The 56637-nt window shown below is 71.8% G+C and carries 54 protein-coding genes and 1 riboswitch (1 of these 55 only partly in view); of the genes, 28 read left to right on the top strand and 26 right to left on the bottom strand.

Going from position 1 to position 56637, the window contains the following annotated elements; translation table 11 throughout:
• From AB0D59_RS23140 to AB0D59_RS23180, 9 genes are all read right to left on the bottom strand, one after another.
• Positions 1–975 (bottom strand): cobyrinate a,c-diamide synthase (locus AB0D59_RS23140; protein WP_362568547.1); only part of this gene is annotated, 975 nt, incomplete at its 3' end.
• Positions 975–1574 carry a cob(I)yrinic acid a,c-diamide adenosyltransferase gene (gene cobO / locus AB0D59_RS23145; RefSeq protein WP_362568322.1) on the bottom strand — a complete coding sequence of 200 codons (600 nt, stop codon included), beginning with the start codon at positions 1572–1574 and terminating at the stop codon, positions 975–977. The genes AB0D59_RS23140 and cobO, both read right to left, overlap by 1 nt.
• A complete protein-coding gene (locus tag AB0D59_RS23150; RefSeq protein WP_362568325.1) occupies positions 1574–3571 on the bottom strand; it encodes a putative cobaltochelatase in 1998 nt (665 codons plus the stop codon). Before AB0D59_RS23150 ends, cobO begins: the two co-directional genes overlap by 1 nt.
• On the bottom strand, positions 3568–7227 hold the full coding sequence (gene cobN / locus AB0D59_RS23155; protein WP_362568328.1) for a cobaltochelatase subunit CobN: 3660 nt from the start codon (positions 7225–7227) through the stop codon (positions 3568–3570). Before cobN ends, AB0D59_RS23150 begins: the two co-directional genes overlap by 4 nt.
• Entirely contained in the window at positions 7224–8735 is a 1512-nt protein-coding gene (locus tag AB0D59_RS23160) for a cobyric acid synthase (RefSeq protein ID WP_362568331.1), read from the bottom strand. The genes cobN and AB0D59_RS23160 overlap by 4 nt, the downstream gene beginning before the upstream one ends.
• A complete protein-coding gene (locus tag AB0D59_RS23165) occupies positions 8732–9703 on the bottom strand; it encodes a cobalamin biosynthesis protein (protein ID WP_362568334.1) in 972 nt (323 codons plus the stop codon). Before AB0D59_RS23165 ends, AB0D59_RS23160 begins: the two co-directional genes overlap by 4 nt.
• Positions 9704–9803: 100 nt before the next feature.
• Positions 9804–9944: riboswitch (cobalamin riboswitch) on the bottom strand.
• Positions 9945–10102: 158 nt separating this feature from the next.
• Positions 10103–10330 (bottom strand): hypothetical protein, encoded by a 228-nt coding sequence (locus AB0D59_RS23170; protein WP_360481546.1) that lies wholly within the window; start codon positions 10328–10330, stop codon positions 10103–10105.
• Between the two features lie 19 nt (positions 10331–10349).
• The gene (locus AB0D59_RS23175; RefSeq protein WP_362568337.1) at positions 10350–11600 is read right to left on the bottom strand and encodes an inorganic phosphate transporter; all 1251 of its coding nucleotides are present in this window, start codon (positions 11598–11600) and stop codon (positions 10350–10352) included.
• 174 nt (positions 11601–11774) lie between these two features.
• Positions 11775–12551 (bottom strand): lysozyme, encoded by a 777-nt coding sequence (locus AB0D59_RS23180; RefSeq protein WP_362568340.1) that lies wholly within the window; start codon positions 12549–12551, stop codon positions 11775–11777.
• Positions 12552–12747: 196 nt separating this feature from the next.
• On the opposite strand from AB0D59_RS23180, the gene AB0D59_RS23185 reads away from it, so the two are divergent.
• From AB0D59_RS23185 to AB0D59_RS23195, 3 genes are all read left to right on the top strand, one after another.
• On the top strand, positions 12748–13482 hold the full coding sequence (locus AB0D59_RS23185) for a class II aldolase/adducin family protein (RefSeq protein WP_362568343.1): 735 nt from the start codon (positions 12748–12750) through the stop codon (positions 13480–13482).
• 107 nt (positions 13483–13589) lie between these two features.
• Positions 13590–14717, top strand: coding sequence for an alpha/beta fold hydrolase (locus AB0D59_RS23190; protein ID WP_362568346.1), 1128 nt, complete (start codon positions 13590–13592; stop codon positions 14715–14717).
• Positions 14718–15039: 322 nt separating this feature from the next.
• Positions 15040–16440: a hypothetical protein gene (locus tag AB0D59_RS23195; RefSeq protein ID WP_362568348.1), complete on the top strand. Its 1401-nt coding sequence runs from the start codon at positions 15040–15042 to the stop codon at positions 16438–16440.
• Positions 16441–16462: 22 nt separating this feature from the next.
• On the opposite strand, the gene AB0D59_RS23200 is transcribed toward AB0D59_RS23195, so the two are convergent.
• Both AB0D59_RS23200 and AB0D59_RS23205 read right to left on the bottom strand, forming a co-directional pair.
• Complete coding sequence (locus AB0D59_RS23200; RefSeq protein ID WP_362568351.1) at positions 16463–16876, bottom strand: VOC family protein; 414 nt, start codon at positions 16874–16876, stop codon at positions 16463–16465.
• 166 nt (positions 16877–17042) lie between these two features.
• Positions 17043–17933 carry a neutral zinc metallopeptidase gene (locus tag AB0D59_RS23205; protein ID WP_362568354.1) on the bottom strand — a complete coding sequence of 297 codons (891 nt, stop codon included), beginning with the start codon at positions 17931–17933 and terminating at the stop codon, positions 17043–17045.
• An 886-nt stretch (positions 17934–18819) separates the two neighbouring features.
• Here AB0D59_RS23205 and AB0D59_RS23210 point away from each other — a divergent pair.
• The 4 genes from AB0D59_RS23210 (at position 18820) to AB0D59_RS23225 (ending at position 22626) form a co-directional block, all read left to right on the top strand.
• Positions 18820–19425, top strand: coding sequence for a hypothetical protein (locus AB0D59_RS23210; RefSeq protein ID WP_362568357.1), 606 nt, complete (start codon positions 18820–18822; stop codon positions 19423–19425).
• Between the two features lie 90 nt (positions 19426–19515).
• Positions 19516–21114: an ABC-F family ATP-binding cassette domain-containing protein gene (locus AB0D59_RS23215; RefSeq protein WP_362568360.1), complete on the top strand. Its 1599-nt coding sequence runs from the start codon at positions 19516–19518 to the stop codon at positions 21112–21114.
• A gap of 361 nt (positions 21115–21475) precedes the next feature.
• Entirely contained in the window at positions 21476–21694 is a 219-nt protein-coding gene (locus AB0D59_RS23220; protein WP_046727957.1) for a helix-turn-helix domain-containing protein, read from the top strand.
• Between the two features lie 128 nt (positions 21695–21822).
• On the top strand, positions 21823–22626 hold the full coding sequence (locus AB0D59_RS23225) for an enoyl-CoA hydratase/isomerase family protein (protein WP_362568364.1): 804 nt from the start codon (positions 21823–21825) through the stop codon (positions 22624–22626).
• Between the two features lie 84 nt (positions 22627–22710).
• On the opposite strand, the gene AB0D59_RS23230 is transcribed toward AB0D59_RS23225, so the two are convergent.
• Positions 22711–23409: a nucleopolyhedrovirus P10 family protein gene (locus AB0D59_RS23230; RefSeq protein ID WP_362568367.1), complete on the bottom strand. Its 699-nt coding sequence runs from the start codon at positions 23407–23409 to the stop codon at positions 22711–22713.
• Positions 23410–23496: 87 nt separating this feature from the next.
• Here AB0D59_RS23230 and AB0D59_RS23235 point away from each other — a divergent pair, with 87 nt between their 5' ends.
• The 6 genes from AB0D59_RS23235 to AB0D59_RS23260 all read left to right on the top strand — a co-directional run bounded on the left by AB0D59_RS23235 (position 23497) and on the right by AB0D59_RS23260 (position 26825).
• A complete protein-coding gene (locus AB0D59_RS23235; RefSeq protein ID WP_362568370.1) occupies positions 23497–23970 on the top strand; it encodes an Asp23/Gls24 family envelope stress response protein in 474 nt (157 codons plus the stop codon).
• Between the two features lie 19 nt (positions 23971–23989).
• Positions 23990–24184 carry a hypothetical protein gene (locus AB0D59_RS23240; protein ID WP_362568373.1) on the top strand — a complete coding sequence of 65 codons (195 nt, stop codon included), beginning with the start codon at positions 23990–23992 and terminating at the stop codon, positions 24182–24184.
• Positions 24181–24540 carry an Asp23/Gls24 family envelope stress response protein gene (locus AB0D59_RS23245; protein ID WP_362568376.1) on the top strand — a complete coding sequence of 120 codons (360 nt, stop codon included), beginning with the start codon at positions 24181–24183 and terminating at the stop codon, positions 24538–24540. The genes AB0D59_RS23240 and AB0D59_RS23245 overlap by 4 nt, the downstream gene beginning before the upstream one ends.
• Positions 24540–25145 carry a DUF6286 domain-containing protein gene (locus tag AB0D59_RS23250; RefSeq protein WP_362568379.1) on the top strand — a complete coding sequence of 202 codons (606 nt, stop codon included), beginning with the start codon at positions 24540–24542 and terminating at the stop codon, positions 25143–25145. Before AB0D59_RS23245 ends, AB0D59_RS23250 begins: the two co-directional genes overlap by 1 nt.
• 3 nt (positions 25146–25148) lie before the next feature.
• A complete protein-coding gene (amaP, locus tag AB0D59_RS23255) occupies positions 25149–25727 on the top strand; it encodes an alkaline shock response membrane anchor protein AmaP (protein ID WP_362568382.1) in 579 nt (192 codons plus the stop codon).
• Between the two features lie 165 nt (positions 25728–25892).
• A complete protein-coding gene (locus AB0D59_RS23260; RefSeq protein ID WP_362568385.1) occupies positions 25893–26825 on the top strand; it encodes a LysR family transcriptional regulator in 933 nt (310 codons plus the stop codon).
• A 93-nt stretch (positions 26826–26918) separates the two neighbouring features.
• Here AB0D59_RS23260 and AB0D59_RS23265 read toward each other — a convergent pair whose 3' ends face one another.
• From AB0D59_RS23265 to AB0D59_RS23290, 6 genes are all read right to left on the bottom strand, one after another.
• Positions 26919–27695 (bottom strand): SDR family oxidoreductase, encoded by a 777-nt coding sequence (locus AB0D59_RS23265; RefSeq protein ID WP_362568388.1) that lies wholly within the window; start codon positions 27693–27695, stop codon positions 26919–26921.
• Positions 27696–27813: 118 nt separating this feature from the next.
• Positions 27814–28569 (bottom strand): SDR family oxidoreductase, encoded by a 756-nt coding sequence (locus tag AB0D59_RS23270; protein WP_362568391.1) that lies wholly within the window; start codon positions 28567–28569, stop codon positions 27814–27816.
• A gap of 5 nt (positions 28570–28574) precedes the next feature.
• Positions 28575–30359 carry a glycoside hydrolase family 15 protein gene (locus AB0D59_RS23275; RefSeq protein ID WP_362568394.1) on the bottom strand — a complete coding sequence of 595 codons (1785 nt, stop codon included), beginning with the start codon at positions 30357–30359 and terminating at the stop codon, positions 28575–28577.
• A gap of 65 nt (positions 30360–30424) precedes the next feature.
• Positions 30425–31222, bottom strand: a complete 798-nt coding sequence (locus AB0D59_RS23280) for an SURF1 family protein (RefSeq protein WP_362568397.1) — start codon at positions 31220–31222, stop codon at positions 30425–30427.
• An 80-nt stretch (positions 31223–31302) separates the two neighbouring features.
• On the bottom strand, positions 31303–31536 hold the full coding sequence (locus tag AB0D59_RS23285; RefSeq protein WP_362568400.1) for a hypothetical protein: 234 nt from the start codon (positions 31534–31536) through the stop codon (positions 31303–31305).
• Between the two features lie 92 nt (positions 31537–31628).
• Complete coding sequence (locus tag AB0D59_RS23290) at positions 31629–32633, bottom strand: DEDDh family exonuclease (protein ID WP_362568402.1); 1005 nt, start codon at positions 32631–32633, stop codon at positions 31629–31631.
• A gap of 206 nt (positions 32634–32839) precedes the next feature.
• Between AB0D59_RS23290 and AB0D59_RS23295 the strand changes: the two genes are divergently transcribed.
• The 8 genes from AB0D59_RS23295 (at position 32840) to AB0D59_RS23330 (ending at position 40538) form a co-directional block, all read left to right on the top strand.
• Positions 32840–33634 carry an acetoacetate decarboxylase family protein gene (locus AB0D59_RS23295; protein ID WP_362568405.1) on the top strand — a complete coding sequence of 265 codons (795 nt, stop codon included), beginning with the start codon at positions 32840–32842 and terminating at the stop codon, positions 33632–33634.
• Positions 33634–34518, top strand: a complete 885-nt coding sequence (locus tag AB0D59_RS23300) for an SDR family NAD(P)-dependent oxidoreductase (protein ID WP_362568408.1) — start codon at positions 33634–33636, stop codon at positions 34516–34518. Before AB0D59_RS23295 ends, AB0D59_RS23300 begins: the two co-directional genes overlap by 1 nt.
• Before the next feature lie 25 nt (positions 34519–34543).
• Positions 34544–35830, top strand: coding sequence for an amidohydrolase family protein (locus tag AB0D59_RS23305; RefSeq protein WP_362568411.1), 1287 nt, complete (start codon positions 34544–34546; stop codon positions 35828–35830).
• On the top strand, positions 35827–37056 hold the full coding sequence (locus AB0D59_RS23310) for an amidohydrolase family protein (protein WP_362568414.1): 1230 nt from the start codon (positions 35827–35829) through the stop codon (positions 37054–37056). The genes AB0D59_RS23305 and AB0D59_RS23310 overlap by 4 nt, the downstream gene beginning before the upstream one ends.
• Positions 37057–37101: 45 nt before the next feature.
• Positions 37102–37815, top strand: a complete 714-nt coding sequence (locus tag AB0D59_RS23315; protein WP_362568417.1) for a VIT family protein — start codon at positions 37102–37104, stop codon at positions 37813–37815.
• Between the two features lie 111 nt (positions 37816–37926).
• Complete coding sequence (locus AB0D59_RS23320; protein ID WP_362568419.1) at positions 37927–38793, top strand: sterol desaturase family protein; 867 nt, start codon at positions 37927–37929, stop codon at positions 38791–38793.
• A complete protein-coding gene (locus AB0D59_RS23325; RefSeq protein ID WP_362568422.1) occupies positions 38790–39455 on the top strand; it encodes a lysoplasmalogenase in 666 nt (221 codons plus the stop codon). The genes AB0D59_RS23320 and AB0D59_RS23325 overlap by 4 nt, the downstream gene beginning before the upstream one ends.
• 36 nt (positions 39456–39491) lie before the next feature.
• On the top strand, positions 39492–40538 hold the full coding sequence (locus AB0D59_RS23330; RefSeq protein WP_362568425.1) for a zinc-dependent alcohol dehydrogenase family protein: 1047 nt from the start codon (positions 39492–39494) through the stop codon (positions 40536–40538).
• A 116-nt stretch (positions 40539–40654) separates the two neighbouring features.
• Here the strand turns inward: AB0D59_RS23330 and AB0D59_RS23335 are convergent, their stop codons facing one another.
• Positions 40655–41668: a CopD family protein gene (locus tag AB0D59_RS23335; RefSeq protein WP_362568428.1), complete on the bottom strand. Its 1014-nt coding sequence runs from the start codon at positions 41666–41668 to the stop codon at positions 40655–40657.
• A gap of 105 nt (positions 41669–41773) precedes the next feature.
• A complete protein-coding gene (locus tag AB0D59_RS23340) occupies positions 41774–43150 on the bottom strand; it encodes a CoA transferase (protein WP_362568431.1) in 1377 nt (458 codons plus the stop codon).
• Between the two features lie 488 nt (positions 43151–43638).
• Between AB0D59_RS23340 and AB0D59_RS23345 the strand changes: the two genes are divergently transcribed.
• Together AB0D59_RS23345 and AB0D59_RS23350 are read left to right on the top strand one after the other, a co-directional pair.
• Positions 43639–44691 (top strand): peptidase M10, encoded by a 1053-nt coding sequence (locus tag AB0D59_RS23345; protein WP_362568434.1) that lies wholly within the window; start codon positions 43639–43641, stop codon positions 44689–44691.
• 22 nt (positions 44692–44713) lie between these two features.
• Positions 44714–45109, top strand: coding sequence for a DUF6281 family protein (locus AB0D59_RS23350; protein WP_362568437.1), 396 nt, complete (start codon positions 44714–44716; stop codon positions 45107–45109).
• Between the two features lie 61 nt (positions 45110–45170).
• Here the strand turns inward: AB0D59_RS23350 and AB0D59_RS23355 are convergent, their stop codons facing one another.
• The gene (locus AB0D59_RS23355; RefSeq protein ID WP_362568439.1) at positions 45171–46697 is read right to left on the bottom strand and encodes a S8 family serine peptidase; all 1527 of its coding nucleotides are present in this window, start codon (positions 46695–46697) and stop codon (positions 45171–45173) included.
• A gap of 334 nt (positions 46698–47031) precedes the next feature.
• Between AB0D59_RS23355 and AB0D59_RS23360 the strand changes: the two genes are divergently transcribed.
• The 3 genes from AB0D59_RS23360 to moaA all read left to right on the top strand — a co-directional run bounded on the left by AB0D59_RS23360 (position 47032) and on the right by moaA (position 50148).
• Positions 47032–47388 carry a DUF485 domain-containing protein gene (locus tag AB0D59_RS23360; protein ID WP_362568441.1) on the top strand — a complete coding sequence of 119 codons (357 nt, stop codon included), beginning with the start codon at positions 47032–47034 and terminating at the stop codon, positions 47386–47388.
• The gene (locus tag AB0D59_RS23365) at positions 47385–49004 is read left to right on the top strand and encodes a cation acetate symporter (protein ID WP_362568444.1); all 1620 of its coding nucleotides are present in this window, start codon (positions 47385–47387) and stop codon (positions 49002–49004) included. The genes AB0D59_RS23360 and AB0D59_RS23365 overlap by 4 nt, the downstream gene beginning before the upstream one ends.
• 154 nt (positions 49005–49158) lie before the next feature.
• Positions 49159–50148 carry a GTP 3',8-cyclase MoaA gene (moaA, locus tag AB0D59_RS23370; protein WP_362568447.1) on the top strand — a complete coding sequence of 330 codons (990 nt, stop codon included), beginning with the start codon at positions 49159–49161 and terminating at the stop codon, positions 50146–50148.
• Positions 50149–50157: 9 nt separating this feature from the next.
• On the opposite strand, the gene AB0D59_RS23375 is transcribed toward moaA, so the two are convergent.
• Positions 50158–50394, bottom strand: a complete 237-nt coding sequence (locus AB0D59_RS23375) for a hypothetical protein (RefSeq protein ID WP_362568450.1) — start codon at positions 50392–50394, stop codon at positions 50158–50160.
• A 339-nt stretch (positions 50395–50733) separates the two neighbouring features.
• Positions 50734–51132, bottom strand: a complete 399-nt coding sequence (locus AB0D59_RS23380) for a DUF3099 domain-containing protein (RefSeq protein ID WP_362568453.1) — start codon at positions 51130–51132, stop codon at positions 50734–50736.
• A 245-nt stretch (positions 51133–51377) separates the two neighbouring features.
• Here AB0D59_RS23380 and AB0D59_RS23385 point away from each other — a divergent pair, with 245 nt between their 5' ends.
• A complete protein-coding gene (locus tag AB0D59_RS23385; RefSeq protein WP_351733247.1) occupies positions 51378–51656 on the top strand; it encodes a GlsB/YeaQ/YmgE family stress response membrane protein in 279 nt (92 codons plus the stop codon).
• Between the two features lie 54 nt (positions 51657–51710).
• Here AB0D59_RS23385 and tyrS read toward each other — a convergent pair whose 3' ends face one another.
• From tyrS to AB0D59_RS23400, 3 genes are all read right to left on the bottom strand, one after another.
• A complete protein-coding gene (gene tyrS / locus AB0D59_RS23390) occupies positions 51711–52979 on the bottom strand; it encodes a tyrosine--tRNA ligase (RefSeq protein ID WP_362568456.1) in 1269 nt (422 codons plus the stop codon).
• 78 nt (positions 52980–53057) lie between these two features.
• Positions 53058–54452, bottom strand: coding sequence for a metallopeptidase TldD-related protein (locus AB0D59_RS23395; RefSeq protein ID WP_362568459.1), 1395 nt, complete (start codon positions 54450–54452; stop codon positions 53058–53060).
• Positions 54449–56005, bottom strand: a complete 1557-nt coding sequence (locus AB0D59_RS23400) for a TldD/PmbA family protein (protein WP_362568462.1) — start codon at positions 56003–56005, stop codon at positions 54449–54451. The genes AB0D59_RS23395 and AB0D59_RS23400 overlap by 4 nt, the downstream gene beginning before the upstream one ends.
• 236 nt (positions 56006–56241) lie before the next feature.
• Here AB0D59_RS23400 and fabG point away from each other — a divergent pair, with 236 nt between their 5' ends.
• Positions 56242–56637, top strand: the 5' portion of a protein-coding gene (fabG, locus tag AB0D59_RS23405; protein WP_362568465.1) for a 3-oxoacyl-[acyl-carrier-protein] reductase. 324 nt of this gene lie beyond the right edge of the window; the window shows 396 of its 720 coding nt (coding positions 1–396); the start codon lies at positions 56242–56244; its stop codon lies beyond the right edge, outside the window.

Raw genomic sequence — 56637 nt, forward strand, 5'->3', positions numbered from 1 at the left:
GTCCGGCACAGATCGCACGCCCCTGCCATGCACCCCGTCCGGCACAGATCGCGCACCCGCGCCATGCAGTCCGTCCGGTACAGGTCGCGCACCCCCATCATTCAGCCCGTCCGGCGTTTGAGGACGAGGCCGTTCAGGCCGAAGCGGGGGGCCGGGGGCGGCAGCCCCCGAAGCCGGGGTCGAAGGGGCGCCCGCCCCTGGTGAAGATGGGGAGGGTAGGGGCGGCGGGGGCGAGGAAGCCACGGCCGCAGCCGCATCCCACGCCGCACCCGGCACCACACCGGCCCCCCGGGCCAGCCCCAGCAGCGCTTCCAGGTCACACCCGTCGGAGACCCGCGCGGCCATCGCCGCCACCGCGTCCACCGCCTCCCCCCGCCGCTCGGCGACCGGCACCAGCCCCAGATGCCGCGACGGCGTGGCCACCTGAGCCACCCGCCGCAGCACCCCGAACACCGGCACCCCGGAAGACTCCAGCGCCTCCCGCAGCAACTCCTCGTGCCGGTCCGACGCCACCTTGTTCAGGATCACGCCCCCGACCCGCACCTCCGGATCCCAGGACGCGAACCCGTGCACCAGCGCCGCCACCGACCGCGACTGCGACGACGCGTCCACGACCAGCACCACCGGCGCCCGCAGCAGCTTCGCGACATGAGCGGTGGACGCCAGTTCACCTTCCCCGGCGGCCCCGTCGTACAGTCCCATCACCCCCTCGACCACGGCGATGTCGCAGCCGCGCGCACCGTGCGCGAACAGCGGCCCGATCAGCTCCGGCCCGCACAGGTACGCGTCGAGGTTCCGCCCCACCCGCCCGGTCGCGAGCGCGTGGTACCCGGGGTCGATGTAGTCCGGTCCGACCTTGTGCGGGGACACGGCGAGCCCCCGCGCGGCGAACGCGGCCATCAACCCCGTGGCAACGGTGGTCTTGCCGCTGCCGGACGACGGCGCGGCGATGACCAGCCGTGGGACGGAAGACATCACCACTCGATGCCCCTCTGCCCCTTCTGCCCCACGTCCATCGGGTGCTTGACCTTGGACATGTCGGTGACGAGGTCGGCGAAGTCCACCAGCTTCTCCGGCGCGTTCCGCCCGGTGATCACGACATGCTGGTTCCCGGGACGGTTCCGCAGCACCTCGACGACCTCGTCCGTGTCCACCCACCCCCAGTGCATGGGGTACGCGAACTCGTCGAGCACGTACAGCTGGTACGTCTCGGCCGCCAGGTCCCGCTTGACCTGCTCCCAGCCCTCCCGGGCCTTCTCCTCGTTGTCCATCTGCGCGTCCCGCTGCACCCAGGACCAGCCCTCGCCCATCTTGTGCCAGGCGACGGTCCCGCCCTCTCCGGAGTCGCCGAGCACCCGCAGTGCCCGCTCCTCGCCGACCTTCCACTTCGCCGACTTGACGAACTGGAACACCCCGATCGGCCACCCCTGGTTCCAGGCGCGCAGCGCGAGCCCGAACGCGGCGGTGGACTTCCCCTTGCCGACGCCCGTGTGCACGACGACCAGTGGCCGATTACGACGCTGACGAGTCGTCAGTCCGTCGTCCGGCACCACACTCGGCTGTCCCTGCGGCATTACGCGGCCCTCCTCTGCACGTCCTTCACCAGCCCGGCGATCGAGTCCGCCCGCAACTCGTCGAGTGTCACCGCCGCACCGCCCAGTTCACCGGCCAACTGCCCGGCGAGTCCCAGCCGTACCGGTCCCGACTCGCAGTCCACGACCACCGAGGCGACCCCGTCGGCCGCGAACAACCGGGCCGCCCGCCCGGCGAGCGCGACCGGCTCGGGTCCACCGGTGGCCCGGCCGTCGGTCACCACGACGACGAGCGCCCGTCGCGCCGGATCCCGCAACCGCTCCACCCGCAGCACGTCATGCGCCTTGAGCAGCCCGGCGGCGAGAGGCGTACGCCCCCCGGTCGGCAGCGCCTCCAGCCGGGCCGCCGCCGCGTCCACGGACGAGGTCGGCGGCAGCGCGACATCGGCGGCCGAGCCCCGGAAGGTCACCAGCCCCACCTTGTCCCGCCGCTGATAGGCGTCGAGCAGCAGCGACAGCACGGCCCCCTTCACGGCGCTCATCCGCTGCCGGGCCGCCATCGACCCGGACGCGTCGACCAGGAACAGCACGAGGTTGCCCTCACGCCCCTCCCGGGTCGCCTGCCGCAGGTCGTCCCGCCGGACCACCAGGCCCGGCCCGGACCGCCCGCGCGCCCGCTGATGCGGGGCGGCGGCCTGCACGGTCGCCGCCAGGTGCAGCTTGGTCAGGGCACCCCGGGGCCGCCGCGCACCCGTCGTACGACCGTGCTCGGTGCGGGCCCGGGACCGCCGGCCGGCGGCGCCCGTACCGATCCCCGGCACGGTCAGCACCTTGGTGCGGAAGGGCTCGGCGGCCCGTGTCGGCGCCTGCTCGCCCGAGCCGCCGTCGGCGGCCTGCGGCTCGCCGTCCTCCCCGGCATCGGGCCGCGCGCCCGTGTCGCCGCCCTGCGGGTCGCCGTCGTCGGGTGCCGGCCCGCCGCCGCCCCCGCCGGGACCGTCCGGATCGGGATCGTCCTCCTCGGACTCGCCGGAGAACTCCTCCAGCGTCTGGTCCAGCTTGTCCTCGTCGAGCCCGGGCGCGTCAAAGGGGTTACGACGCCTGCGGTGCGGCAGCGCGAGCAGCGCGGCCTGCCGGACGTCCTCCGCCAGCACATCGGTCCGCCCGGCCCAGGCGGCCAGCGCGGTCGCCGTCCGTGCCATCACGATGTCGGCGCGCATACCGTCGACCTCGAACGCCGCACAGGTCGCCGCTATCTGCCGCAGCGCCCCGTCGCCCAGCCGCACCGACGGCAGCAACGCCCGTGCCGCCACGATCCGTTGCCGTACCGCGGCCTCCTCGCCGGCCCAGCGCGCCGCGAAACCGGCCGGATCGTCGTCGTACGCGAGCCGTCGCCGTACGACCTCCACCCGCTGGTCGGGCTCGCGCGAGGCGGCCACCTCGACGGTCAGTCCGAACCGGTCCAGCAACTGCGGCCGCAGCTCGCCCTCTTCGGGATTCATGGTGCCGACCAGCAGGAACTTCGCCGCGTGCCGTACCGAGACACCCTCGCGCTCCACGTACGAGGCGCCCATCGCGGCCGCGTCCAGCAGCAGGTCGACCAGGTGGTCGTGGAGGAGGTTGACCTCGTCGACGTAGAGGATGCCCCGGTGGGCGTCGGCCAGCAGGCCCGGCTCGAAGGCCTTCACGCCCTCCGCCAGGGCCCGTTCGATGTCCAGGGCGCCGACCAGCCGGTCCTCGGAGGCGCCGACCGGCAGTTCGACCATGCGCGCCGGGCGGGACTCGAAGGCGCCGGGCGGGTTGTGCGGCCCGTCCGGGCAGGCCGGGTCCGGGGCGGCCGGGTCACAGGAGAAGCGGCAGCCCGCGACGACGTCCACGGTCGGCAGCAGCACCGAGAGGGCGCGTACCGCCGTGGACTTGGCGGTGCCCTTCTCGCCGCGCACCAGCACGCCGCCGACCGCCGGCGACACGGCGTTCAGCAGCAGCGCCAGCCGCAGGTCGTCCTGACCCACGACGGCCGTAAAGGGGAAGGGGGTGGTCACTGGTCGCCCTCCAGGTCGCCTTCGAGCTCCAGGTAGGTGGCGCGCAGCCGCTCCAGGGTGTCCGCGTCCGGCTCGGCCCACAGGCCCCGGTCGGCGGCTTCCAGGAGCCGTTCGGTGATGCCGCGCAGCGCCCACGGGTTGGACTTCTTCATGAAGTCCCGGTTCTCCGCGTCGAAGACGTACTCCGCGCTGAGTTTCTCGTACATCCAGTCGTCGACCACGCCCGCCGTGGCGTCGTAGCCGAAGAGGTAGTCGACGGTCGCGGCCATCTCGAAGGCGCCCTTGTAGCCGTGCCGGCGCATGGCCGCCATCCAGCGCGGGTTGACCACCCGGGCCCGGAAGACACGGTGCGTCTCCTCGCCGAGGGTGCGGGTCCTCACCTGGTCGGGAGTGGCCGAATCACCCACGTACGCCTCGGGGTTGGCGCCGGTCAGATGGCGCACCATCGCGACCATGCCGCCGTGGTACTGGAAGTAGTCGTCGGCGTCGACCAGGTCGTGCTCGCGGGTGTCCACGTTCTTCGCGGCGACCGCGATCCGCTTGAACGCGGTCTCCATGTCCCCGCGCGCCGCCCGCCCGTCGAGCCCGTGCCCGTAGGCGTAGCCGCCCCAGACGGCGTACACCTCGGCGAGGTCGGCGTCGGAGCGCCAGTTGCGGGCGTCGATCAGCGGCAGCAGGCCCGCGCCGTACGCGCCCGGCTTGGAGCCGAAGATACGGGCGGTGGCGCGCCGCCGGTCGCCGTGCTCGGCGGTGTCCTCGTCGGCGTGGGCGCGCACGTAGTTCCGGTCGGCGGGTTCGTCCAGCTCGGCGACCTTGCGTACGGCGTCGTCGATCAGCCCGACCACGTGCGGGAACGCGTCCCGGAAGAAGCCGGAGATACGGACCGTGACGTCGATGCGCGGCCGGCCCAGTTCGTCCGGCGGGACCACCTCGAAGCCGGTGACGCGCCGCGACGCCTCGTCCCAGACCGGACGGCAGCCCAGCAGCGCCAGGATCTCGGCGATGTCGTCGCCCTGGGTGCGCATCGCGGAGGTGCCCCACACCGTCAGCCCGACGGACTTCGGGTACTCACCGGTGTCCTGGAGGTACCGCTGCACCAGCGAGTCGGCGAGGGACTGGCCGACCTCCCAGCTCAGCCGGGAGGGAATGGCCTTGGGGTCGACGGAGTAGAAGTTGCGGCCGGTCGGCAGGACGTTGACCAGCCCACGGGTGGGGGAGCCGGACGGTCCCGCCGGGACGTAACCGCCGTCGAGTGCCTTGAGGATGTGGTCGATCTCGTCCGTGGTGCGGGCCAGCCGGGGTACCACCTCGGCGCAGGCGAACTCCAGCACGGCCACGGCTTCCGGGAGTTCGGTGCCGAGAACGTCACGGATGAGGGAACGGCTTTCCGTGACCGCCCAGTCGCGCTCCTCCATCCCTTCCGCGATCCGTCGGCACAGCTGCTCCAGCAGGTCGATGGCGTCGGCGGCCGTGCGGGACGGACCCTCGACGAGATCGGACAGCTCGACCGGCACCTTCAGGGGCGCACCGGGCTCGGCGAGCAGTTCCTTCTCGACCAGACCGAAGTGAGCGGCCAGCGAGGCCCGGAGCCCGGGCAGCGCGTTGGCCTGCCCGCCCCACACCTGCGAGGCCCGCAGCACGGCCAGCACCAGGTTCACGCGCGCCTCGTCGACCGGACCGCCGCCGAGGATGTGCAGACCGTCGCGGATCTGCACGTCCTTGATCTCGCACAGGTAGCCGTCGATGTGCATGACGAACTCGTCGAAGTCGGCGTCGTCCGGCTGGTCGTCCACATGCAGGTCGTGGTGGAGCTCGGCCGCCTTGACCAGCGTCCAGATCTGCGCCCGCACGGCCGGTGCCTTCGTCGGGTCCAGGTCGGAGACCAGCGCGTACTCGTCGAGCAGCTGCTCCAGCTTGGCCAGGTCGCCGTAGGTGTCGGCGCGGGCCATCGGCGGGACCAGATGGTCGACGACGGTGGCGTGCCCGCGCCGCTTGGCCTGGGTGCCCTCGCCGGGGTCGTTGACGATGAACGGGTAGATCAGGGGCAGCTCGCCGAGGACCGCGTCCGGCGCGCAGCCGGCGCTCAGCCCGAGCCCCTTGCCGGGCAGCCACTCCATCGTGCCGTGCTTGCCCATGTGCACGACCGCGTCCGCGCCGAAAGAGTTCTCGAGCCACCGGTAGGCCGCCAGGTAGTGGTGCGACGGCGGCATGTCCGGGTCGTGGTAGATCGCGATCGGGTTCTCGCCGAAGCCGCGCGGCGGCTGGATCATCACGACGACGTTCCCGAACTGGAGGGAGGCGAGGACGATGTCGTCGCCGTCCACGTACAGGCTGCCCGGCGGCTCGCCCCACGCCTCCAGCATGCCTCCCCTGAGGTCCGGGTCCAGCTGGTCGAACCACGCCCGGTAGTCGGCGAGCGGCACCCGCGCGGGCGCGGCGGCCAGCTGCTCCTCGGTGAGCCATTCGACGTCGTGGCCACCGGCGTTGATGAGCCGGTGGATCAACTCGTCCCCGTTGTCGGGGTGTCCCTCGACCCCGTACCCGGCATCCCGCAGCGCGTCCAGCACGCGTACCGCCGAGGCAGGGGTGTCGAGCCCGACCGCGTTGCCGACGCGCGAGTGCTTGGTCGGATAGGCGGTGAAGACCAGCGCGAGCTTCTTGTCGGCGTTCGGCTTGTGCTTCAACCGTGCGTGCCGCACGGCGATCCCGGCCACCCGTCCGGCCCGCTCGGGGTCGGCGACGTACACCGGGACGTCGGCTCCGTCGTCGCCCTGCTCCTTGAAGGAGAACGGCACCGTGATCAGACGGCCGTCGAACTCCGGGATGGCGACCTGCATGGCCGCGTCCATGGGGGAGAGGGCGGCGTCGGACCCGTCCCAGGCCTGCCGGGAGGAGGTCAGGCAGAGGCCCTGCAGCACCGGGACGTCCAGATCGGCGAGCGCCCCGATGTCCCAGGCCTCCTCGTCACCGCCGGCCGAGGCCTGCGAGGCGTGGGTGCCGCCGGCCGCCAGCACGGTGGCGACCAGCGCGTCGGCCCCGGCGAGGATCTCGTACAGCCCGGCGTCCGCCCCACGCAGCGAACCGCAGTACACCGGAAGGGCGTTGGCGCCCCGCGCCTCGATCGCCTCGCACAGGGTGTCCACGAAGGCGGTGTTGCCGCTCAGTTCGTGGGCCCGGTAGAAGAGCACCCCGACCGTGGGGCGGCCGGCCCGGACCTCGTAGGAGCCGTGCACCCCGAACTCGGGCATCTTCTGCGGCTCGGCGAACCCCTCGCCGGTCAGCAGCACGGTGTCGGACAGGAACCGGGACAGCTCCAGCAGGTTCGCGGGGCCGCCCTCGACGAGGTAGCGCAGCGCCTCCGCGACCACACCGGCCGGCACCGACGACTCGGCCATCAACTCGGCGTCCGGCACGGTCTCGCCGCCCAGGAGCACGGTCGGCACACCGGACGCCCGGAGCGCGGCGAGCCCGTCCTCCCAGGCCCGCTTGCCGCCGAGCAGCCGGACGACGGCGATGTCCGCGCCCTCGATCAGCGCGGGCAGCTCCTCCGTGACATCGACGCGCGTCGGATTGCCGATCCGGTAGTCGGCACCGGAGGCGGCCCGGGCCGCCAGCAGATCGGTGTCGGCGGTCGACAACAACAACACAGTGCTCATGCGGGCGCTCCCGGTGGAATGAAGGGCAGTCCTTGCGGCGCGCCCGACTCGATGAGCCGCCAGAGCGCGTCGGTGTCCGCGTGCTGTTCGATCAGGTCGCCGAGCCGGTCGAGCTGCTCCTCGCGCAGCGCGGCGAACGAGGTGTCGGGGGCCGGCACGAACCGGCGGCCCGCGGCGGCCGCCACCTCGCGCAGGAAGGCCCGCCGGAAACCGTCCGACTCCAGGGAGCCGTGCCAGTGGGTACCCCAGGTCTGCCCGACCCGGCAGCCGTCCAAGAAGGATTCCCCTCCGGTGACTTCGGCGACCCCGTGATGGATCTCGTACCCCTCGGCCCGCTCGCCGAGGGCCTCGCCGACGGGCCGGGTGAGGGTCTTCTCCCGGGCGAACCGCACCCGTACGGGCAGTACCCCGAGACCGGCCACCCGCCCGCGCCGGCTCTCGACCTCGTCCTCGATGTGCTCCCCGAGGACCTGGAAGCCGCCGCAGATGCCGAGTACCGGCCGCCCCTCGGCGGCCCTGCGCCGCAGCGCGTCCGCGAGCCCCCGCTCCCGCAGCCACTCCAGGGCCCGGACCGTCCCCCGGGTCCCCGGGATCACGACGAGATCGGCGTCGGCGAGTTCCTCGGGCCGGTCCACGAACCGCACCACGACGCCCCGTTCGGCGGCCAGCGCGTCCACGTCCGTGAAGTTGGACATCAGGGGGACGGCGCAGACGGCGACCCGCAGCACATCCGCGCCGACGGGCGGGGCCGTGTTCGACTCGCGGACGGTCCCGCGCAGGGAGACCCTCAGCCCGTCCTCCTCGTCGATCCCGAGCCCGTGCCGGAAGGGGAGCACGCCGTACGTATGCCGCCCGGTGAGGCCGTGCAGCATGTCGAGGCCGGGCTCCAGCAGGGAGACGTCGCCCCGGAACTTGTTGACGAGGAACCCGGCGACGAGGGCCTGGTCCTCCGGCGAGAGCAGGGCGACGGTGCCGAAGAAGGACGCGAACACGCCCCCGCGGTCGATGTCGCCGACGACGAGCACCGGAAGCCGCGCGTTACGCGCGATCCCCATGTTCACGATGTCGGTCCGGCGCAGGTTGATCTCCGCCGGACTGCCGGCCCCCTCACAGATCACCGCGTCATACGTGCCCCGCAACTCGGCGAGACAGTCGAGCACGGTCCCGAGCAGCTTCTGCTGCCGTCCGCCGTGGTAGCCGCGCGCACTCAGCTCACCGACCGGCTTCCCGAGCAGCACGACCTGGCTGCTCTGCTCGCCGCCCGGCTTGAGCAGCACGGGGTTCATCAGCGCGGTCGGCTCGATGCGGCAGGCCTGTGCCTGCATGGCCTGCGCCCGCCCGATCTCGGCGCCCTCGCGCGTGACGAAGGAGTTGAGGGACATGTTCTGCGCCTTGAACGGCGCGACCTTGACGCCCTGTCGCACCAGCCACCGGCAGATACCGGCGGTGACCACACTCTTCCCGGCGTCGGAGGTGGTACCGGCCACGAGGAGACCGCCGCCGTTCATGACGCACCCCCCGACCGCTGTGCCGGTCGCCGCGAGAGCGCCCCCCGCAGCAGGGCCCCGGCCGCGCCGGCCCCGAACGCCAGCCATCCCACCCGCCGTGACAACCGCACCGCCCGCTCGATGTCCGTGACTTCCACCGCACGCCCCTCCCCGTTCAACACGGGCCGATGCTCGACCCGGCCGCCGTACGACAGGGTCCCGCCGAGCCGTACTCCCAGCGCCCCCGCGAACGATGCCTCCACCGGCCCGGCGTTGGGACTCGGGTGCTTCGCCGCGTCAGCCCGCCAGGCCCGTACGGCCCCCTTGGTGTCATCTCCGGCGACGGCGGCCAGTACGGCGGTGAGCCGTGCCCCCGGCCACCCCGCCAGGTCGTCCAGCCGCGCCGAGGCCCATCCGTACCGCCGGTACCGGGCCGACCTGTGACCCACCATGGCGTCCAGGGTGTTGACGGCCCGGAACCCGAGCAGCCCCGGCACTCCGCCCACGGCCCCCCACACCAGCGCACCCACGACCGCGTCACTGGTGTTCTCGGCGACGGACTCCACGACCGCCCGGGCGATCCCGTCGGCGTCCAGGGCCTGCGGGTCCCGTCCGCACAGATGCGGCAGCCGGGCCCGCGCGGCGTCGACGTCCCTCGTCTCCAGGGCGCGCCCGATGGCACCGGCCTCACGGGCGAGTGAAGTGCCCCCGACGACGGCCCAGGTGGCGGTCGCGGTGAGCGCGACGGACGCGGCGGTGGACGGTCGTACGAGCCGTTGGGCCAGGGCGCCCAGCGTCACGGCGCCGCCGGCGCACACCGCGGTGTGCAGCGTGCCCCACCCGCGGTGGTCCCGCCACAGCACCCGTTCGACGGCCCCGGCCGCCCGGCCGAACGCGGCGACCGGATGCCCTCGGCGCGGATCGCCGAGCAGCAGATCGCCGAGAAGGCCGGCGGCGGCGCCGTACGCGAAGACGCGACCGGCACCCATCGGCTCAGCCCGCCGCGGGGGCGGGGAGGGGCCGGGTACTCAACCTCGAACGGCAGCCGCGCATGGCGATATGTCCTCACTCAGGGTGTCCACGCCCTGGTTCGACGAGACCGGCGGTGAGAGTTCCTGGCTCCCGGGGATTGCTACCCCGGTGACAGTGGCGGGACCGCGCCGGATTCGCACCGGCTTCCTCTCTTGCCGCCGTACTTGGCACCGGAAGTCCACCACGCCCCCGGAAGACCCGTCAACTTGCCGTTGACCTGCGAGGGGAGTGTGTGGGAAGGCCCACACCGGTGGTCCAGCGGGGCCCGTGGGGCATGCCGAAGGCTCCTCCCGAGCGGGTCGGGGAGGAGCCTTCGCCGGCCGCGAGCGGCCGGCCAGGTCAGGCCTTGGCCCCGATCAGGCCTTGGCCACGATCAGGTGGATGCCGTAGGCCACGGCGGCCGCGCAGGCGGCGAAGCACAGGTAGGCGGCGGTCACGGCCAGGGCCGCGGAGTTGCCCTGGGCCATGGCGCGTTCGCGGGCGGAGAGGCCCTTGATGCCGAGGGTGAAGAGGGCCACCATGCCCACGGTGACCACGAGGCTGACGCCGAAGACGGAGCCGATGGCTGCCCAGTCGATGTTCATGTCGGTTCTTCCTCGGAGGTCAGACGGTCGCGGCCGGGTCGGTGGCGGCCGGCGCGGGTGACGGGGCGGGGGACGGGATCGTGGCGGTGAGGTCGTCGGCCACCGTGCCCGCGGGCGGCGGGGTCACGGCGGCCATCGCCGTGGTCACCACGCCGGCCGGCTCCGTGCCGTCGGCGTCGTTGACGTTGGCGCTGTCCACGACCTCGCGGCGGGAGAGCTTCCAGATCGCGGCGCTGGAGGCGACGAGGAAGACGGCGACGACCGCCGTCCCCCAGTCGCCGAGGTCCGTCACGGACTCGGCGAGCGCGCCGACCAGCGCGGCCGCCGGGAGGGTGAGCACCCAGGCGATCACCATGCGGGTCGCGGTGGACCAGCGGACCGTGCCGCCCTTGCGGCCGAGGCCCGCGCCCATCACGGAACCGGAGACGACGTGCGTGGTGGAGAGGGAGAAGCCGAGGTGGGAGGAGGCCAGGATGGCGGTGGCCGCGCTGGTCTGGGCGGCGAAGCCCTGCTGCGGCTGGAGGTCGGTCAGGCCCTTGCCCATGGTGCGGATGATGCGCCAGCCGCCGATGTAGGTGCCGAGCGCGATGGCGAGGCCGGCGGAGAGGATGACCCAGGTGGGAGGGTTCGAGTCGGGCGCGACGGCACCGCCCGCGACCAGCGCCAGGGTGATGATGCCCATCGTCTTCTGCGCGTCGTTGGTGCCGTGCGCGAGCGAGACCAGGCCGGCGGAGGCGATCTGGCCGGCGCGGAAGCCCTTGCGGGTGGCGTTGTCGTCGGCGTTCTTGCCGATCGCGTACGACAGGCGGGTGGAGAGCATCGCCGCGAGGCCCGCGACGACGGGGGCGGCGACCGCCGGGAGCAGGACCTTGGTGACCAGTACGTCGCCGTGGACCGCGCCGAAGCCGGCGGAGGCGACGGTGGCACCGATCAGACCGCCCATCAGGGCGTGCGAGGAACTGGAGGGCAGGCCCACCAGCCAGGTCACCAGGTTCCAGAGGATCGCGCCGACCAGGGCGGCGAAGATGACCTCGGGGCGGATGCCGTTCTCGTCGACGAGGCCCTTGGAGATCGTGTTGGCGACCTCCACGGAGAGGAAGGCGCCCACCAGGTTCAGCGCGGCGGACATGGCCACCGCGACCTTGGGCTTGAGCGCGCCGGTCGAGATGGTCGTGGCCATCGCGTTGGCGGTGTCGTGGAAACCGTTCGTGAAATCAAACGCGAGTGCGGTCACCACCACAATCGCGAGGATCAGCGAGAAGTTTTCCATTTACCCAGACAATCTATAGAGGTCATCGGCCGTTGGACCGTAGGCAATCTGGATGAACGGAAGGTGAACTGAGGTGGTCTCTGTGGTGTCTGTGGTCGACTTCGGGGTATGCGCGTGCGGGGACGGATCAGACCGCCGTCCCGTTTCCGGTCCGGCGGCCCGGTCGTCCCTTGGCTAGGAGCCCTTGGCGAACGACTTCAGCCGGCTCGCCGACCCGTTGAAGAGATTCTGGTCACCCGGCAGGCTGCCGCTGTTGTCGTACTGCCAGAAGGTCCAGTGCGACCATCCGGCCGGCAGTGCTCCCGCGTCCGCCGAGCCGTGGCGGGCGATCCACAGGGCGTGGTTCGCGGCGAAGGCGCTGCTGCCGCCGGTGCAGAGGTTCCACCAGTGGGTGGTCGTGTAGATCACCGGCCGCCGGCCGGTCTCCCGCTTCAGCTCGTCGCTGAAGGACTTGATCCACTGCATCATCGTGGAGTGGCTCAGCCCGTAGCACCTGTGCTTCTTGTCGTACGGGTTGTACTCGATGTCGAGCGCGGGCGGCAGCGTCCAGCCGTCCGCGGTCCAGGTGCCGCCATGGCTCGCGAAGTACGCGGCCTGCCGGGCGCCCGACGACTTGTTCGGCAGGGCGAAGTGGTAGGCACCCCGCATGATCCCGGCCTCGCGTGAACCGTTGTACTGCCGGCCGAAGTACGGGTTGCGGTAGGTGGTGGACTCGGTCGCCTTGATGTAGACGAACTTGGCGCCTTTCGCCTTGGCGCCCGACCAGTCGACGTTCTTCTGGTGCGAGGAGACGTCGTGCCCCTTCGGCCGGCTCGCCGCGGACGCGGTTGTCCCGGCGAACGCGGTCGCGGCCCCGGCGAGGGCGAGCGCGGCCACGGCCGCCGCCAGGACGTGGGCGTGGTGACGGCGGTGGTGGCGGTGGTGGCGCGACGGAGAGCGGTCACGGGCCATGTTTCCCCCCGGAATGGCAACGTGTACGAAAAATCGTCCAGAGATTATTGGAAGATCGGCGTATCATCGACGATCTTTGGCCAAGCCATGAAATAGGACTCTTTGTGCCGTTTTGCGCTCTACTGGATTCGGCATGCACGGCCTAAAGTGCCCTGCCGTACAACCCGGTTGGGGCGCTGCCTGACAGGATCGGGCCATGGCTGAGCAGCGACGGCACGAGCGTGACGGACGGGACGGACGCGGCGGCGCACAGGGTGTGTCGGAGCCGCGAAGGCGGGATGTGCGCGCGGAGGAGGCGAGCGCCTGGCGCGAACTCGTGGCCACCGCCCGCCGCACGGTGGCCGACGGACTGGTCGTCGGCACCTCCGGCAACGTCTCGGTCCGCGTCGGCGACACCGTGCTGGTCACACCGTCGGGCGTGCCGTACGACCGGCTCACCCCCGACGACGTGACGGGCGTCGACCTCGCCGGCCGCCAGGTCCTCGGCACCCTGGTCCCGACCAGCGAACTGCCGATGCATCTCGCGATCTACGGCGGTACGGACGCCGGTGCCGTCGTGCACACCCACGCCGTCCACGCGACGGCCGTCTCGACGCTCGTCCCCGAGCTCCCGGCGATCCACTACATGTCCGCCGCGCTCGGCGGCGCCGTCCGGGTTGCCCCGTATGCGACATACGGCACCGAGGAGTTGGCCGAGAACATGCTCCGCGCCTTGACCGACCGCTCCGGCTGCCTCCTCCAGAACCACGGCACGATCACCTACGGCACCACCCTGACCCAGGCCTACGACCGCACGGCCCAACTGGAGTGGATGTGCCGCCTGTGGCTGACGGCGTCCGCCGTCCCCGGCCTGACCCCGAGCCTGCTGTCATCGGAACAGGTGGCGGAGGTGGGGGAGCGACTGCGGGGGTACGGCCAGCAGCCGGGGTGAACCCCGACGGGCCCGCTTTCCTCTGACCAGACTCCTTGGCTCCGCCCGCGCGACAAGCGGCCCCTCCTCCACTGGCCGCCGTCCCGGTCCGCCCCGACACTGGACAGGTGCGCCCAGTCAAAGTCACGGCCGCCGCCGTCGGTGCCGTACTCGCCGCCGGCGCGGCCGGCGTGGCCGCGGGGCGGTTCGCCAGTGGTGCCGCGCTGAAGGCGCCGCCGGGCCGGCCCCTGCCCACCGAGCCCCGGCTCACCGTGCACGGCGCCGCGGCCGACCGCATCACCCTCACCCGGGACCTCGCCTCGCTGCGCCCCGGCACCTACGGCCTGGCCGGCGACGGCTCGCACGCGGTCGTCGGCGCCGTCCTGGAGTCCGCCGCGCACACCCCCGACACCGTCGTACGGCGGCTGGAGCGCGTGACCCACGGCACCCTCGACACCGGCGACAGGGTCTGGCTCACCCCCAACGTCCACATCGGCAACCCGGGCGCCGCCCTGGGCCTGGAACACGCCGACGTCGACCTGCCCGGCGAACTCGGTTCGCTGCCCGCCTGGTTCGTGCCCGGCTACCGGGACACCTGGGTGATCGCGGTGCACGGCCTCGGCACCACCCGCGAACTCCCCATGAACGTCATGCGGTTCCTGCACGGCCGGCGTCTGCCCGTCCTCGCCCTCGCCTACCGCGGAGACCTCGGCGCCCCGCGCCCCCCGGACGGCCTGAACCACCTCGGCGAGAGCGAGTGGCGCGACCTGGACGCGGCGATCCGCTACGCCGTCCGCTACGGCGCCCGCCGTGTCGTCCTGTACGGCTGGTCCACCGGCGCCACCATGGCGCTGCGCGCCGCCGCCCACTCGGCGCTGCGCGAGCGCGTCTCCGGGCTGGTCCTGGACTCGCCGGTGCTCAGCTGGGAGGCCACCCTGCGGGCCCTCGCCCAGGCCCGGCACACCCCCGGGCCGCTGCTGCCGCTCGCGGTGCGCGCCGCCCAGGGCCGCGCCGGCCTGCACGCCGACCACGTCGGTGACCCCGTCGGCCCGGAGCAACTCACCGTGCCCACCCTGATCGTCCACGGCCCGGACGACACGGTGGCCCCCTGGACGTACTCCCGGCGGCTCGCCGTCCGGCGCCCCGACCTCGTCGCCCTGCACACGGTGCCGGACGCCCCGCACGGCGCCATGTGGAACGCCGACCCCCGGCAGTACGAGGAGCGGCTGCGCCGGTTCCTCACGCCTCTGATGTGATGTCCCCTCTCATATGAGATGACGCCCTTGATGTGATGTGTCCCGCACGCGCGGCCCTTTCCTGACCTGACCCCGACGCAAGCCGGAGGCCCTGGTTCCAGTCGGTCCCGAGGGTTCCGTTTAAGGCCGTACCACTGGCCTGAACATGTCTCCTCGCCTCCCGTCGGGCCCCGTGCGTTGGCCAGCCCCGTCGCCCGCCGTGACATTCCGTTTGGGTTTTCGGACCGTCAACCGGAAGACTGCACCCGTGACGTCCCGTATCCCGCGCGACTCAAGGCTTCGACTCGTCCGAACGCGACCCCTGGCCGCCGCCCCCCGAGCGATGAACCAGCGGCCCGCGCGCCGCCCCGCACCCCGCCCGCCCGAGGGCACCCCGGCCCCCGCCGAACTGGCCAGAATGGCACGGTCCGGGCTGGCCGGAGCGGCCCGAGTCGCCCACTGGGCCGACACGGCCCTCGGTCCGGGCAGCGACGGCGCGACCGCCGACGGCAAGGCCACTCTCTCCGAGGCGTCCGCCGAACGCGCGTCCGGCGATCTGGGCCTGACCCTGGCTCAGATCCGCGCCGACTGGGACACCGCCCGACTCGCCGGCCTGGTCGAGGTGCACGGCGACAGCGCACGCCCCGGCTGGCGCCTGCGTGCCTGGGACCGCGACGACAGCGCCGTGCTGCGCGGCTGGGTCGCCCTCTTCGACGCCTGGTCGCTCGCCCATCCGGAGCCGGCGGAGTTCGAGGCCGCCGCCGTCGCCGAGGTGGTCTCGGCCATGCCCCAGGTGCTCTCCTTCCTCCAGCTGTCCGCCGGTCCCGTCCCGGTCGAGCAGCTCCTGGACCTGCTGAGACAGCGGGTCACGGAACTGCGCACCGAGCGCTGCGAGGTCCCCTACGAGACGGAGACCGGGATCGGCACCGGTGGCGGGTCCGCCGTTCCCGTCGCCGCCGTGTCCGCCGCCCGCACCGACCTGGTGGACCGCGCACCGGCCGACGACCCCGCCCCCGCGGAGGACGCCGAGCTCGCTCCCCTCCTCGACTGGTCCCTGCACGCGCTCGCCTCCGTCGGCGCGCTGACCTACGGCGTCGGCCAGGCCACCCTCACCCCGCTGGGCAGTTGGGCGGTCTGGGTCAAGCTGGAGCAGATCTGCGTGGCCGCGCAGAGCCCCGCCGGGAACATCGAGGTCGCCGCCGAGGAGATGCTGCGCGGCTGCGCCCAGCTCCGCCCCAACGCGGCCCGCGCCGAGTACCGCGCCTGGCTCGCCGCCCGCCCCGTCGGCAGCGCCGTCGCCGAACTCGTCGCCGCCGCCCGCGGCGAGGACGCTCTGCTGCGCGGCCTCGCCTTCGAGGCGCTGCGCGTGGTCGGCGCCCCCGCCGAACCGGACGTCCGCGCGGTCGTCGACGAGCCGACCCTGCGGCCGTACGCCCTGCTGTGGCTGGCCGAGCACGACGGGGTCGACCCGGAGGACGCCCACGAGGTGCTCACCCGCGAAGAGGCCACCTGGCTCTGGGTGGACACGGCCGCCGCGGTCGCCGACCACGGCGAGGCACCGCTGCTGGTCCGCCATCTGGAGTCGGCGCTGCAGCCCACCGTCCCCGCGCTGCTCGACGAGGTGCGCGCCGTCGGTCACCCACGCACCGTGCAGGTCCTGGTCGCCCTTGCCGCCGCCCACCCCGACCCGGCGCTGGCCAAAGCCGTCCGCCGGGCCGCCTTCCAGGTGCACACCGGCGGATGACGGCGGAGGCGGGTCGGGACGGTCAGGCCGCTATCTCCGGGGCGTAGGTGCCGAAGCTCCAGATGTTGCCCTCGACGTCCCGGGCCATGTAGTCCCGCGAGCCGTAGTCCTGGTCCGTCGGGGGCATCAGGATCTCGGCGCCGTGGTCCACGGCCCGCTGGTGGTGTGCGTCGACGTCGTCCACGACGATGTACACCCCGGTCGGGCCCGCGCCCTCCATCGCCGCGTCGAAACGGCCGCCGCGGCCCTGGGAGCCCAGCATGATCGCGCCGTTGCCCTGCACCAGCTCGGCATGGAGCACCATGCCGTCCTCGCCCTCGTACACCGACAGCTCGGTGAAGCCGAAGGCCTCCGTCAGTTGCTTGATCGCCGCCTTCGCGTCCGCGTACAGCAGCGACGGATAGATGCTCGGCCGTCCGCCGGTCGTGCCTGCCATGCCGATCACTCCCCTTGTGTGCCGGTCCCCCGAAAGCCGTCGTCCGGTCTGCTGCACAGTCTGGCACCCGGCACTGACAACGCCCCCGGCCCGCGCCGCCGGTGCAGGCCGGCGACCCAGTGGCTCCTCAGTTCATGAGTTCATCCCATCGGTTCGTCTCGTCGGTTCACCGGAAGGTGTCGCACCGCGCCATGTCCCCGGTCCGGTACCCCTGGTAGAACCACTGCTGGCGCTGCTGCGCCGACCCGTGCGTCCAGGTCTCCGGCGTCACCCGCCCCTGGTACCGCTCCTGGATCCGGTCGTCGCCGACGGCCGCCGCCGCGTCGAGACCGTCCCGGATGTCGGCGTCCGTCAGGCTAGTGATCAGGGGCCGGCCGGTCGACTCGTCCTTCGTCGTCGTCGCGTGCCGCGCCCACACCCCGGCGTAGCAGTCGGCCTGGAGCTCCACCCGTACCGCGTTGCTGTTCACACCGGTCAGGTTGTCCTGCGACCTGCTCAACGTGCCCATCAGGTCCTGCACATGGTGCCCGTACTCGTGTGCCACGACGTACGCCTGGGCGAACGGGCCGCCGGTCGCGCCGAACTTGGACCGCAGCTCGTCGAAGAAGCCGAGGTCCAGATAGACCTTCCGATCGCCCGGGCAGTAGAACGGCCCGACCGCCGAGGTCGCCGTCCCGCACGCGGTGCCGACCCGCCCGCCGAAGAAGACGGTCGGGGCGTTCGTGTAGGTGCCCCGGCGCTGCTGGAACTCCTGCCTCCAGAAGTCCTGCACGCTGTTGACCACCGCCACCATCCGGCAGTCGTCCTTGGTGTTCGCGTCCCGTCCGGTACGGCAGTTCTGCTGCACCTGCGCCAGTGAGGAGGAGGTGGGCGCGGGCGAGCTGTCACCGGAGGAGAGGCCCAGCTGGTCGGGGCCGATACCGAGGAACAGGGCGAGGAGCAGTGCGATCAGGCCGGCCAGGCCGCCGCCGATGGTCGCCTTTCCGCCCGGGACGCGGCTGCCGCGCACGTCCTGGACTTCGGAGGTGTCCAGGTTCGCATCGTCGTCGAACTGCATGGGGCACCGCCTTCTGCTCGCACCGTCCCCTGCATCCACCTTGTGCCATCCCGGCCGGCACTTCGCGCCGATGGCCCGGCGAACGCCCGATCGGGCGACGTCCCGCCCCACCCCCGCGTCACGCCCACCCCCGCCTCGCGGCCGTGACTACGCTCTGCGCCTGATCCATGGGACAAGGACGCCCGCCCGGGCGCCGAAGGGGGTAGCGGTGCCCGTTCTGCCACACGGGACGACCCCACCGCCCACCACAGCCGACGGCTTCCCTACCGGGGCCACCGGCACGGACGGCCTCCGGGCCCCGGTCGCCACAGCCGACGGCCCCCGCACCCCCGTCCCCGCGATCGGCGGCCCGCTGGAAGCGGCCCCCACCACGGACGACTCGCGGGCCCCCGCCGACGGCGTCCGGAGCCAGGGCCCCGCAGTCGGCATCATCAGGTCCCCGACCTCCGCCCCCGACAGCCTTCGGGCCCCGACCTCCGCCCCCGACAGCCTCGGGGTCGAGGCGTGCGTGGCCGGCGGCCTCCGCTCTCCGGTCGCCGTTCCCGACGGCCTCCGGTCTCCGGCCTCTGTTCCCGACAGTCTCGGGGTCGAGGCGTGCGTGGCCGGCGGCCTCCGCTCTCCGGTCGCCGTTCCCGACGGCCTCCGGTCTCCGGCCTCCCCTCCCGACACTCTCCGGCCCCCGGCCCCCGCACCAGCCCCCGCCCCCGCACGCCCGCCCGCCCCCGACGGTCCCCGCATGTTCGCCCCATCGCCGCCTCCCACCGACCTTCACCCGACCTCCTCCCTCCCGTCAGCCCTCGCTCCACGCCAACCCCTCCCCGTCGCCCTCGCTCGCCACCTTCTCCCCCTCGCTCTCGCCGTGATCCTGGTCGGCGCCCTCCTCTGCGTGGTTCAGCAGATTCGGTCCGCGCCCTACGGCGACCACCTCACCCCCGGTCCGGCGGCGCACAGCGCACGCGCGCGTGGGGCGGTGGTCGAGGCGTACGACGGACGGACCCTGCGGTGGCGGTACGCGCGCGCGGGGCGGCGTCCGTTGAGCGTGCTGCCCGCGCGCGGGCACGCGATCGCCGTCTGGGACGACGGGCTCGTCACCGACACCGACGGCCGTTCCGTGCGCTGGCACCGCGCCCTGCCCGCGGCCACCGACTGGCTCCGGCGGCAGGGCGGCACCGGCGTCCTGCGCCCCCTCGGCCGCGGCATCCTCGCGGTCGTCACCCCGGCCCGCATCGCCGCGTACCGCACCGCCGACGGCGACCTGCGCTGGGTGCTGCCCGCCCGCGCGGGTTGCGCGTTCCGCCCCGAACGTGCCGTACGTCACGGGCCCACCCTGCTCGTCGCCCAGCCCTGCGCGCGCGGCGCCTGGACGGCGCAGCTCATCGCCGTGGACGACCTCGGCGGGATCGCCCCGCACCGCGCACCCCTCGGCAACGCCCTCCCCGGCAGCCGTCCCGAACACCCGCGCACCGAAAAAGCGCTTGCGCCGCCCCGTTAGACTTGGCCCATGGCCATTCTCCTCGCGCATTAGACGGCGGGAACGTCCTCAGCCGCCACCCGTCAACCACGTACGCCCTGGAGTCTGTCCGTGATCTCCGCCTCCGGTATCGAGCTGCGCGCCGGTGCCCGCATCCTCATCGAGAACGCCACCTTCCGCGTCGCCAAGGGCGACCGCATCGGTCTGGTCGGCCGCAACGGCGCCGGCAAGACCACCCTCACCAAGGTGCTGGCCGGCGACGGCGTCCCCGCCGCGGGCACCGTCACCCGCTCCGGCGAGGTCGGCTACCTCCCGCAGGACCCCCGCACCGGCGACCTCGACGTCCTCGCCCGTGACCGCGTCCTGTCCGCGCGCGGCCTCGACGTACTGATCCGCAAGATGCGCGAGAACGAGCAGCGCATCGCCAACGGCCAGGGCGCCACCCGCGAAAAGGCGCTGCGGCAGTACGAGCGCCAGGAGACCGAGTTCCTCACCAAGGGCGGGTACTCCGCCGAGGCCGAGGCCGCCACCATCGCCGCCGCGCTCAACCTGCCCGACCGGGTGCTCGGCCAGCCCCTGCACACGCTCTCCGGCGGTCAGCGCCGCCGTATCGAGCTGGCCCGGATCCTGTTCTCGGACGCGGACACGCTGCTGCTCGACGAGCCGACCAACCACCTGGACGCCGACTCGATCGTCTGGCTGCGCGACTACCTGAAGACCTACCGCGGCGGCTTCATCGTGATCTCCCACGACGTCGACCTGGTCGAGACGGTCGTCAACAAGGTCTTCTACCTGGACGCCAACCGCTCCCAGATCGACGTCTACAACATGGGCTGGAAGCTCTACCAGCAGCAGCGCGAAGCCGACGAGAAGCGCCGCAAGCGGGAGCGCGCCAACGCCGAGAAGAAGGCGGCCGCGCTGCACTCGCAGGCCGACAAGATGCGTGCCAAGGCCACCAAGACGGTCGCCGCGCAGAACATGGCCCGCCGCGCGGACAAGCTGCTGGCCGGCCTGGACGCGGTCCGGGTCTCCGACAAGGTCGCCAAGCTCCGCTTCCCGGACCCCGCGCCCTGCGGCAAGACCCCGCTGACCGCCGAGGGCCTGTCGAAGTCGTACGGCTCGCTGGAGATCTTCACCGACGTCGACCTGGCCATCGACAAGGGCTCCCGGGTGGTCATCCTCGGCCTCAACGGCGCCGGCAAGACCACCCTGCTGCGGCTGCTCGGCGGCGTCGAGCAGCCCGACACCGGCGAGGTGCTCGAGGGCCACGGCCTCAAGCTCGGTTACTACGCCCAGGAGCACGAGACCCTGGACCCGGAGCGCACGGTCCTGGAGAACATGCGCTCCTCCGCCCCCGACATGGACCTCGTCGAGGTCCGCAAGGTGCTGGGCTCGTTCCTGTTCTCCGGCGACGACGTCGACAAGCCGGCCGGTGTCCTCTCCGGCGGCGAGAAGACCCGGCTCGCCCTCGCCACCCTGGTCGTCTCCTCGGCGAACGTCCTGCTCCTGGACGAGCCGACCAACAACCTCGACCCCGCCAGCCGCGAGGAGATCCTCGGCGCGCTGCGCACCTACAAGGGCGCGGTCGTCCTCGTCACCCACGACGAGGGCGCCGTCGAGGCGCTCCAGCCCGAGCGGATCATCCTGCTCCCCGACGGTGTCGAGGACCTGTGGGGCGCCGACTACGCGGATCTGGTCGCGCTCGCCTGAGAACCGGTCCCGTCGTCCTCGCTTGATCGAATGCCTGATCCACTGGCTATGGATCATTCGGCTTATCGGTGATCCATCATCTGTGTGAGATCTCCTCGTACCGAGGTGTGTCCTGCACCGATTTCGCGGCCGATCCCTTTGTCGACAAGGGGTCGGCCGCTTTCCATGTCTGACCTGGCACTTCGTGGAAGAACCCGTTCGGCCCCATGGACGGCACCCGTAGGAATCACATATTCCGCTTGTGGGGATGCGCTCCTGTCGTCACAACGATGTCTTACGGACCTTGCCGAATGGGTGGCCATCGCGCCCCGGAGGGGTGATCATGAGGGGACCAGAGCGCACTTCCCATGAGGAGGCACGGGTGGCCGAGACTCTGAAGAAGGGCAGCCGGGTAACCGGCGCCGCGCGCGACAAGCTCGCGGCAGACCTGAAGAAGAAGTACGACTCCGGTGCGAGCATTCGGGCACTGGCCGAGGAAACCGGCCGCTCGTATGGCTTCGTCCACCGGATGCTCAGCGAGTCGGGTGTCACGCTACGTGGGCGTGGCGGGGCGACGCGGGGCAAGAAAGCCGCGTCCTGACCCCGGGCGGCCCACCGGCTTCGATGGTGGCCACCCGGTCGGCCGACTGATCGGCCGGGTGGTTACTGTGCAGTCACTTAGCATGCCGTAAGGCAATGCGTGATGACCGCACACATCGGAGGCGCCCCATGGCTTCGCCCGACCAGGACCTCGTTCCTGTTCTCGACAAGGACGGCGTACGGCTCACCGTGGACGACGCGCTCGCCACGGTGACGCTGACCAACCCGGCCAAGCGCAACGCCCAGAGCCCCGCGCTGTGGCGGGCGTTGGCCGAGGCCGGGCGGTCGCTGCCGGGGTCGGTCCGTGTTGTCGTGCTGCGCGGTGAGGGCCAGTCCTTCTCCGCGGGCCTCGACCGGCAGATGTTCTCGCCGGAGGGGATCCCGGGCGAGCCGACCTTCGTCGAGCTCGCGCGCCGTGACGACGCCGGACTCGACGCGACCATCGCCGAATACCAGCAGGCGTTCACCTGGTGGCGGCGCAACGACCTCGTGTCGATCGCCGCCGTGCAGGGCCACGCCATCGGGGCAGGCTTCCAGCTGGCCCTCGCCTGTGACCTGCGCGTCGTCGCGGACGACGTGAAGTTCGCCATGCGCGAGACCAGCCTGGGCCTGGTGCCCGACCTCACGGGTACGCACCCGCTGGTCTCCCTCGTCGGCTACGCCCGCGCGCTGGAGATCTGCGCGACCGGACGGTTCGTACAGGCCGAGGAGGCGGTGACGTCGGGGCTCGCCAACCTCGCGGTGCCCGGTGCCGAACTCGACGCCGCCGCGCGGGACCTGGCCGCGGCGCTGCTGGCCGCGCCCCGGGACGCGGTGGTGGAGACCAAGGCGCTGCTCCGGGGCGCCGGCGGCCGTACCTACGAGGAGCAGCGGGCAGCCGAGCGGCAGGCTCAGGCTCGGCGGCTGCGGGACTTGGCGGGCGTGGGCGAGTAGTCCGGCGCCGACGGGCGGGGGCTGGTCGCGCCCACGCGGCGACAGCCGCACATCGCTACAGCCCCGCGCCCCTTTCGGGGCGCTTCAGCTGACGTCCGTCACCAGCACAGCCACCGTGGGGTGATCCCCCAGCGCCGCGCCGACCGCGGTACGGACCCTCCTCGCCACGTCCACGGCCCTGGGCCCGTCGGCCAGCGCCACCTCCACCCGCACATGCCGACGCGGCAGCGCGGCGTCGAAGTGCACCTCCCGGCTCAGCGCCCCCGTCACCCGCTTCACCCCCGGCACCACCAGCGCCGCCGTCGTCACCCGCGCCGCGTCCGGATCGGAGCCCTCCCGGACCGACGGCGGCCGAGGCGGACGTACGGCCTCCGGCTCCGCCCGGTCCGCCGCCAGCAGGTCGGTCACCCGTAGGTCCACCTCGGCCACCGCCAGCCCGAGCCGTGCCGTCGCCGCGGCCGCCAGGGCCCGGCGCAGTCGGGCCGCCGTGGCCGGCAGCGGCTCGGCGGCGGTCGCCGCGAAGTCCGCCGACAGCCGCAGCGGCCCCGGCGGCACGGCACCGGGCGGTGGCGGTACGACGGGTTCCGTCACGTCCTCCGGATCCGCCGGCGCGATCCGCACCGCCCCCAGCCGCACTCCCGGCACCTCGGCCGCCGCCCGGCGCAGCACCGCGTCGGCCGCCGCCTCCGTGAGCCACGCCCCGTCGTGCGGCCCGCCCAGCGGGAGCAATCTGCCGAAGCCCAGGGGGCGCCGTACCGCGTCTGTCCATCGGTCCGCCGTCATTGCTCCAGCCTGCCGCATCACCGGGGCATGACAGGGCATCCGCACTTACCTTGGTCGCAGGACGACGACCGGAAGGGGCGCACGGCGATGACGGAGTTGGCCGCGGAGCCGGAGAAGGACCCGAAGGACCCGACGGTAAGTACCCGGAAGACCATCAGACGCGGTGGCGGTGACCCGTCGACCCGGGGCCGGACCACGATCGCCGACGGTGTGGTGGAGAAGATCGCCGGACTGGCGGCCCGGGACGTGGTCGGCGTGCACGCGATGGGCAGCGGACTCGCCCGCACCTTCGGTGTGGTGCGCGACCGGGTGCCGGGCGGTTCCAAGTCGGTCACCCGGGGTGTGAAGGCCGAGGTCGGCGAGGTACAGACCGCGCTCGACCTGGAGATCGTCGTGGACTACGGGGTCTCGATCGCCGACGTGGCCCGCGCGGTGCGGGAGAACGTGATCGCGGCCGTGGAGCGCATGACCGGGCTCGAAGTGGTCGAGGTCAACATCGCGGTGAGTGATGTGAAGCTGCCCGAAGAAGAGGAAGAGGAGCCGGAGTCCCGGCTTCAGTGACGGCTGAGGGGAACGCACCATGAACTTGGCCGTGGTCGGCATGATCGCCGGCATGGCGCTGGGCTTCGCCGGATACTTCGGCGGGTTCGGCGCCTTCCTGCTGGTGGCGGCGTTGGGCGCCGTCGGGTTCGTCGTCGGCAGGTTCGCGGAGGGGGACCTCGAACTCGGCGACTTCTTCCGCAGCCGCGACGACCGGCGTGACCGGCGGCGATGACCACCGCGAGCAGTGCGACGCGCAGGCCTTTGACGGCTGTGGCGCCCGGCGAGCGCGGTGCCGTCCGGATCGCCGACCGGGTGGTGGCGAAGATCGCGGCACAGGCGGCCCGCGAGGTCCTCGGCCCCCTCCCGAAGGACGCCGTGGCCCCGCACGCCACGGTGGCGGTCCACCACGGCACCGCCCGCGTCCGGGTCCACCTCGAGCTGGACTATCCGTCCGACATCGGAGCCCGCTGCGCGGCCGTGCGTCGGCATGTGGTCGAGCGGGTAGGCGCGTTGGTGGACATGGAGGTGCGGGAGGTCGCCGTGCACGTCGAACGGCTGCACCCCGCTCAGACGCAGGGGAGGGCGTGATGAGCACCGAGCAGACACAGGTCATCGAGAAGCCACCCGAGGCCGCGCCGCCCCCGGCCGGCCACGCGGCCCGCTTCTGGTCGCCGCGCCGGGCACCCGCGGCCCTGGCCGCCGTCGTCCTCCTGGTCACGGCGGCCGCCTTCCTGTACGACATCGCGGCCGTACGGGCCCGCCACCCCGCGATGCACTGGCGCCGCGCGCTGGCCCGGCAACTCGCGACCCGGCCTCTCGACGACATCTGGGTCCTGGCCGGCGCGGGCATCGCCGCCGCCCTCGGCGTATGGCTGCTGACCCTGGCCGTCACGCCGGGCCTGCGGGACGTCCTGCCGATGCGCTGCAGCAACCCCGACGTGCGCGCCGGGCTGCGCCGCGACGCGGCCGCGATGGTGGTGCGTGACCGGGCCATGGAGATCTCGGGCGTACGCCGGGTGCGGGTACGACTGAACCGCTCCCGTGTCCATGTCCTCGCCGTGTCCCACTTCCGTGAACTCGACGAGGTGCAGGCCGACCTGGACGCGGCACTCACCGACGCGATCCACGGCCTGGGGCTGGCCCACCCGCCCAGGCTGACCCTGCACGTCGTCCGCCCCGGCCGGAAGGGATGAGTCATGCTCACGGCGATCAACCGCGTACTGACCGGTCTGGCGGGGCTGGTGCTCCTCGCCCTGGGCGGCGCGGTCCTGGCCGTCGGCCTCGGCGCCCCGGCCCCCTCCTGGTGGATCCACGACGGCCGTCACGACGTCCTCCTCACCACCGCCGAACGCACCCACTGGCGTGGGGCGGAGTGGTGGTGGCCGACGGTCCTGGCCGCCCTGGCGGTCCTGCTTCTGCTGTCCCTCTGGTGGCTGACCGCGCAACTGCGCCGACGCCGTCTGACCGAGGTCCTGGTGGACACCGGGGACGGTGAGGGTGCGTTGCTGCGCGGCAGGGCCCTGGAGACGGTGCTGGCGACCGACGCGGCCCACCAGCAGGGCGTGGCGCACGCCCAGGCGGTCCTGAGGGGCAGGCGGACGGCTCCGGAGGTACGGGTGTGGCTCCAGCTGGACCCGGACGTGCCACCGCGCGCGGCCCTGGACGACCTCACCACACAGGCGCTGGCCCACGCCCGGGAGTCGGCGGCCCTGAAGAGCCTCCCGGCGGAGGTCCGGCTGACATCGGTGAAACACCGCGCGGAACGGGTCACCTGACACCCCGCCCGGCAGACCGGCCGTACGCCATCGGGAACGTCGTCGGAGCCGTCCGCCACCAGGAGCGGAGCGGCTCCGGCCGTGGTCACGGGAATCTTCGCCGGCGGAACCGGGTTGCCTGCCGGTAGAGCCGACACCACGGGACACGGGAGGGGACGGGAGCCGATGAGCCTTCGTCAGTTCGAGTACGCCCTGGCCGTTGCCGAGGAGGGCTCGGTGACCGCGGCCGCGGAGCGGCTGCACGTCGCCCAGCCGTCGATGTCCCAGCAGATCCGCGCCCTGGAACGCGAACTCGGCGTGGAGCTGTTCGCCCGTACGCCGACCGGGCTGGTGCCCACCGTCGTCGGCCGCGCGTTCCTGCGGGAGGCGGAGGCCGCGGTGAGCGCGGCACGGCGGGCGAGGGCGACGGCGCGGGCCGGCGCCGACGAGCTGGTGGGCGAGCTGGTGGTCGCGGTGCAGATGGGCTTCGGCACCCGGCAGTTGCCGCGTGCGCTGGGCGCGCTGCGTCACCGCTACCCGCGCCTGGAGATCACCGTCTTCGAGGAGCCGAGCTCCGCCGAGCTGGAGCGGCTGTGCCGCGGGGGCGTGCTGAACCTCGCCCTGATGGCCGCGTGCGAGCGGACCCCCTCCGACGCCCACCACCTCGGCGACGAGGAGTTCGTCGTGGTGCTGGGCGCCGGGCACCGGCTACTCGCCGCGGACCGTGTCGACCTGCGGGAGCTGGCGGGGGAGCCGTGGGTGCGCTTCGACCGCGGCAGTGCGCTCGACGCCGTACTGCTGGACGTGCTGCGGACCAACGAACTGGCCCCGGCCACGGCCGCCCGGGTGTCCCAGACGGCGACCGCCGTGCGCTGGGCCGCCCACGGGCTCGGGGTGACGCTCGTCCCGGCCTCCGCGGTGCCCCACGGCCACGAGCACCTCGTACGCCCGGTGTTCCCGGCCGTGACGCAGCCCGTCGTCGCCGTGCTCCGGCCCGGCGCGGGCCCGGCTGAGACGGCCCTGCTCGAATTCCTGCGCAAGGAGACCTGGTCCGAGTCCGCTTTCTTCACGCCGGTTTCCGCACCGGTTTCCGCACCGGTTTCCACGGCGGTTTCCTGAGGCCCGAGAAGGATGCGGGCGCCGTCGAATTACTTCTGTGGAAAACGGCGTACCGGAATTCCGTAGGCGTCGGCACCGGGGATTCGTCGGATGTCAGCCCCGGGGGAATTCGCCGCCGTCCACGATGAGATTGCTCCCGGTCAGCCAGCTCGCCCGTTCGGACGCGAGGAACAGCACCGCGTGGGCGATGTCGTCGGGCCGGCCGTCGCGCCCCAGCGGCACGGTGTCGCCGGCGTTGGTCCGGCCCGGCGCCAGGTCCAGGCGCGCCCACCGCTCCCGTGTCTCCTCACCGCCGGGAGTGGCGACCCTGCCGGGAGTCACGGTGTTGACCCGGATCCCGAACGGGGCCTGCTCCGTGGCCAGTCCCCGGCTGTAGTTCTCCAGCGCGGCCTTCGCCGCCGTGTAGTGCAGGAACGGCGCCACCGGGGTGAGTACCGCGGCCGAGGAGACATGCACGATCACCCCCGAACGCCGTTCCCGCATCCCCGGTACCAGCAGCGAGTCCAGCCGCACCGACGCCAGGAAGTTCAGGTCCAGCGCGTCCTGCCACTCCTCGTCGGGGATGACCGAGCTGCCTTCGTACGGTCGCGCCCCGCCCACGTTGTGGACCAGGACGTCCACTGTGCCGAGCACCTCCTGCGCGGCCTCGGCCAGGGCCTGAGCGCCGGCCCGGGTCCGCACGTCGGCGGCCACGAAGGCGGCCCCCTTGGGCACCGTGCCCGTCGCCGACCTGGCGGTGGTGAGCACCTCGGCGCCCGCGTCCAGGAATCGGCGCACCACAGCCGCGCCGATTCCGCGAGAACCACCCGTGACGAGTGCCCGCTTTCCGGCGAGTTCCCGCGTTCCCGATCCGTTCTCGATCGTGGTCATGCCACCGGTCCTTTCCCTCGTGTTCCGGTTCGCTGTTCACGGTACGGAGGGAAAAGAACCAGAGGCAAAGACGAAATAGCAGCGGCTGCCATAGGGGATCCCTATGGCAGCCCGACCGTCAGAACCCGTGCCGCATACCCCCGTCGACAGGCACCATGATTCCCGTCAGATAGGACGCCCCCGGCGAGAGCAGGAACGCGCCCACCCGCCCGAACTCCTCCGGCGTCCCGTACCGCCGCAGCGGAATCCGGGACTCGTTCTCCATCCGCGTCGCCTCGGGGTCGGCCGACAGCGCATCCAGCGCCCGCGCCCGGTCCGTGTCGATCCGCGACGGCAGCAGCCCCACCACCCGGATCCCGCGCGGCCCCAACTCGTCCGCGAGCGACTTGGCGAACCCGGCGAGCCCCGGCCGCAGCGCGTTCGAGATCGTCAGCCCGGGAATCGGCTCGTACACCGACCCGGACAGCACGAACCCGATGACACCGCCGTGCTCCAACTCGGCCGCGGCCGCGCGCGCGAGCCGTACGGCCCCCAGGAACACCGCCTCGTAGGCGGTCTGCCACTGCTCGTCCGTGTTGTCGGCGACGAACCCGGCCGGGGGGCCGCCCACGCTCACGAGAATGCCGTCGAAACGGCCGAACCGCTCACGGGCCGCCGCGATCACCCGCTCCGGTGCGTCCGCGTCCGCGTTGTCGACGGCGATGCCCGCCGCGTTCGGCCCCAGCTCGGCCACCGCCTCGGCGACCGTCTTCTCGTCCCGTCCGGTCACCACGACCTTCGCCCCGTCGGCGACCAGTTCGCGCGCGGTGGCGTTGCCCAGCCCGCGGGTCGCTCCGGTGACGACGTACACCCGGTCCTTCAGTCCAAGATCCATGAGTCCTATCCTGCCTCGTCGCCGCCGAACAGTGTGAGGGCGGTGTTCACCAGCCCGATGTGGCTGAACGCCTGCGGGAAGTTGCCCAACTGGCGTCCGAGTTCCGGTTCGTACTCCTCGGAGAGCAGTCCCACGTCGTTGACGAGTCCCACCAGCCGTTCGAACAATTCCTTCGCCTCGTCGGTACGGCCCGTCATGTGCAGCGCGTCGGCCAGCCAGAACGAGCAGGCCAGGAAGGCGCCCTCGCCGCCCGGCATGCCGTCGACGCCGATCGCGTCGGTGTCGTAGCGGCGCACGAAGCCGCCGTGGCCCAGGTCGTCGCGGATCGCGTCCACCGTGCCGATCACCCGCGGGTCGTCCGGCGGCAGGAAACCGAAGCGGGGGATCAGCAGCAGGGCGGCGTCGAGTTCGCGCGAACCGTAGTACTGGGTGAAGGTGTTGCGCGCCGGGTCGTACCCCTTCTCGCACACCTCCCGGTGCACCTCGTCGCGGAGCGCGCGCCAGCGCTCCAGTTCGCCCTCCAGCTCCGCGTGCTCCTCCAGGGTGCGTACGGCGCGGTCCGCGGCCACCCACACCAGTACCTTGGAGTGCACGAAGTGCCGGCGGCCGCCGCGCACCTCCCACAGGCCCTCGTCAGGCTGGCGCCAGATCTTCTCCAGGAACTTCATCAGCGAGCACTGGATGGCCCACATGTGCGGCCTGGTGGACAGGCCGGCCGTGCGGGACAGCGACAGTGAGTCCATGACCTCGCCGTACACGTCCAGCTGGAGCTGGTCGACGGCGCCGTTGCCGACGCGCACCGGCGCCGAGCCGGCGAAGCCGACCAGCCAGGGCAGTTCGACTTCGGGCAGCCGGCGTTCGCCTGCCAGGCCGTACATGATCTGCAGGTCCGCCGGGTCGCCGGCGACCGCGCGCACCAGCCAGTCGCGCCAGGCCTCGGCCTCCTTGTGGTAGCCGGCCGACAGCAGGGCGCCGAGGGTGAGGGTGGAGTCGCGCAGCCAGCAGAAGCGGTAGTCCCAGTTGCGCACTCCGCCCAGCTCCTCGGGCAGCGAACTGGTGGCGGCGGCGACGATACCGCCGGTCGGCGCGTACGTGAGCGCCTTGAGGGTGATCAGGGAGCGCATCACCGCGTCCCGGTGGGGGCCGTCGTAGGTGCAGCGGGCGGTCCAGCGCCGCCAGCCGGTGACGCTGGAGCGCAGCGCCTCGTACGGGTCCACCAGCGGTGGCCGTGGCTCGTGCGAGGGGTGCCAGGTGAGCACGAACGCGACCCGCTCGCCCTCCGCGACGGTGAACTCCGCATGCGTGCCGAAGTCCTCGCCCCAGGTCCGTACGGACGGTTCGCTGCGCAGCCACACCGAGTCGGGACCGGCGACGGCGACCCGGTGGCCGCCCGAGCGGCGCATCCAGGGGACGACCGAGCCGTAGTCGAAGCGGAGGCGGAGCGTGCTGTGCACGGTGACACGGCCGCTGATGCCCTCGACGATGCGTACCACGTCGGGGGCATGGTCGCGTTGGGGCATCAGGTCGGTGACCCGGACCGTGCCCTCGGGGGTCTCCCACTCGGTGTCGAGGACCAGCGTGTCGGGCCGGTAGGCGCGCCGGGTGCACGTGGTGGCGTCCTTCGGGGCGATCCGCCAGTGGCCGTTGTCCTCGTCGCCCAGGAGCCTGGCGAAGCAGGCGGCCGAGTCGAACCGGGGCACGCAGAGCCAGTCGATGGAGCCGTCCCGGCCGACCAGAGCCGCGGTCTGTTCGTCGCCGATGAGGGCGTAGTCCTCGATGCGTCGGTCCACGGGTTCCGGTTTCCCACCGGACCGGTGGGCCAATCAGGGGGTGCGCCGGGGGAGTGACACCATGCTCAGACGGCGGCCGCCGGTTCCGCTTCAGCCGCGGGCTCTTCCTTCGCCGCCTCCTCGCGGCCGCGGGCCTCACGGCGGACCAGTACGAACCAGCCGTAGGGGACGCCCGCGGCGAACAGCCACCACTGGATCATGTAGGCGTAGTTCAGCGGGGCGTCTTCCTTGCCCGGGTCGGAGATCTGCTCCGGGGTGTCGCCCTTGGGCTCGGGCGCGGTCTGCTGGATGTAGCCGCCCAGCACCTGCTTGCCGAGCCGGCGCGCCTGCTCCGCGCTGTTGATCAGCATGATCTGCCGGTCGGGCAGGCCCTTGATGTCCTTGATGCCGCTCGCCGCGGTGGTCTCGTCGGGCATCAACCGGCCCTGGACGGTGACCTGGCCGGCCGGCGGGGCCGGGACCTTGGGGAACGCGGTCTGGCTCGGGCCGTCCGAGGAGATCCAGCCCCGGTTGACCAGCAGCACCTTGCCGTCGGCCAGCACGAACGGGGTGAGGACGTGGTAGCCGACCTCGTCGTCGTCGTTGGTACGACGCCGGACGACGACCTCGTGGGCGGTGTCGAAGGTGCCGGTCGCGGTGACGGTGTGGTACCGCTCCTTGCGGGTCACCGCGTGCCCCGGCTCGGTCACCTGCTCCACCGGCACCGGCTTGGCGTTGAGGGCCTGGGCCACCAGTGCGTTACGGGCGCTGCGCTCCTCGTACCGGTGCTTCTGCCAGAACCCCAGGCGGATCATCGTGGGGATCAGAAGCAGGGAGATCAGGGTGAGGATCACCCACTGCCGGGTCAACAGGAAGCGGTACACGAACAAAGACCGTACCCCTCGCGTATCGGCCCCCTGAGGGAGGGTCCCCCAGAGGGCCGACGACATCCCTGCCCCGGCGGTCACACGCGGTCGACGATGCCCGCCTTCCCGGCCGCGCGGGCGCAGTGGGCACCGCAGTACCACTGGTTCTCGGCCTCGACGCCCTGACCGATGATCGAGACCTTGCAGTGCTCGCAGACGGGGGCCATGCGGTGGATCGCACAGGAGAAGCAGTCGAAGACATGGACCGCGCCCTGTGCGTGCACCTCGAAGGTCATTCCGTAGTCATTGCCGCATACTTCGCATTTCGCCATGTGGCACAGGGTGGGTGGTCGGCCCCCCGCGGGCGAGTGGGCGCCGGGCGAGTCGCCCGGCAATCACCCGTCCGTACGGCCGCGCCGCGCGGTCACCTGTCCGCTGCCGGTGTGGATGCCGGCGCCACGTCCCGCAGCAACTGCCCGAAAGCCGCCTCGTCGACGACCGGCGTGCCGAACTGGCGCGCCTTGAGCACCTTCGAGGTGCCCGAGTCCGGGTCGTTGGTGACGAGCAGGCTGGTGAGCCGCGAGATGCTCGTCGACACATGCAGACCGGCCTCGAAGGCCCGGTCCTCCAGGAGCTCCCGCTCGGTCGAGGTGTCCCCGGAGAACGCCACCCGCATGCCCTGCTTGAGCGGCCTGCCGTCCTCGTACCGCCCCGGGTTCGGATACGGACAGGCCGGCCGCTTGCGGGCCGCCCGCCAGCTGTTCGGACGGTAGCCGCCGCCGTGGCCGCCGCTCGCCTGCTGCCCGATCCGGGGCGTCTGCGACCACTCCGTCAGCGGCCGGCACTCGAGCAGCGGCAGCCGTACGTGGCCTGCCGCCGCGGCCCGCAGACTGGGCCGGAACGCCTCCGCCAGCACGCGCGCGTCGTCCAGCGCGTGGTGCGCCCGCCGCTGCACGACACCGAAGTGCGCGGCCAGCGTCTCCAGCTTGTGGTTGGGCAGCGGCAGCCCCAGCTCCTTGGAGAGTGCGATCGTGCACAGCCGCTGCTTCACCGGGGGCTCGCTCTTCGCGCGCGCGTACTCGCGCGCGATCATCTGCCAGTCGAAGACCGCGTTGTGCGCGACGAGCACCCGGCCGTCGAGCCGGGCCGCGAACTCCTCGGCGATGTCGGGGAAGAGCGGCGCCCCTTCCAGCACCTCGCTCGTCAGACCGTGGATCCACACCGGGCCCGGGTCGCGCTCGGGATTGACCAGCGTGTACCAGTGGTCCTCGACCTCGCCACGCCCGTCCAGCCGGTAGACGGCCGCGGAGATGATCCGGTCGTCCCGGGCCAGCCCGGTGGTCTCCACGTCGACGACCGCGTACCCCTCGGGATACGCGGCCGGCCACGGGGTGCCGGCGGAGACTGCGGTCGTCAGGTCTTCGAGCATGGTCATTGAGGATACGGGCCCCGGCTGACAGTCCGCTCCGTCAGGTCGCCCGTCGCCACCGCCCGTTCGCATGTCCTGATTGCCCTTCGCGTGGCTATGGACCTTTTCGCCGCCCGGTGCGACCGTGCACCCCGCCCGGCGCTGACGCGGCGAAGACTCCGCGGCGGCGCGGCGCTCGGACGGTCGACGGAAGGGCGGTACGGCGGATGGCACGCGTACGGTACGGCGCTCGGACCGAGGCGGAGATCGCGGCCGCGCGCACCACGAGGCTCCCGGACGTCTGGTCCACCGGCGTGGTGGCCGTCTGGGAGAGCGACCCGGACGCGGTCGCGGCAGTGCTGCCGCCCCCGCTCAAGCCCACCGGCCACCCCCTGGTCCGCGTCAACATCAGCCAGGTCCGGCTGCCCGGATACCCGCTGGGAGCGGGTTCGTTCGCGGTCGCCGCCGCGCACGGCACGGCCGAGGGCTGGTATCCGCTGGTGATGCCGATGACCCACGAGCGTGCCCTCACCGGCGGCCGTGAGGTCTTCGGCGAGCCCAAGAAGCTCGGCGAGGTGACCGTCGAGCGCGAGGGCGGCCTCGTCCGCGCGGCGCTGGCCCGGCACGGTGTCGCCTTCGTGGAGGTGCGTGGCACGGTCGGCACCCCGCTGCCGCTGCCGGAACCCGCGCCGAAGACCGACTTCTACTTCAAGTTCCTCCCGGCGGTGGACGGTTCGGGCTTCGACGGTGACCCGCTGCTGGTGCACTGCGTCCGCGAGGAGAAGGTCCGCCGGCTGGAGCGCGTGACGGGGGAGGTGATCCTCCGTGAGTCCGCGTACGACCCGGTCACCGACCTCCCGGTGCTGCGCCTGCTGGACATCACCCTCGGCGAGAAGACCAGCGACCAGCGCGGCCGGGTCGCCGAACGGGTCGATCCCCAGGCCCTGCTGCCCTACGTCCACCAGCGCTACGACGACCTCCGCCAGATCGTCGACGCGCCCCCGGAAGGGAGCGAGGCCTGATGGAACTCCGTGCCGGACAGGTCGCCGTCGTCACCGGCGCGGCGAGCGGGATCGGGCTCGCGATGGCCCGGCGGTTCGCCGCCGAGGGCCTGAAGGTGGTCCTCGCCGACGTGGAGCCGGCCGCCCTGGAGAAGGCCGCGGCGGACCTCCGCGCGGCCGGCGCCGACGTGCACACGCGCGTGGTCGACGTCGGCATGCGCGAACAGGTCCTGGAACTCGCCGAGTCGGCCTACGACACCTACGGCGCGGTACACGTCCTGTGCAACAACGCCGGCGTCGGCTCGGGCGCCGAGGGCCGCATGTGGGAGCACGAACCCAACGACTGGAAGTGGGCGTTCGAGGTCAATGTGTGGGGTGTCTTCCACGGCGTACAGGCTTTCCTGCCGAGGATGATCAAGTCGGGTCAACCCGGTCACGTGGTCAATACATCCTCCGGCGACGGCGGTATCGCGCCGCTGCCGACGGCCTCCGTCTACGCGGTCACCAAAGCGGCCGTCGTCACGCTCACCGAGTCGCTGTACGCCCATCTCAGGGCGGAGCACGCGCGCGTGGGCGCCTCGGTGCTCTTCCCGGGGCCGCACATGCTGCGTACGGGCCTGTGGGAGTCGCACCGCAACCGGCCCGAGCGCTACGCCAAGCAGCGGCCCCGCAGGACGCCGTACCGCAGCCTCGACCAGTGGGAGGCGGCGATGCGCGCGGCGGGCGAGGAGGTCGCCTTCACGCCCGTCGAGGAGGTCGCCGAGTTCGTCGTGGCGGGCATCCGCGCGGGCCGTTTCTGGCTGCTGCCGCAGAGCGAGCGCAGCGACGCCCAGATCCGGGCGCGGGCGCGCTCGATGCTGGACCGGGCGAACCCGTCGTACCTCGAGAACTTCATCCTGGACTGAGCACCTGGACCGACAGGGGGCTGTCGTGACCTCGTTTGACGACCCGTATCTGATCATCTCCTCCGACTGCCACGCCGGGCTGCCCACCGAGGAGTACCGGCCCTATCTGGACGCCCGGTACCACCGGGACTTCGACGAGTTCCTCGCCGGACGGGACCGCCGCCGGGAGGAGATGACCCGGCTCGGCATCCGCAACGAGGCGTTCGCGAGCAAGTGGTTCCAGGACAACGAGGAGGGGCTGCGCGGAGGCTGGGACAGCGCGCAGCGCCTGAAGGAACTGGACGGCGACGGGGTGGCCGCGGAGGTGGTTTTCCCGGACGCCGACGCGGTCGACAGCCGGACGGCCGCGCCCTTCGGGGTGGGCCTCGGCCTGTCCGGCGACCACGATGCGGAGCTGGGCATGGCGGGTGCCCGGGCCCACAACCGCTGGCTGGCCGACTTCGTCTCCGAACACCCCGAACGGCACTGCGGGGTCGCCCTGTTGCCGGTCACGGCCCCGGTGGACCGCGTCGTCGCCGAGGTGCACCGCGCGAAGGAGACCGGTCTCGGCGCGCTGATGATCCCCGCCATGTGGGTCGACAAGGAGCCGTACCACGACCGCCGTTACGACCCGGTGTGGGCGGCGGCCGCCGAGTGCGGGATGCCGGTCCTCACCCACTCCGGCGCCGCCCCGCGCCACGAGTACGGCGACCATCTCGGCATCTACGTCAGCGAGGTGACCTGGTGGCCGTCCCGGCCGCTGTGGTTCCTGCTCTGGTCCGGCGTCTTCGAACGCCACCCCGGGCTCAGGTTCGGCGTGGCGGAGTCGGGCTGCTGGTGGCTCCCGAACCTGCTCTGGTTCATGGACCGCCTCTACCTCGGCGCGCACGGCGGCAAGAAGCTGTCCCCCTTCGAGGAGCTGAAGCGCCCGCCGCACGAGTACCTGGACCGGCAGGTCTTCGTCTGCGCCACCAACACCAAACGCCGTGAACTCGCCCAGCGCTACGAGATCGGCGTCGACAACATCCTGTGGGGCAGCGACTTCCCGCACCCGGAGGGCACCTGGCCCGACACGCGCGCGTGGCTGCGCCGCACCTTCCACGACATCCCGGTGGCCGAGACCCGCAGGATGCTGGGCCTGGCGGCGGCCGAGGTCTTCGGCTTCGACGTGGCGCGCCTGACGCCGCTGGCCCGCCGTATCGGCCCCACCCCCGCCGACCTGGGCCAGCCGGCCGACCAGACGGCCGTGGCGGCCTCCTGGGCGCGCTCGCGCGAGGTGGGCCGCCACTGGCTGACGGACAACGACTTCCCGGCTCTGGGGGTGAGTTCATGAACGGTGAGCGCTACACGGTGATCTCCGCCGACTGCCACGCGGGCGCCGACCTCCTCGACTACAAGCCGTACCTGGAGAAGCGGTACCACGACGACTTCGACGACTGGGCGGCGACGTACGTCAACCCGTACGAGGACCTGCTCTCCGACTCCGCCGACCGGAACTGGAACTCCGCGCGGCGGCTCGCGGAGCTGGCGCAGGACGGGATCGTCGCGGAGGTGATCTTCCCGAACACCATCCCGCCGTTCTTCCCGTCCGGTTCCCTGATGGCCCCCGCGCCCACGGGTGCGGAGACCGAGCTGCGCTGGGCGGGCCTGCGCGCCCACAACCGCTGGCTGGCCGACTTCTGCGCCGCCGCGCCGGGCCGCCGGGCCGGTGTCTTCCAGATCCTCCTGAACGACGTCGAGGAGGCCGTGAAGGAGATCCGCCGGGCGGCGACCGCGGGCCTGACGGGCGGCCTGATGCTGCCCGGCACCCCACCGAACTCGGGCCTGCCCGAACTGCACGCGCGCGTGTACGACCCGATCTGGGCCGTCTGCGCGGAACTCGGCGTCCCCGTCAACCACCACGCGGGCTCGGCGTCCCCGCCGCTCGGCGACGAACCGGCCGCCCGCGCGGTCTTCATGGTCGAGACGACCTGGTTCTCGCACCGGGCGCTGTGGCACCTGGTCTTCGGCGGCGCCTTCCGCCGCCACCCGGACCTGAAGCTCGTCCTGACCGAGCAGGGCTCCGGCTGGATCCCGGGGGTCCTGGCCATGCTGGACTACTACCACGGCCGCCTGCTCGCCGCGGCTTCGACGGCGACGACCGCGGAGGCCAGGTTCGGGGCGGGGCTGGCGGAGGGCATGGGCAGGTCGCCGTCCGAGGTGTGGCGGTCGAACTGCTTCGTCGGCGCCAGCTTCATGCGCCCGCACGAGGTGCCGCTGCGCGACCGCATCGGCCTGGACAAGATCATGTGGGGCAGCGACTACCCGCACGACGAGGGGACCTACCCCTACACCCGTGAGGGCCTGCGCTTCGCCTACGCGGGCGTACCGCGCGACGAGGTCGCCGCGATGCTCGGCGGCAACGCGGCCCGCGTGTACGGCTTCGACCTAGACCTCCTGGACCCGATCGCGGCCGAGGTGGGACCGACGGCGGCGGAGATCGCGGAACCGCTGCGGGAGGCGCCGGCGGACGCCACGAGTCCGGTGTTCGCGCGGGGGGCTTCGGTACGGGTCTGGTGACGTCGGTACTCCCCTCACCGGGGACGGGGTGCGATCCTCCGTGTCGTGACGGAACAGACGCACGACAACGAGCCCCACACAGGCGCGCTCGGCTCCCGGCTGAACTGGCTGCGGGCGGCCGTACTGGGGGCCAACGACGGCATCGTGTCGACGGCGGGCCTCGTCGTCGGCGTGGCGGGCGCCACCGACGACCGGGGCGCCCTGCTGACCGCGGGCCTGGCGGGGCTGCTCGCCGGGTCGATGTCCATGGCGGCGGGGGAGTACGTGTCGGTGTCCACCCAACGCGACTCGGAACTGGCCGCGCTCGCGCTGGAGAAACGCGAGCTGAAGGAGCAGCCCGAGGCGGAACTGGAGGAGCTGACCGAACTGCTGGAGCGGCGCGGGCTGTCCCGGGAGGTGGCGCGGGAGGCGGCGGTCCAGCTCACCGAGCGGGACGCGCTGAAGGCCCACGCGAGCGTGGAGCTGGGTATCGACCCGGACGAGCTGACCAACCCGTGGAACGCGGCGCTGGCGAGCTTCCTGGCGTTCACGATCGGGGCGCTGCTGCCGCTGCTGGCGATCGTGCTGCCGCCCGCCGGCTGGCGGCTTCCGGTGACCGTGGGGTCGGTGCTGGCCGCGCTGGTCCTGACGGGGTGGAGCAGCGCGCGGCTGGGGGCGGCGGTGGTGGGTCCGGCGATGGTACGGAACGTGGTGGGCGGCGCGCTGGCCATGGGCGTCACCTATGCGGCGGGGACCCTGCTGGGGGCGGTGGGGGTCTAGCGGCCGCCCCACCCGTTGGCGGAGATCGCCAACAAGCAAGCGCATACCGCAGGTAATACTTGTGGGTAACAACGTCTAGCCGCAGGCGACCAGCGGTTCTACGGTGCCCCCATGCCGAACCTGCCCGATGTCGTGCTGTGGTCGATACCCGCCTTCGTACTGCTCACCGTGATCGAGGTGATCAGCTACCGCATCCATCCCGACGACGACGCCGACGGGTACGAGGCCAAGGACGCCGCCACCAGTGTCGGCATGGGGCTCGGGTCGCTCGTCTTCGACTTCGTCTGGAAGATCCCGATCGTCGCGATCTACTGGGCGGTCTACGAACTCACCCCGCTGCGCATTCCCGTCCTGTGGTGGACGGTCCCGCTGATGCTGTTCGCGCAGGACTTCTTCTACTACTGGTCCCACCGCGGCCACCACGTCATCCGCATCCTGTGGGCCTGCCACGTCGTCCACCACTCCAGCAAGAAGTTCAACCTCACCACCGCACTGCGCCAGCCCTGGACCTCGCTGACGGTCTGGCCCTTCTACGTCCCGCTCGTCGCCGTCGGTGTGCACCCGGCCGCGCTCGCCTTCTGCTCCTCCGCGAACCTCGTCTACCAGTTCTGGATCCACACCGAACGCATCGACAAGATGCCCCGGTGGTTCGAGTTCGTGTTCAACACGCCGTCCCACCACCGCGTGCACCACGCCTCCCAGGGCGGCTACCTGGACCGCAACTTCGGCGGGATCCTGATCATCTGGGACCGGTTGTTCGGGTCATGGGTGCCGGAGGTCGAGCGGCCGGTGTACGGGTTGACCAAGAACATCAACACGTTCAACCCGTTCAAGGTGGCCACCCATGAGTACCTGGCCATCGGCAGGGACCTGAAGGCCGCACGCGGTTGGCGGGAGCGGGCCGGGCGGGTGTTCGGGGGTCCCGGCTGGGCGCCGGCCGCCGCCGTGGAGCAGACCGAGGAGTCCGTGACCGCGTGAGAGCGTCCCGGGCGCTGCTCGCCGCCTTCGCTCTCGCCGCCGCGGCCGACCTCGGCTGCCTCGCCGCCGGCTTCCACCCCGGGCACGCGGTCGCCAAGGTGCTCCTGATGCCACTGCTCGCCGCCTGGGCCGCCCGCACGGGTGGGCCGCGGCTGCTCGTCGCCGCCCTGCTGTGCGGCTGGGGCGGCGACGTGCTGCTGCTCTCCGACGCCGACCCCGCCTTCATGGCGGGGATGGCCTGCTTCGCCGCCGGACACGTCTGCTATCTCGTCCTGTTCCGCCGCCACGGACCGGCACACGCGCGTGCCCGCGTTCTCGCCGTCGTCTACGCCGCCGCCCTCGTCACCCTGGTCGCCCTGCTGTGGCCGGACCTGCCCGCAGGCCTCCGTGTCCCCGTCGCCGGCTACAGCACCCTGCTCACCGCCATGGCGTACACGGCGGTCACCCGGCTCGGCCCGGTCGCCGGGCTCGGCGGTGCGCTCTTCATGCTCTCCGACACCCTCATCGCGACCGGTGTCGCCGACTGGCCGCAGCCGCCCAGACCCGACTTCTGGATCATGCTGACCTACGTGGCGGGGCAGTTCCTGCTGGTCCGGGGCACCCTCGACGCGCGGCCCGCACCGGCGACGGCGTACCGTGAAGTGCGCCCGACCACCCCCTGAGCGCACCCACGACACCGCACGAGAGGGATCCTCGCCATGCGCGCCACCACCATCCACGCCCCGTACGACATGCGCGTGGAGGACGTGCCCGAGCCGGTGGTGCAGCTGCCCACCGACGCCGTCGTACGGGTGCTGCGCGCCTGTATCTGCGGCAGTGACCTGTGGGCCTACCGGGGCGAGGCGGCCCGGCAGCCGGGGCAGCGCATCGGGCACGAGTTCCTGGGCGTCGTCGAGGAGACCGGCTCCGAGGTGGGCACCGTCCGGCGCGGCGACCTCGTGGTGGCCCCCTTCATGTGGTCCGACGGTGTCTGCGACTACTGCCGCGAGGGCCTGACCACGTCCTGCGAGCACGGCGGTTTCTGGGGCTCGGTGGGGTACGACGGCGGCCAGGGCGAGGCCGTGCGCGTCCCGTTCGCCGACGGCACCCTGGTCCAGCTGCCCAAGGACGCGGCCTCCGACGACCACCTGCTGACCGCCCTGCTGACCCTCTCCGACGTCCTCGGCACCGGCCACCACGCGGCCCTCGGCGCGGGCGCCCGTCCCGGTGCCACGGTCGCCGTCGTCGGGGACGGCGCGGTCGGCCTGTGCGCCGTGCTGGCCGCCAAGCGGCTGGGTGCCGAACGGATCATCGCGCTGGGCCGGCACGAGGTGCGCACCGACATCGCGCGCCGCTTCGGCGCCACCGACGTCGTCGCCGAGCGCGGGGACGCGGCCGTGGAGGCCGTCCGCGAGCTCACCCGGGGCCAGGGCGCGCACTCCGTCGTGGAGGCCGTGGGCACCGAGCAGTCCATGCGGACGGCCGTCGAGATCACCCGGGACGGCGGCGCGATCGGCTTCGTCGGCGTCCCGCACGGCAGCGGCACCGGTCTGGACCTCTCCGTCATGTTCGACCGGAACATCGCCCTGCGCGGCGGAGTGGCCCCGGTCCGCGCCTACATCCCCGACCTGCTGCCCGACGTCCTCGCCGGCACCGTCGACCCCTCGCCGGTCTTCGACCTGACCGTCGGCATCGAGGGCGTGCCCGACGGCTACAAGGCGATGGACGAGCGCACCGCCCTCAAGGTGCTCGTCACCAACGACTGAATCAACGCCCCGGTCAATCTCCCGTCAATCTCACGGTCAATGGTTGATCAGGTCCACTTGATGGAGCGCATCTGATGGAGCGTGCTTGAGCGGGTCGACCTGATCAAGGGACCCGGTCAAGTCCATCTGATCGGCACCGGCAGCGCCGTCAGTACCCCCGACACCGCGACCACCACCCCCAGCACGGCCACCTCGGCCCGCGCCGGGACGTACGCGGTGAGCGGGTCGGCCGCCCGGCGCAGCCGGAACCGTGCCCACAGCGCGAGCGCGGCGACGGCGGCGACGAGAACCACCTTGGCCAGCAGGGTGCGCCCGTACGCCGTCGTCGTCAGCTGGTCCAGGACCGTGCCCGCGGGCATCCGCCGCAGCGAACTCCACACGCCCGTCGCGGTGATGGCCGCGAGCAGTACGGCGGCCACGCGCGCGTAGAGACCGAGCAATGCCGCCCCGGCCTCCCCGCCGCACCACCGGCGCAGCAGGCGCAGCACGTGCAGCAGACCGCCCGCCCACAGCGTCGCGCAGGTCAGGTGCACCAGGGTCAGCGCCGAGCCGAGCAACGGGTTGTGCTCGGGCGCGGGATGGGCGCGCAGCGCCTCGGCGACGACCACCGCGGCCGCCGGCCACACCAGGAGCGCCGGGCGGCGCGCGCGGGCGCACAGAGCGGCCAGCAGAAAGGCGTTGACCTCGATCAGCGCCAACTTGCCGTCACGCGACTGGTAGAGACCGCCCACGTCGACGTCGGCGAGACCGCGCGGCACCAGGTTGCCCGTCGACACGACCGACGCGAGCGCCAGCGCGGCGACGAAACCGGCGGCGGCCGCGAACACCGCCCAGCTGGGCGGCCGTTCGGGCGGCGGGTCCGGCAGCCGGCGGGCCAGCCGGTCCACGAACAGCTCGCCCAACGGCACGCACAGCGCGGCGAACAGCACCCCGCGCAGCAAGGCGATACCGCCCGCCCCCGGCGCCGCGGCCTCCCCGGTGTCGTGCAACGCGACGGACGGCCCGAGCAGCGGCACCACCAGCGTGCCCAGCGCCACCAGAACCAGGACGGCGACGGCCCGGCCGCTACCGGGGCGTCTCGCGGGGCCGTTCGCGTCGGCCGCTTCGGTGGTCGGTCGTGTCGCCGTCACCCCACGATCTTCGCCAGTCATGACAGAACCGGGCAAGTAGCGGAAAACAACTGACGGAGCGTCATTCCGCCTGTCCGTACATTTCCCGCCCGTCGCGCGGTGCGGTCATGCCCAGGTGGCCGGATCCGACCCCCACAGCACCGGCGGTCGCGCCCAGCCGGCCGGGCCGCCCGCGAAGGACACCGGCGGCCGGGCGTACCGCAGCCGCCCCAGCGCGCTGCCCGTCTCGGCGAGCCAGGCGTCCGGGCCCTCGTACGGCTCGCCGCCCTCGGGTCCCGGCTCCAGTTCCGCCGTGAGCCACCGCGCGGTGCGCGCCAGCGCCAGCTGTACGAACCTGCTCCCGCCGTCGTACGACTGCTCGGTCAGCGCTCGGAGGACACCCGCCGCCAGCAGATACCCCGTGCCGTGGTCGAGTGCCTGCGCGGGCAGCGCGCCCGGCCGGTCCGCCGAGCCCTCGGTCTCCGCGATACCGGTGGCGACCTGCACCAGGCTGTCGAAGCCGCGCCGCCCGGCCCACGGCCCGTACGCACCCCACGCCGACACCTGGGCCACGACCAGTCCAGGCCGCCGTTCGGCCAGAGCCTCGGGGGAGAGGCCGAACCGGTCCAGGGCGCCCGGCCGGTAGCCGGTGACCACGACGTCCGCCGAGGCCAGCAGCTCCTCGAAGGCCGCCCGGCCGGGCGTGAGGTCGAGCGTCGCCGAGCGCTTCCCGAAGCCCGTGTCGGCGTGCTGGTCGGGGAGTTCGGGCAGCCAGGGCGCGTCCAGGCGCAGGACGTCCGCGCCCAGCAGGGCCAGGGTGCGGGTGGCGACCGGGCCCGCGATCACCCGTGTGAGGTCCAGGACGCGTACGCCCGCCGCGGGCAGCAGGGGATCACCGGCGAGCGGCGCGAGAGCGCGTACGGGCGCGTCGCCGATCCGCTCCCGGCTCAGCAGCGGCCTGAGCGCCACCGCCGCGCCCTGCTCGTGCGCCGCCCACTCCTTGGCCGTACGCAGGGCGACGGCGAGGCCCCCGGCCGCGCACACCGTGTCCTCCACGTCCACCGCGGACCGCTCCGCGAGGCAATCGGCGACGGTGTCCACCGACGCGTCCCCGGGCAGCCCGAGCGCGCTCAGCAACCGGGCCCGGTGATGCGGATAGTTCGCGTGCGTCCGCACCCAGCCGTCCTCGGCCCGCCAGAACCGCGACAGCGGCGCGAAGTTCACCGGCGCCCGCCCGTCGACCAGCAGATGCCGCTCACTCCCGAACGCCGTGCCGACGGCCCCGTCGTCGACCCGCACCTCGGGCACGTCCGTGAGACCGGCCCGCCGCGCCCCCAGCTCGGCGGCCGCCAGCGCGCAGGCCCCCACGCACGCCCGCGCCAACTCCCGTACGGGGAGCCGCGCTTCCAGCACCCCATCCCGTACAACGTTCGAGATCCGCGGGACCGGGGCGGCATCGCCGCCCAGGGCCGACCAGGCGGACTCGGTGTGCTCAGTAGTCATATAGGCACTATGCAGGGTGTACTGAATCAACATGTCGACCCAGGGTGACGAGGGGAAGCATGCCGGGGCGGAATTCCGTGAGTGGAGAACAGGCCAAGCCCGGTCCGCAGTCCCGCCTCCCCCCTGTTCCGGATGTTCCGGAGCCCCGCCCGGTACGTCGGCACGGGCGACTCGCGGGTGAAACCGGAAGGTGCGGAACGCCGACCGGAATCGGCAGCGGACAGCAGGGCATCCCAGGCTCGTGGACGACGACTCTGTACCGGCCACGGCTCCGCCTGTCGGTGCACTGCCGTGACCAGCCGTCCGGCGCACAAGTCGCGCCGGAGAATACATCCTTGACTGCGTGATCATTTGTCTTGAACTGTGAAGAGCTTGTGCTCAATTGGCTTTTACTCTTCATTGGCATTGATCAAGTCCCGTACGGCGGGGCCGGTTTCAGGGGGTGGAGAGTGGCTGGGAGAAACCCAGGACTCGTAGGAAGATCGATCATGGCGCTCGCGCTCGTGGCCGGATTGTCGGCTCTCGCCGGCAGCGCACACGCGGGTACGACCGAGTGCAGGCTTCCCGAGACAGGGGAACTGGGCGTCGAGCAACTGCCCACCGGATCGTCCGTGATCACGTGCGGCGCGGTCGGACGGGTCGTCGTCTACGACGGTGCCGGTGTAACCGTGCCCGAGCCGGGCATGGCCGTGAGCGTCGACATGCTGACCACGGACGGCGAGACGCACGGATTCACGCTGGAGGTCGCGGCGGACAGCAAGGTCTCCTACCTCCTTGAGGGAGCCGTCGCGGACTCCTCCACCGGTGGCTACGACGTGCCCGAGCCGACGACACCCGACCCGGCGTCCGACGTCCCGGCGGAGACGGACACGGTCACCGACGCCACGGACTCCTCCACCGATGCCGAGGTGGCCGACGTGGACGCCGCCGCCTCCCCGTCGGCATGCAGCGACGGCGCGTACAAGACGGACGACCGCAAGGAGTACGGCACCTACAACTGGTACATCGGCGACGGCGGTCTGCCCGCCGGGCTGTCCAAGACCGACGCCATCTGGGCGTTCGGGGACGCCCTCGACAACATCACCGAGAGCTACAACAACTGCGGCTACAGCGACTCCGTCGGCGCCAAGGAGAACTACCTGGCCACCACCAGCCGGGAGGCGAGCGTCAACAAGAGCAGCCAGTGCACCGGCCAGGACGGCCTGAGCGTGTGGGACGCCGGCGACATCAAGGACACCGCCGTCGCCACGACCTGTTCCTACACTTGGTCCATGCCGGGGGTGAAGAACGACCTGCGCGAGGCCGACGTCCGCTTCAACACGTACAACCATGACTTCACGAACAAACCGACCAGCAGCTGCGCGAACAGGTTCTTCGACGTCCGCTCCGTGGGTACGCACGAGGCCGGACACATCTTCGGACTCGGCCATGTCGGGGCGGGGCACGAGAACCTCACCATGTACACGGATTCGTTCAGGTGCAAGACGATCGCCAGGACCCTCGGCAAGGGCGAAGTCCTGGCGCTGCGCAGTATCTACTAGGCAGACCCCACAGGAGGCGTCGATGAGATGGTCCGGGCGATCCGCGGGTCTGCCGCTGCTGCTGACGGCGTTGGCCGTGGCGGCTGCGGCGTGCACGACGAGCAGCAGCAGTGACGGCGACGGGTCGGCGTCCTGCGTCTACCGGATCCTGTACCAGGACCGGACGTACGAGGACGTCACGGATGTGACGTTCGAGGCCGGCGGGAAGCTGGGCACGGCCACCCACCCGTCGTGCGACGACACCGGCGGTGAGGACGAGACCCTGCCGGCGGACACGATGACGGCCTACGAGGTGGACGGAGCCCCACCCGAGGTGGCCATCGCGGTCGGCGACACACCTGCGAACGCGCGGCTCGTCGCCGTCTACTCGGACAAGGAACTCCCACCCGAGGTGCAGAAACTGATCGACGGATCCTGACGCGAGTGCCCGCCGGTCATGGCCATCCCGCTGGGGATGGCCATGACCGGCGCGCGCCGCGTTACTTGACCGCCCGCAGTGCGTTGATGATCCCGGCCCCGTAGAAGCCGTTCACGCGCTTGCCGCCCACACAGGTGGCGTCGACGACTCCGTCGCCGTCCCCGTCGTACGGGTCCGTCGGGCAACCCGGGTTGTCCGCCTGCGCCTTGAGGAGCGCCTGGAGCTGGGCCGGGGTCGCCTTGGGGTACTTGGACTTCAGCAGCGCGGCCACCGCGGCGGCGTGCGGCGAGGCCATCGAGGTGCCCTGGAGGAAGCCGTACTGGTTGTTCGGCATCGTGGAGAGGATGCGGCCGTTCTTCGACGGCGTGTCCGGTATCTGGTAGCGGTCGCCGCCCGGCGCCGCCACATCGACGACACCGTAGCCGTAGCTGGAGAAGTACGACTTGGCGCGCGCCACGCCGGTCGAGCTGACCGTGACGACACCCGGCAGCTGGGTCGGCACGTCGAAGCACTCGTGCGGGTCGATCGTGCGGGTCACCGGCGTCGAGTCGTCGGGGCTGGACTCGTCGACGATTGCGTCGGAGTCGAGGTCCTCGTTGGAGTTGCCCGCCGCCGCCACATTGAGGGTGCCCTTCTTCTGGGCGTACAGCTGGGCCCGGTTCACCGCGTCGACGATCGCCCGCTGGTCGGGGTCGTCCATGCAGTTGTAGAGCCACGGGTCCACGTAGTAGCTGTTGTTGGTGATCTCGACGCCGTGGTCGGCGGCGAACACGAAGGCGCAGACGACGCTCTCCGGGAAGAACAGCTGGCCGGCGTCCGGCTCGGCCACCGTGATGCCCGCGACCTTCACACCCGGCGCGACGCCCGCCACACCGATGTCGTTGCGGGCCGCGGCGATCTCACCGGCGACATGCGTGCCGTGGTAGTGGTCGGCGTCCACGGGGCGCCAGGCGCCGTACGTCGTGTCCGGCTTGCCGCCCACGCAGTTCGCGGACTGCGAGGCGGAGAAGTTCGGGGCGAGATCCGGGTGAGTGTCGTCGACGCCGGTGTCGATCACGGCGACCGTCACGCTCTTGCTGCCCGGGTTGATCTTCGCGGCCTTGTCGGCGCCGATCGCGCGCAGGTCCCACTGGTCGGCCTCAAGGGGCTCCGCACCCGCCGAGGCGCTCTGCGAGAGCTCTGCGGCGTCCGCGGCCGACAGTATCTGCGCCGCGCCTTCCTGCGTCGTCCCCGCGGCCGTCAGCGGCGCCGTCCGCGTGGCGCCCGCGGACTGCACTCCGCGCGCCGCGCGGATCTGCCCGCCGAAGGCCGGGTTGGCCGAATGGACGACGATCACACCGATCTTCTCGTACGCGATGACGACGGTGCCGCCGGCCTTGGCGATGGCCTTCTTCACCGACTCGACCGTGCGGTGGTCGGCCTTGGTGTTGACCACGTACGACAGGACCGGACCGTCCGCGCTCGTCGCGGTGGTCGCCGTGATCGGGGCGGCCGAGGCGGCACCCGGCAGGAAGCCGAGCGAGGCGGTGAGCGACAGGACGACCGGCACCGCGAGGGCGAGGCGGCGTCTGGAACGCAGATGGGCCATGGGGTCTCCACATCATCCGGAACATCAACCGAGAACGGGCCCGCCCGAGCCGTGCGTGCTGCTTGGGCAGGTACATGACGGGTGGTGCAGGGGTGAAGCTATCTCCCGCACTCACCGGCCAGCAATGACCGGAGTGGGGTCACGCGAACGACTTCCGAAAGAACTCGGGCGAGTTGAACCTGTCCACGCGTGGCGCCGTGACCTTGAGGAGGGAGCCACAGCAGGATCGAGGCCCCCGTCGGAATCACTTACCGGAGCCCCCGCATCACTCCGGGTAGGTGATCCACATGTCTGTGAGGTCAGAATCCGCATGTCCGTATCGCGAGGAGACTCCGTGGCTACCGAGACACCACCGCCCTCGAAAGCGCAGACCCGGCTCCCCTCCAGCGAGGAGTTCACCGAGGTGCAGCAGAGTCCGGAGTTCGCCGAACTGCGGCACTCCTCCCGCTCCTTCGCCTTCCCGCTGACCGTCGGCTTCATCGCCTGGTACCTGCTGTACGTCCTGCTCTCCAACTACGCGGGCGACTTCATGGGCACCAAGGTCGTCGGCAACATCAACGTGGCCCTGGTCCTCGGCCTCGCCCAGTTCCTCACCACGTTCCTCATCGCCTGGTGGTACGCGCACCACGCCGCCGCCAAGCTCGACCCCAAGGCCGAGGCCATCAAGTCCCGGATGGAGGACGGCGCATGAGTCCCGCGATCACCTTGGCGGCCGGCGAGGCCAGCGAGCACCGGACGCTGATCATCACCCTGTTCGCGGTGTTCGTCGCCGCGACCCTCGTCATCACCATCTGGGCCGGCCGCCAGACCAAGGACGCCGCCGACTTCTACGCGGGCGGCCGCCAGTTCACCGGCTTCCAGAACGGCCTGGCCGTCTCCGGCGACTACATGTCCGCCGCGTCCTTCCTCGGCATCGCCGGCGCCATCGCCCTCTTCGGCTACGACGGCTTCCTCTACTCCATCGGCTTCCTGGTCGCCTGGCTGGTCGCCCTGCTCCTGGTCGCCGAGCCGCTGCGCAACTCCGGCCGCTACACCATGGGCGACGTGCTGGCGTACCGCATGCGCCAGCGCCCGGTCCGTACGGCGGCCGGCACCTCGACGATCGTGGTGTCGATCTTCTACCTGCTGGCCCAGATGGCGGGAGCGGGCGTCCTCGTCTCCCTCCTCCTCGGCATCACCAGCGACGCCGGCAAGATCGGCATCGTCGCCCTGGTCGGCGTCCTGATGATCGTCTACGTCACCATCGGCGGCATGAAGGGCACCACCTGGGTGCAGATGGTCAAGGCCGTGCTGCTCATCGTGGGCGCCCTGCTGCTGACCTTCATGGTCCTGGCCAAGTTCAACTTCAACATCTCCGACCTGCTCGGCAAGGCCGCCGACAACAGCGGCAAGGGCACCGCCTTCCTGGAGCCCGGCCTGAAGTACGGCGCCACCGGCACCAGCAAGCTGGACTTCCTCTCCCTCGGCATCGCCCTGGTCCTCGGCACCGCCGGCCTGCCGCACATCCTGATCCGCTTCTACACCGTGCCCACCGCGAAGGCCGCCCGTAAGTCCGTGCTCTGGGCGATCGGCCTGATCGGCGCCTTCTACCTGATGACCCTCGCCCTCGGCTTCGGCGCCGCCGCGCTGATCAAACCGGACGAGATCATCGCCTCCAACAAGTCGGGCAACACCGCGGCCCCCCTCCTCGCCCTCCATCTGGGCGGCGTCGACTCCAACTGGGGCGCGATCCTGCTGGCCACCATCTCGGCGGTCGCCTTCGCGACGATCCTCGCGGTGGTCGCGGGCCTCACCCTGGCCTCGTCGTCCTCCTTCGCGCACGACATCTACGCCAACGTGATCAAGAAGGGCCAGGCCTCCGAGAAGCAGGAGATCAACGCGGCCCGCTACGCCACCGTCGGCATCGGCGCGGTCTCGATCGTGCTCGGCGCCCTGGCCCGCGACCTCAACGTCGCCGGCCTGGTCGCGCTCGCCTTCGCGGTCGCCGCCTCCGCAAACCTGCCGACCATCCTCTACAGCCTCTTCTGGAAGCGCTTCACCACCGCGGGCGCCCTCTGGTCGATCTACGGCGGCCTGGTCACCGCAGTCGGCCTGGTCCTCTTCTCACCGGTGGTGTCCGGCAAGGAGACGTCGATGTTCCCGGACGTCGACTTCCACTGGTTCCCGCTGGAGAACCCCGGCATCATCTCGATCCCGGTCGGCTTCCTCCTCGGCGTCGTGGGCACCTACCTGTCCAAGGAGGTCCCGGACGCCGCGAAGTACGCGGAACTGGAGGTGCGGTCCCTGACCGGCACCGGAGCGCACTGACCTTCGTACGACTGGCCGCGTCGACGGGATCGTAGGGTCCTACGACGCGGCCGCGTCGTACCTCGTGGCATCGGGGCCCCCGCGATGTCAGTGCTGTCACGTAGGCTCGCAAGTGACGGAAGAGAACCGATCCGTAACGAGGGAGGGGGCCCAGGTGCTCATCGATACCTACGGCCGGGTGGCCACCGACCTGAGGGTCTCGCTGACCGACCGGTGCAATCTGCGCTGTACGTACTGCATGCCCGAGGAGGGCCTGCAGTGGCTGACCAAGTCCGACCTGCTCACGGACGACGAGATCGTCCGCCTGATCGACATCGCCGTCCGCCTGCTGGGCATCGAGGAGGTCCGCTTCACCGGCGGCGAGCCCCTGCTGCGCCCCGGCCTGGTCGGCATCGTGGAGCGGGTGGCGGCCCTGGCCCCCCGCCCCCAGATGTCCCTGACGACCAACGGCATCGGCCTGCGGCGCACCGCCACGGCCCTGAAGGCGGCCGGTCTGGACCGGGTCAACGTCTCCCTCGACACCCTGCGCCCGGCGGTCTTCAAGCTCCTCACCCGCCGCGACCGTCACCAGGACGTCCTCGACGGCCTCCAGGCGGCCCGCGACGCCGGCCTCACCCCCGTCAAGGTCAACACGGTCCTGATGCCGGGCCTGAACGCGGACGAGGCCCCCGACCTGCTGGCCTGGGCGGTGGAGCACGACTACGAGCTGCGCTTCATCGAGCAGATGCCGCTGGACGCCCAGCACGGCTGGAAGCGCGACGGCATGGTGACGGCGGGGGACATCCTCGCCTCGCTCCACACCCGCTTCGACCTCACCCCCGAGGACGCCGCCGAGCGCGGTGCCGCCCCGGCGGAGCGCTGGCTGGTGAATGGCGGCCCGTACCGCGTCGGCGTCATCGCCTCGGTCACCCGCCCGTTCTGCGCGGCCTGCGACCGCACCCGTCTCACGGCCGACGGCCAGATACGCAACTGCCTGTTCGCCAGGGAGGAGACGGATCTGCGCGGCGCCCTGCGCTCGGGCGGATCCGACGAGGAGATCGCCCGCATCTGGCGACTGGCGATGTGGGGGAAGAAGGCGGGGGCGGGCTTGGACGACCCGTCGTTCGTGCAGCCGGACCGGCCCATGTCCGCGATCGGGGGCTAGAGCGCCCGCTCAGTCCCCTCGCTCCGTCCACTCCCGCAACAACACGACATCCTTCAAGAACCCCCGCACCCCCAGAAACTGCGAAAGATGCTCCCGGTGCTCCTCGCAAGCGAGCCAGGTCTTCCGCCGCTCGGGAGTGTGAATCTTCGGGTTGTTCCAGGCCAGCACCCACACCGCGGCAGCGCGGCAGCCTTTCGCGGAGCAGACGGGGGAGTCCGGTTCGGAACCGGGGGCATTCGGGATCACAGGGACGACCCTAGCCGAGGCCCGGTCGGTGCTGCCGTGCGGTCGCCGACCCGCGTCCGGACACCAGCAAGGTCAGACAGACGAATGCCAGTGGGACGAGTACGGTCATGGCAGGTGTACGGCGGATGTTCAGAGGTGGTTGTCCGCCTGAAATGGCGACGCCGAGCAGCCACGGGGGGAGCTGCCCGGCGTCGGTCCGTCGCTCCGACGGGGGATGCGGAGCGCGTACGCAGTATGTCATGGGTCACCCGCCGCCCGGCACCGGAACTGCATGATTGATCTGAGCTTTTCCTGAGCTTTGTACGTGGCAGCCGTCCGCCTACGCACCATCCCTGATGCTCAGACCGGCCCCGGCTGCTCGTCGCGCACCCCTGCCGCCGGATCCGCCACCGCGTCCTTTGGGACGGACTCCACGTGCGGTTCCTCCGCGCGCGGCGGCGCGATCATCAGCCGGGTCGGCGCGACACCGAATGTCGACGGGAGCGAGGGCGGGCGCTCCCGGCCCGCGTTGGCGATGACCACCGCGACATAGGGGAGCAGCGCTCCCAGCACCAACGCCACGACGGCGACATAGCGTTCGACGTTCCACAACGTGGCCGCGAGGATCACCGCAGCGGTTCGGACGGTCATCGAGATGACATACCGTCGCTGTCGGCCGCGTACGTCCTCCGCAAGGCCGGTGCGGGCCCCGGTGATCCGGAACACCTGGGCGCTTCCGCCGCCGCGCTGCTTCCGCATCACATTCCACCATCCGCCCGTATCGGACTCTCCCCGGCCCATACCCTGTCCGCGCCCGTACGGGGAACCGGGCCGGGACGTCTCTTACGTTACGCCGCGTCTGCGCCGCCTTCGAGACCGGGTCGCCCTCCTGCCTGCGTGAACGTCCTGCGCCGTACCACGTACGGGCTTACCGACATGCGCCGTACGGCGTACGGGCCGAGACTTGGCGTAATGCTCACGTCGAGCCGTACGAGGAGGCAGCCATGGGCTGGTTGTGGGCGATCATCGTGGGATTCGTGCTGGGCCTGATCGCGAAGGCGGTCATCCCGGGAAAGCAGCACAGCCCCCTCTGGCTGACGACCATCTTCGGCATGCTGGGCGCGATCGCCGGCAACGCGATCGCCCGCGCGGTGGGCGTGGCGGAGACCAGGGGCATCGACTGGAGCCGCCACATCTTCCAGCTGGTCGCCGCGATCATCATCGTCTTCCTGGGCGACATGCTGTACATGGCGACCCTGGGCAAGCGGAAGCAGCGAGTCTGAAGCGACCCGTGAGGGGCGCGGGGTCGTGTGGAAATCCCCGCACCCCTACGGCGCTCATGAACCGACGACCTCCACAGCCGCCAGGTTCTTCTTGCCCCTCCGCAGCACAAGCCACCGCCCGTGCAGCAGCTCCCCGGCGGAGGGCACCGCGTCCTCGGCGGTCACCTTCGCGTTGTTCACGTAGGCCCCGCCCTCCTTCACGGTCCGCCGCGCAGCGGACTTGCTCGCCACCAGCCCGACCTCCGCGAACAGGTCGATCACCGGCCCCAGTTCGGCGACCTGGATGTGCGGCACCTCGGAGAGCGACGCGGCCAGAGTCCTCTCGTCCAGCTCAGCCAGCTCGCCCTGCCCGAAGAGCGCACGGCTCGCGGCGATCACCGCGGCCGTCTGGTCGGCGCCGTGCACCAGCGTCGTCAGCTCCTCGGCCAGCGCCCGCTGGGCCGCCCGCGCCTGCGGACGCTCCTCGGTCTGCTTCTCCAGGTCCTCGATCTCGTCGTGGGACCTGAAGCTGAAGATCCGCAGGAACTTGGAGACGTCCCGGTCGTCCGCGTTCAGCCAGAACTGGTAGAAGGCGTACGGCGTGGTCATCTCCGGGTCGAGCCAGACCGTGCCGGACTCCGTCTTGCCGAACTTGGTGCCGTCGGCCTTGGTGATCAGCGGCGTGCCCAGCGCGTGGACCACGGCGTCGGGCTCGACCTTGTGGATCAGATCGGTACCCGAGGTGAGGTTGCCCCACTGGTCGCTGCCGCCGGTCTGCAGCGTGCAGCCGTACCGCCGGTACAGCTCCAGGAAGTCCATGCCCTGGAGGATCTGGTAGCTGAACTCGGTGTAGCTGATGCCCTCCTGGGACTCCAGGCGCCGGGCGACGGCCTCCTTCGCGATCATCTTGTTCACGCGGAAGTGCTTGCCGATGTCCCGCAGGAACTCGATGGCCGACAGGCCTTGCGTCCAGTCCAGGTTGTTGACCATGACGGCCGCGTTCGGCCCCTCGAAGTCGAGCAGCGGGGCGATCTGCGCGCGCAGCCGCTCGACCCACTCGGCGACGATCTCGGGCGCGTTCAGCGTGCGCTCGGCGTTCGGCTTCGGGTCGCCGATCAGGCCCGTGGCGCCCCCGACCAGGCCCAGCGGGCGGTTTCCCGCCTGCTGGATCCGGCGCATCGTCAGGATCTGCACGAGGTTGCCGAGGTGCAGGCTGGGCGCGGTCGGGTCGAAGCCGCAATAGAACGTGACAGGACCGTCCGCGAACGCCTTGCGCAATGCGTCCTCGTCCGTGGAGAGGGCGATGAGCCCCCGCCACTTCAGTTCGTCGACGATGTCCGTCACGGTTCTCGTATCTCCTTGGGCGATCTCGGATGATCTATGGATGATCTCGGGGCAGTCGTGCGACCACCGGCTACGAGGTTATACGCCCTGACTGACAGAGCTCATATTGAAGTCGGGCACGCGCAGCGCGGGCATCGCAGCCCTAGTGAACCAGTCGCTCCACTCCCTCGGCAGCGTCTTTTCCGTACGCCCGGCCTCCGTGGCCCGCCCCAGCAGGTCCACCGGCGACTCGTTGAACCGGAAGTTGTTCACCTGTCCGGTGACCTGGCCGTTCTCCACCAGGTACACGCCATCCCGGGTCAGGCCGGTGAGCAGCAGCGTCGCCGGGTCGACCTCGCGGATGTACCAGAGGCAGGTCAGCAGCAACCCGCGCTCGGTGGCCGCGACCATCTCGTCCAGGGAGCGGTCATCGCCGCCGTCCAGGATCAGGTTCCCGCCCGCCGGGGCGACCGGCAGCCCGGTCAGGCCGGCCGTGTGCCGGGTGGTGGTCAGGTGCTTCAGCTCGCCGCCCGCGACCCACTCGGTGGCGGCGACCGGCAGCCCGTTGTCGAAGACCGACTGGTCACCGCCGGAGGAGTGCGCCACGACGAACGGCGCGGACTCCAGGCCCGGCTCGTTCGGGTCGCTGCGCAGGGTCAGCGGCAGGTCGGTCAGCCGCTCGCCGACGCGGGTGCCGCCGCCCGGCTTGGAGAACACCGTCCGCCCCTCGCTCGCGTCCCGTCCGGACGCCGACCACAGCTGGTAGATCAGCAGGTCGGCCACGGCGGTCGGCGGCAGCAGCGTCTCGTACCGGCCCGCCGGCAGCTCCACCCGGCGCTCCGCCCAGCCGAGCCGTACGGCCAGCTCGGCGTCGAGCGCGCCCGGGTCGACGTCCTTGAAGTCCCGGGTGGACCGCCCGGCCCAGGCCGACCGGGTACGGTCCGGCGACTTGGCGTTCAGCTCCAGGGTGCCGGTGGGCTGGTCGTGGCGCAGCCGCAACCCGGTCGAGGTGCCCACGTACGTCGAGACCAGCTCGTGGTTGGCGAAGCCGTACAGCTCGCGGCCACCGGCACGCGCGCGTGCGAAGGCCTCCCCGAGCGCCGGGGCGAAGTCGGCGAACACGGCGGAGGAGGTCTCGGCGGGCGCGTCCGTGAAGTCCGGCGCCTCCGGTACGCCGGTGACCAGCGGCTGCGCGTCCTCGGCGGGACCGGCGCCCCGCGCGGCGGCCTCGGCGGCCCGCACCAGCGGCTCCAGGTCGTCGGCGGTCACCGCCGACCGGGACACGACACCCGAGGCCGTGCCCTCCTTGCCGTCGACGGTCGCGACGACGGTGAGCGAACGGCCGCGCGTGACGCCGTTCGTGGTGAGCGCGTTGCCGGCCCAGCGCAGGTTGGCGGTGGAGTGCTCGTCGGCGATGACCACACATCCGTCGGCCCGGGAGAGTTCCAGAGCACGCTCGACGATCTCGTGCGGCTTGTTGTCACGGGCGCTCATCGACCGGCCTCCTGCGTGGTGTTGAGGATGTTGACGCCCTTGAAGAGGGCCGAGGGGCAGCCGTGGGACACGGCGGCGACCTGTCCCGGCTGGGCCTTGCCGCAGTTGAAGGCGCCGCCCAGGACGTAGGTCCCCGGGCCGCCGACGGCCGCCATGGAGCCCCAGAAGTCGGTGGTCGTCGCCTGGTAGGCGACATCCCGGAGCTGTCCGGTGATCCGCCCGTTCTCGATCCTGAAGAACCGCTGGCCGGTGAACTGGAAGTTGTAGCGCTGCATGTCGATCGACCAGGAACGGTCGCCGACGACGTAGATCCCGCGGTCGACCCCGCCGATCAGGTCCTCCGTCGAGAGACCGGCCGGGTCCGGCTGGAGCGAGACGTTGGCCATGCGCTGCACGGGCACATGCCCGGGGGAGTCGGCGTACGCACACCCGTTGGAGCGCTCGAAGCCGGTCAGCTTCGCGATCCTGCGGTCCAGCTGGTAGCCGACGAGCGTGCCGTCCTTCACCAGGTCCCAGGACTGGGCCGCGACGCCCTCGTCGTCGTAGCCGACGGTCGCCAGGCCGTGCTCGGCGGTGCGGTCGCCGGTGACGTTCATCAGCTCGGAGCCGTACCTGAGTTTGCCGAGCTGGTCGAAGGTGGCGAACGAGGTGCCGGCGTAGGCGGCCTCGTAGCCGAGCGCGCGGTCCAGCTCGGTGGCGTGGCCGATGGACTCGTGGATGGTCAGCCACAGGTTGGACGGGTCGACCACCAGGTCGTACAGCCCCGCCTCCACGCTCGGCGACCGCATCTTCTCGGCGAGCAGCTCCGGGATCTGCTCCAGTTCGGCGTCCCAGTCCCAGCCGGTGCCGGTGAGGTACTCCCAGCCGCGGCCGACCGGCGGTGCGATGGTCCGCATCGAGTCGAACTCGCCGCTCGACTCGTCCACGGACACGGCGGTCAGCTGCGGGTGCAGCCGCACCCGCTGCTGGGTGGTCACGGTCCCCGCCGTATCGGCATAGAACTTGTTCTCGTGCACGGTGAGCAGCGAGGCGTCGACATGGCTGACGCCGTTCGCCGCCAGCAGCCGCGCGCTCCACTCCGCGAGCAGCGCGGCCTTCTCCTCGTCGGGCACGGTGAACGGATCGATCTCGTACGACGAGATCCACGTCCGCTCCTCGTGCACCGGCTCGTCGGCCAGCTCGACCCTCCCCCACTGCCCGAAAGGCGTGGGAGGTGCCCCCACATCGGACCCGGCAGCCTTGATCACCTGCGCCGAGAGCTTGGCCATCGCCACCGCCTGGGAGGCGACCTTGGCGGCGGCGTCCAGGCTCAGGTCCACGCCGGAGGCGAAGCCCCAGGTACCGCCGTGCACGACCCGGACCGCGTAGCCGAGGTCGGTGGTGTCCGACGATCCGGCGGGCTTGGCGTCCCTGAGACTCCAGGAGGCGCTGCGCACCCGCTCGAACCGGAAGTCCGCGTGCTGGGCCCCCAGCGCACGCGCGCGTGCCAGCGCGGCGTCGGCCAGGGCCCGTAGCGGAAGCGCCGTGAAGGCTTCGTCGATGGAATGAGGCACGGAGGTCTCCCTGCTGTCGTGGCCTGTCCGTCCGATCATGTCGCGCCCACGGGTGTACGGACCACAGGTTTCGGCCCGACGTCGGGCCTTTCTGTAGGGATCCGACAGCGACGCCCCCGAGCCACTGTCGGTGCCCGCTTGCTCGCGGTGATGGCGGGACCGATAGGTTTTCGATGAAGCCGCCTGTCGTGCCAGCTGTTGCGGCCGGTGGTCAGACCGAACGAAAGGGTGATCCGTTGAGCCGCTCGGTTCTCGTCACTGGAGGCAACCGGGGCATCGGCCTCGCCATCGCCCGCGCTTTCGCCGACAACGGCGACAAGGTTGCCATCACATACCGCTCGGGTGAGCCGCCCGCCGTCCTCAAGGAACTGGGCTGCCTCGCCGTCAAGTGCGACATCACCGACACCGAGCAGGTGGAGCAGGCCTACAAGGAGATCGAGGACGCCCACGGCCCGGTCGAGGTCCTGATCGCCAACGCCGGCATCACCAAGGACACGCTTCTGATGCGTATGTCCGAGGAGGACTTCACCTCGGTCGTCGACACCAACCTCACCGGCACCTTCCGCGTGGTCAAGCGTGCCAACCGCGGCATGCTGCGCGCCAAGAAGGGCCGTGTCGTCCTCATCTCCTCG

Source organism: Streptomyces sp. NPDC048417 (assembly GCF_040651615.1).
In the GTDB taxonomy this organism is placed as follows: Bacteria; Actinomycetota; Actinomycetes; order Streptomycetales; family Streptomycetaceae; genus Streptomyces.

Bases quoted from the DNA above. Each gene is read 5' to 3' on its own strand.
- AB0D59_RS23355 (WP_362568439.1), bottom strand. From the start codon at position 46,697: ATGGCCCATCTGCGTTCCAGACGCCGCCTCGCCCTCGCGGTGCCGGTC.
- AB0D59_RS23285 (WP_362568400.1), bottom strand. From the start codon at position 31,536: ATGGCGAAATGCGAAGTATGCGGCAATGACTACGGAATGACCTTCGAG.
- AB0D59_RS23395 (WP_362568459.1), bottom strand. From the start codon at position 54,452: ATGAGCGCCCGTGACAACAAGCCGCACGAGATCGTCGAGCGTGCTCTG.
- AB0D59_RS23260 (WP_362568385.1), top strand. From the start codon at position 25,893: ATGAGCCTTCGTCAGTTCGAGTACGCCCTGGCCGTTGCCGAGGAGGGC.
- AB0D59_RS23200 (WP_362568351.1), bottom strand. From the start codon at position 16,876: ATGGCAGGCACGACCGGCGGACGGCCGAGCATCTATCCGTCGCTGCTG.
- AB0D59_RS23250 (WP_362568379.1), top strand. From the start codon at position 24,540: ATGAGCACCGAGCAGACACAGGTCATCGAGAAGCCACCCGAGGCCGCG.
- AB0D59_RS23290 (WP_362568402.1), bottom strand. From the start codon at position 32,633: ATGCTCGAAGACCTGACGACCGCAGTCTCCGCCGGCACCCCGTGGCCG.
- AB0D59_RS23330 (WP_362568425.1), top strand. From the start codon at position 39,492: ATGCGCGCCACCACCATCCACGCCCCGTACGACATGCGCGTGGAGGAC.
- AB0D59_RS23170 (WP_360481546.1), bottom strand. From the start codon at position 10,330: ATGAACATCGACTGGGCAGCCATCGGCTCCGTCTTCGGCGTCAGCCTC.
- AB0D59_RS23300 (WP_362568408.1), top strand. From the start codon at position 33,634: ATGGAACTCCGTGCCGGACAGGTCGCCGTCGTCACCGGCGCGGCGAGC.
- AB0D59_RS23165 (WP_362568334.1), bottom strand. From the start codon at position 9,703: ATGGGTGCCGGTCGCGTCTTCGCGTACGGCGCCGCCGCCGGCCTTCTC.
- AB0D59_RS23310 (WP_362568414.1), top strand. From the start codon at position 35,827: ATGAACGGTGAGCGCTACACGGTGATCTCCGCCGACTGCCACGCGGGC.
- AB0D59_RS23385 (WP_351733247.1), top strand. From the start codon at position 51,378: ATGGGCTGGTTGTGGGCGATCATCGTGGGATTCGTGCTGGGCCTGATC.
- AB0D59_RS23225 (WP_362568364.1), top strand. From the start codon at position 21,823: ATGGCTTCGCCCGACCAGGACCTCGTTCCTGTTCTCGACAAGGACGGC.
- AB0D59_RS23180 (WP_362568340.1), bottom strand. From the start codon at position 12,551: ATGGCCCGTGACCGCTCTCCGTCGCGCCACCACCGCCACCACCGCCGT.
- cobO (WP_362568322.1), bottom strand. From the start codon at position 1,574: ATGCCGCAGGGACAGCCGAGTGTGGTGCCGGACGACGGACTGACGACT.
- AB0D59_RS23295 (WP_362568405.1), top strand. From the start codon at position 32,840: ATGGCACGCGTACGGTACGGCGCTCGGACCGAGGCGGAGATCGCGGCC.
- AB0D59_RS23175 (WP_362568337.1), bottom strand. From the start codon at position 11,600: ATGGAAAACTTCTCGCTGATCCTCGCGATTGTGGTGGTGACCGCACTC.
- AB0D59_RS23270 (WP_362568391.1), bottom strand. From the start codon at position 28,569: ATGGATCTTGGACTGAAGGACCGGGTGTACGTCGTCACCGGAGCGACC.
- AB0D59_RS23380 (WP_362568453.1), bottom strand. From the start codon at position 51,132: ATGCGGAAGCAGCGCGGCGGCGGAAGCGCCCAGGTGTTCCGGATCACC.
- AB0D59_RS23265 (WP_362568388.1), bottom strand. From the start codon at position 27,695: ATGACCACGATCGAGAACGGATCGGGAACGCGGGAACTCGCCGGAAAG.
- cobN (WP_362568328.1), bottom strand. From the start codon at position 7,227: ATGAGCACTGTGTTGTTGTTGTCGACCGCCGACACCGATCTGCTGGCG.
- AB0D59_RS23365 (WP_362568444.1), top strand. From the start codon at position 47,385: ATGAGTCCCGCGATCACCTTGGCGGCCGGCGAGGCCAGCGAGCACCGG.
- AB0D59_RS23340 (WP_362568431.1), bottom strand. From the start codon at position 43,150: ATGACTACTGAGCACACCGAGTCCGCCTGGTCGGCCCTGGGCGGCGAT.
- AB0D59_RS23350 (WP_362568437.1), top strand. From the start codon at position 44,714: ATGAGATGGTCCGGGCGATCCGCGGGTCTGCCGCTGCTGCTGACGGCG.
- AB0D59_RS23205 (WP_362568354.1), bottom strand. From the start codon at position 17,933: ATGCAGTTCGACGACGATGCGAACCTGGACACCTCCGAAGTCCAGGAC.
- AB0D59_RS23240 (WP_362568373.1), top strand. From the start codon at position 23,990: ATGAACTTGGCCGTGGTCGGCATGATCGCCGGCATGGCGCTGGGCTTC.
- AB0D59_RS23245 (WP_362568376.1), top strand. From the start codon at position 24,181: ATGACCACCGCGAGCAGTGCGACGCGCAGGCCTTTGACGGCTGTGGCG.
- AB0D59_RS23230 (WP_362568367.1), bottom strand. From the start codon at position 23,409: ATGACGGCGGACCGATGGACAGACGCGGTACGGCGCCCCCTGGGCTTC.
- AB0D59_RS23185 (WP_362568343.1), top strand. From the start codon at position 12,748: ATGGCTGAGCAGCGACGGCACGAGCGTGACGGACGGGACGGACGCGGC.
- AB0D59_RS23160 (WP_362568331.1), bottom strand. From the start codon at position 8,735: ATGAACGGCGGCGGTCTCCTCGTGGCCGGTACCACCTCCGACGCCGGG.
- AB0D59_RS23235 (WP_362568370.1), top strand. From the start codon at position 23,497: ATGACGGAGTTGGCCGCGGAGCCGGAGAAGGACCCGAAGGACCCGACG.
- AB0D59_RS23195 (WP_362568348.1), top strand. From the start codon at position 15,040: ATGAACCAGCGGCCCGCGCGCCGCCCCGCACCCCGCCCGCCCGAGGGC.
- AB0D59_RS23345 (WP_362568434.1), top strand. From the start codon at position 43,639: ATGGCGCTCGCGCTCGTGGCCGGATTGTCGGCTCTCGCCGGCAGCGCA.
- AB0D59_RS23320 (WP_362568419.1), top strand. From the start codon at position 37,927: ATGCCGAACCTGCCCGATGTCGTGCTGTGGTCGATACCCGCCTTCGTA.
- amaP (WP_362568382.1), top strand. From the start codon at position 25,149: ATGCTCACGGCGATCAACCGCGTACTGACCGGTCTGGCGGGGCTGGTG.